This is a genomic window from Roseibium sp. RKSG952 (assembly GCF_009711355.1).
The window spans coordinates 1-45,402 of sequence record NZ_SMMF01000904.1; the positions used below are offsets into that span (position 1 = coordinate 1).

The 45,402-nt window shown below is 58.4% G+C and carries 47 protein-coding genes; 26 read left to right on the forward strand and 21 right to left on the reverse strand.

What is annotated here, in order from left to right:
• Positions 1–76 precede the first annotated feature (76 nt).
• Positions 77–988, reverse strand: coding sequence for an alpha/beta fold hydrolase (locus tag E1297_RS17165; protein ID WP_155140397.1), 912 nt, complete (start codon positions 986–988; stop codon positions 77–79).
• 237 nt (positions 989–1,225) lie between these two features.
• On the opposite strand from E1297_RS17165, the gene dapA reads away from it, so the two are divergent.
• Positions 1,226–2,104 (forward strand): 4-hydroxy-tetrahydrodipicolinate synthase, encoded by an 879-nt coding sequence (gene dapA, locus E1297_RS17170; RefSeq protein ID WP_155140399.1) that lies wholly within the window; start codon positions 1,226–1,228, stop codon positions 2,102–2,104.
• A 69-nt stretch (positions 2,105–2,173) separates the two neighbouring features.
• On the forward strand, positions 2,174–2,653 hold the full coding sequence (smpB, locus tag E1297_RS17175; protein WP_155140401.1) for an SsrA-binding protein SmpB: 480 nt from the start codon (positions 2,174–2,176) through the stop codon (positions 2,651–2,653).
• 100 nt (positions 2,654–2,753) lie between these two features.
• Here smpB and E1297_RS17180 read toward each other — a convergent pair whose 3' ends face one another.
• The 3 genes from E1297_RS17180 to E1297_RS17190 all read right to left on the reverse strand — a co-directional run bounded on the left by E1297_RS17180 (position 2,754) and on the right by E1297_RS17190 (position 4,859).
• On the reverse strand, positions 2,754–3,206 hold the full coding sequence (locus E1297_RS17180) for an acyl-CoA thioesterase (RefSeq protein ID WP_368669601.1): 453 nt from the start codon (positions 3,204–3,206) through the stop codon (positions 2,754–2,756).
• 5 nt (positions 3,207–3,211) lie between these two features.
• Positions 3,212–4,372, reverse strand: coding sequence for an iron-containing alcohol dehydrogenase (locus E1297_RS17185; protein WP_368669602.1), 1,161 nt, complete (start codon positions 4,370–4,372; stop codon positions 3,212–3,214).
• Between the two features lie 79 nt (positions 4,373–4,451).
• Positions 4,452–4,859 carry a DUF2000 family protein gene (locus E1297_RS17190; protein ID WP_155140405.1) on the reverse strand — a complete coding sequence of 136 codons (408 nt, stop codon included), beginning with the start codon at positions 4,857–4,859 and terminating at the stop codon, positions 4,452–4,454.
• Between E1297_RS17190 and E1297_RS17195 the strand changes: the two genes are divergently transcribed.
• Positions 4,858–5,781: an AraC family transcriptional regulator gene (locus E1297_RS17195; protein WP_155140407.1), complete on the forward strand. Its 924-nt coding sequence runs from the start codon at positions 4,858–4,860 to the stop codon at positions 5,779–5,781. The genes E1297_RS17190 and E1297_RS17195 overlap by 2 nt on opposite strands.
• Positions 5,782–5,965: 184 nt before the next feature.
• Here E1297_RS17195 and parC read toward each other — a convergent pair whose 3' ends face one another.
• From parC to rpoZ, 10 genes are all read right to left on the reverse strand, one after another.
• Positions 5,966–8,215: a DNA topoisomerase IV subunit A gene (parC, locus tag E1297_RS17200; RefSeq protein WP_155140409.1), complete on the reverse strand. Its 2,250-nt coding sequence runs from the start codon at positions 8,213–8,215 to the stop codon at positions 5,966–5,968.
• Positions 8,216–8,343: 128 nt separating this feature from the next.
• Positions 8,344–9,102, reverse strand: coding sequence for a DNA repair protein RecO (recO, locus tag E1297_RS17205; protein ID WP_368669596.1), 759 nt, complete (start codon positions 9,100–9,102; stop codon positions 8,344–8,346).
• 24 nt (positions 9,103–9,126) lie between these two features.
• Positions 9,127–10,053: a GTPase Era gene (gene era / locus E1297_RS17210; protein ID WP_368669603.1), complete on the reverse strand. Its 927-nt coding sequence runs from the start codon at positions 10,051–10,053 to the stop codon at positions 9,127–9,129.
• Between the two features lie 72 nt (positions 10,054–10,125).
• A complete protein-coding gene (gene rnc, locus E1297_RS17215) occupies positions 10,126–10,833 on the reverse strand; it encodes a ribonuclease III (protein WP_155140411.1) in 708 nt (235 codons plus the stop codon).
• A gap of 12 nt (positions 10,834–10,845) precedes the next feature.
• A complete protein-coding gene (lepB, locus tag E1297_RS17220) occupies positions 10,846–11,601 on the reverse strand; it encodes a signal peptidase I (RefSeq protein ID WP_155140413.1) in 756 nt (251 codons plus the stop codon).
• Between the two features lie 141 nt (positions 11,602–11,742).
• A complete protein-coding gene (gene acpS, locus E1297_RS17225; RefSeq protein ID WP_155140414.1) occupies positions 11,743–12,168 on the reverse strand; it encodes a holo-ACP synthase in 426 nt (141 codons plus the stop codon).
• A gap of 76 nt (positions 12,169–12,244) precedes the next feature.
• Positions 12,245–12,841: a DUF2062 domain-containing protein gene (locus E1297_RS17230; protein WP_155140417.1), complete on the reverse strand. Its 597-nt coding sequence runs from the start codon at positions 12,839–12,841 to the stop codon at positions 12,245–12,247.
• A gap of 38 nt (positions 12,842–12,879) precedes the next feature.
• On the reverse strand, positions 12,880–13,461 hold the full coding sequence (gene pyrE, locus E1297_RS17235; RefSeq protein WP_155140419.1) for an orotate phosphoribosyltransferase: 582 nt from the start codon (positions 13,459–13,461) through the stop codon (positions 12,880–12,882).
• A 23-nt stretch (positions 13,462–13,484) separates the two neighbouring features.
• Positions 13,485–15,737, reverse strand: a complete 2,253-nt coding sequence (locus tag E1297_RS17240; protein WP_155140421.1) for a bifunctional (p)ppGpp synthetase/guanosine-3',5'-bis(diphosphate) 3'-pyrophosphohydrolase — start codon at positions 15,735–15,737, stop codon at positions 13,485–13,487.
• 115 nt (positions 15,738–15,852) lie between these two features.
• Entirely contained in the window at positions 15,853–16,251 is a 399-nt protein-coding gene (rpoZ, locus tag E1297_RS17245) for a DNA-directed RNA polymerase subunit omega (RefSeq protein WP_155140423.1), read from the reverse strand.
• 367 nt (positions 16,252–16,618) lie between these two features.
• On the opposite strand from rpoZ, the gene E1297_RS17250 reads away from it, so the two are divergent.
• Both E1297_RS17250 and E1297_RS17255 read left to right on the forward strand, forming a co-directional pair.
• The gene (locus E1297_RS17250; protein WP_155140425.1) at positions 16,619–17,206 is read left to right on the forward strand and encodes an NYN domain-containing protein; all 588 of its coding nucleotides are present in this window, start codon (positions 16,619–16,621) and stop codon (positions 17,204–17,206) included.
• A gap of 11 nt (positions 17,207–17,217) precedes the next feature.
• Positions 17,218–17,886, forward strand: coding sequence for a uracil-DNA glycosylase (locus E1297_RS17255; protein WP_155140427.1), 669 nt, complete (start codon positions 17,218–17,220; stop codon positions 17,884–17,886).
• Between the two features lie 30 nt (positions 17,887–17,916).
• Here E1297_RS17255 and E1297_RS17260 read toward each other — a convergent pair whose 3' ends face one another.
• The 5 genes from E1297_RS17260 to hemB all read right to left on the reverse strand — a co-directional run bounded on the left by E1297_RS17260 (position 17,917) and on the right by hemB (position 23,492).
• Positions 17,917–18,663 carry an arginyltransferase gene (locus E1297_RS17260; RefSeq protein ID WP_155140429.1) on the reverse strand — a complete coding sequence of 249 codons (747 nt, stop codon included), beginning with the start codon at positions 18,661–18,663 and terminating at the stop codon, positions 17,917–17,919.
• Positions 18,664–18,692: 29 nt separating this feature from the next.
• On the reverse strand, positions 18,693–20,525 hold the full coding sequence (locus tag E1297_RS17265) for an SLC13 family permease (RefSeq protein ID WP_155140431.1): 1,833 nt from the start codon (positions 20,523–20,525) through the stop codon (positions 18,693–18,695).
• Positions 20,526–20,663: 138 nt separating this feature from the next.
• Positions 20,664–21,152, reverse strand: a complete 489-nt coding sequence (locus tag E1297_RS17270) for an RDD family protein (protein WP_155140433.1) — start codon at positions 21,150–21,152, stop codon at positions 20,664–20,666.
• Between the two features lie 79 nt (positions 21,153–21,231).
• A complete protein-coding gene (locus E1297_RS17275) occupies positions 21,232–22,491 on the reverse strand; it encodes a threonine ammonia-lyase (protein ID WP_368669597.1) in 1,260 nt (419 codons plus the stop codon).
• Positions 22,492–22,496: 5 nt separating this feature from the next.
• Positions 22,497–23,492, reverse strand: a complete 996-nt coding sequence (gene hemB, locus E1297_RS17280) for a porphobilinogen synthase (protein WP_155140491.1) — start codon at positions 23,490–23,492, stop codon at positions 22,497–22,499.
• A gap of 265 nt (positions 23,493–23,757) precedes the next feature.
• Between hemB and E1297_RS17285 the strand changes: the two genes are divergently transcribed.
• From E1297_RS17285 to E1297_RS17355, 15 genes are all read left to right on the forward strand, one after another.
• Complete coding sequence (locus E1297_RS17285; protein ID WP_155140435.1) at positions 23,758–24,897, forward strand: acyl-CoA dehydrogenase family protein; 1,140 nt, start codon at positions 23,758–23,760, stop codon at positions 24,895–24,897.
• 43 nt (positions 24,898–24,940) lie between these two features.
• On the forward strand, positions 24,941–25,990 hold the full coding sequence (locus E1297_RS17290) for an enoyl-CoA hydratase/isomerase family protein (protein WP_155140436.1): 1,050 nt from the start codon (positions 24,941–24,943) through the stop codon (positions 25,988–25,990).
• A gap of 11 nt (positions 25,991–26,001) precedes the next feature.
• Positions 26,002–26,418 carry a DUF6163 family protein gene (locus E1297_RS17295; RefSeq protein WP_155140439.1) on the forward strand — a complete coding sequence of 139 codons (417 nt, stop codon included), beginning with the start codon at positions 26,002–26,004 and terminating at the stop codon, positions 26,416–26,418.
• 61 nt (positions 26,419–26,479) lie between these two features.
• Complete coding sequence (mmsB, locus tag E1297_RS17300; protein ID WP_155140441.1) at positions 26,480–27,373, forward strand: 3-hydroxyisobutyrate dehydrogenase; 894 nt, start codon at positions 26,480–26,482, stop codon at positions 27,371–27,373.
• Between the two features lie 309 nt (positions 27,374–27,682).
• The gene (locus tag E1297_RS17305) at positions 27,683–29,005 is read left to right on the forward strand and encodes a murein L,D-transpeptidase (RefSeq protein ID WP_155140443.1); all 1,323 of its coding nucleotides are present in this window, start codon (positions 27,683–27,685) and stop codon (positions 29,003–29,005) included.
• A gap of 130 nt (positions 29,006–29,135) precedes the next feature.
• Positions 29,136–29,381 carry a serine hydroxymethyltransferase gene (locus tag E1297_RS17310; protein ID WP_155140446.1) on the forward strand — a complete coding sequence of 82 codons (246 nt, stop codon included), beginning with the start codon at positions 29,136–29,138 and terminating at the stop codon, positions 29,379–29,381.
• A gap of 185 nt (positions 29,382–29,566) precedes the next feature.
• Positions 29,567–30,880 (forward strand): serine hydroxymethyltransferase, encoded by a 1,314-nt coding sequence (gene glyA, locus E1297_RS17315; RefSeq protein WP_155140448.1) that lies wholly within the window; start codon positions 29,567–29,569, stop codon positions 30,878–30,880.
• Positions 30,881–30,916: 36 nt separating this feature from the next.
• Positions 30,917–31,393: a transcriptional regulator NrdR gene (nrdR, locus tag E1297_RS17320; protein WP_155140451.1), complete on the forward strand. Its 477-nt coding sequence runs from the start codon at positions 30,917–30,919 to the stop codon at positions 31,391–31,393.
• A 28-nt stretch (positions 31,394–31,421) separates the two neighbouring features.
• Positions 31,422–32,549 (forward strand): bifunctional diaminohydroxyphosphoribosylaminopyrimidine deaminase/5-amino-6-(5-phosphoribosylamino)uracil reductase RibD, encoded by a 1,128-nt coding sequence (ribD, locus tag E1297_RS17325; protein ID WP_155140453.1) that lies wholly within the window; start codon positions 31,422–31,424, stop codon positions 32,547–32,549.
• A 4-nt stretch (positions 32,550–32,553) separates the two neighbouring features.
• The gene (locus E1297_RS17330) at positions 32,554–33,165 is read left to right on the forward strand and encodes a riboflavin synthase (RefSeq protein WP_155140455.1); all 612 of its coding nucleotides are present in this window, start codon (positions 32,554–32,556) and stop codon (positions 33,163–33,165) included.
• A gap of 127 nt (positions 33,166–33,292) precedes the next feature.
• On the forward strand, positions 33,293–33,742 hold the full coding sequence (ribH, locus tag E1297_RS17335; RefSeq protein ID WP_155140457.1) for a 6,7-dimethyl-8-ribityllumazine synthase: 450 nt from the start codon (positions 33,293–33,295) through the stop codon (positions 33,740–33,742).
• Between the two features lie 6 nt (positions 33,743–33,748).
• A complete protein-coding gene (nusB, locus tag E1297_RS17340; protein ID WP_155140459.1) occupies positions 33,749–34,270 on the forward strand; it encodes a transcription antitermination factor NusB in 522 nt (173 codons plus the stop codon).
• Positions 34,271–34,272: 2 nt separating this feature from the next.
• Positions 34,273–35,271 (forward strand): thiamine-phosphate kinase, encoded by a 999-nt coding sequence (gene thiL, locus E1297_RS17345; RefSeq protein WP_155140461.1) that lies wholly within the window; start codon positions 34,273–34,275, stop codon positions 35,269–35,271.
• A 95-nt stretch (positions 35,272–35,366) separates the two neighbouring features.
• Positions 35,367–36,593, forward strand: coding sequence for an MFS transporter (locus E1297_RS17350; protein ID WP_155140463.1), 1,227 nt, complete (start codon positions 35,367–35,369; stop codon positions 36,591–36,593).
• Between the two features lie 214 nt (positions 36,594–36,807).
• Positions 36,808–38,946: a sodium-translocating pyrophosphatase gene (locus tag E1297_RS17355; RefSeq protein ID WP_155140465.1), complete on the forward strand. Its 2,139-nt coding sequence runs from the start codon at positions 36,808–36,810 to the stop codon at positions 38,944–38,946.
• Positions 38,947–39,006: 60 nt separating this feature from the next.
• Here E1297_RS17355 and E1297_RS17360 read toward each other — a convergent pair whose 3' ends face one another.
• Positions 39,007–39,444: an outer membrane protein assembly factor BamE gene (locus tag E1297_RS17360; RefSeq protein WP_155140467.1), complete on the reverse strand. Its 438-nt coding sequence runs from the start codon at positions 39,442–39,444 to the stop codon at positions 39,007–39,009.
• Positions 39,445–39,555: 111 nt separating this feature from the next.
• On the opposite strand from E1297_RS17360, the gene E1297_RS17365 reads away from it, so the two are divergent.
• From E1297_RS17365 to E1297_RS17390, 6 genes are all read left to right on the forward strand, one after another.
• A complete protein-coding gene (locus tag E1297_RS17365; RefSeq protein ID WP_155140470.1) occupies positions 39,556–40,125 on the forward strand; it encodes a ubiquinol-cytochrome C chaperone family protein in 570 nt (189 codons plus the stop codon).
• A gap of 2 nt (positions 40,126–40,127) precedes the next feature.
• Positions 40,128–40,691, forward strand: a complete 564-nt coding sequence (locus E1297_RS17370; protein WP_155140472.1) for a DUF177 domain-containing protein — start codon at positions 40,128–40,130, stop codon at positions 40,689–40,691.
• Positions 40,692–40,859: 168 nt separating this feature from the next.
• Entirely contained in the window at positions 40,860–41,924 is a 1,065-nt protein-coding gene (gene plsX / locus E1297_RS17375; protein WP_155140474.1) for a phosphate acyltransferase PlsX, read from the forward strand.
• Positions 41,921–42,898 carry a beta-ketoacyl-ACP synthase III gene (locus E1297_RS17380; protein WP_368669599.1) on the forward strand — a complete coding sequence of 326 codons (978 nt, stop codon included), beginning with the start codon at positions 41,921–41,923 and terminating at the stop codon, positions 42,896–42,898. The genes plsX and E1297_RS17380 overlap by 4 nt, the downstream gene beginning before the upstream one ends.
• Positions 42,899–43,053: 155 nt before the next feature.
• On the forward strand, positions 43,054–43,362 hold the full coding sequence (locus E1297_RS17385; RefSeq protein WP_155140476.1) for an integration host factor subunit alpha: 309 nt from the start codon (positions 43,054–43,056) through the stop codon (positions 43,360–43,362).
• 21 nt (positions 43,363–43,383) lie between these two features.
• On the forward strand, positions 43,384–44,013 hold the full coding sequence (locus tag E1297_RS17390) for a MerR family transcriptional regulator (RefSeq protein WP_155140479.1): 630 nt from the start codon (positions 43,384–43,386) through the stop codon (positions 44,011–44,013).
• Positions 44,014–44,080: 67 nt separating this feature from the next.
• Here the strand turns inward: E1297_RS17390 and E1297_RS17395 are convergent, their stop codons facing one another.
• A complete protein-coding gene (locus E1297_RS17395; RefSeq protein WP_155140481.1) occupies positions 44,081–45,292 on the reverse strand; it encodes a diguanylate cyclase in 1,212 nt (403 codons plus the stop codon).
• Positions 45,293–45,402: the final 110 nt, after the last annotated feature.

Here is a 45,402-nt window from a genome sequence, read left to right on the forward strand (position 1 = left end):
TGCCTTTAAAGGCCTTCCCTGAGAAAGAGCGATTCAGATCGGGTAGCTTACAGTGTGGTGCACTTCGCGCTTGAATTCACCGGGCCTCTTTCAAAAAGTGCTCTATGCATTCCTGGGTGGGTGCGTCCCACAAAAGCGGCGCATGGCCCTGACCTTCGATCGTGTGCAGCCGGGCCTTCGGATTTTCCTCCAGCATGCGGCAGCAGCAGTCATGGGTCAGAATATCGGAATTCTGGCCGTGCAGGATCAGCACCGGGATGCCGACAAGGTGCTCGTACAAGGGCCAGAAATCGGGCAGGGGCACGCCGTCATCCAGACTGGCCAGCGTGTGTCCCAGGTTCGGATCGTAGTCCAGCTCCCAGCCCTCATTCTTGTGACTTCCGAGTTGTTCGGCAAGTTTGACCCAGTCCGTGTCGCTGAGTTTCGGGAACTGATGATGCATCAGGCGCTTCATTTGTCGGGCGTGAGAATGTTTGTCGGGAAACCGCATGATCCGGCCAAGTGTTGCCGCAATCCGCCGGACCCCGCGCATTTCCACATGCGGGCCGACATCGTTCAGGATAATTGCCGCCAGACGTCTCTTGTCATAGCGCTGTGCCATCATCATTGCGTGCAATCCGCCCCGAGAGGTGCCGAGGACCGCAAACCGGTCAAGCCCGAGTTTCGAAATGGCGTCGTCAATATCGCCGTCTTCAACGGTGAGCGCATAGTTTTGCCAATTGGAATCCCAGTCGCTGTCACCACGTCCGCGATAATCGAGAGCAACGACAAGGTGGCCGTGGTCTTGCAGAAACTCGGCGATGGGTCTGAAGTCACGTGTATTGCGCGACAGTCCCGGTAAGCAAAGGACAGGAACCGCATCCTTTGGAGCCGACGGATCCGGCCGCCAGATACGGCCCGACAAGGTCAAGCCATCGCGGCTTTTCCAGGTGAAGGGTTCAGCTGCGCCTTCCGGTATCGGATCAGGGTCCTTGGCCATTGCCTCCATATGCGTTTCCTCCTGTTGTTTCTTCTTAACCCTAAGGAACTTAGGTTGCATCGATCCAGTGAACCAGTCAGGTGAGATCCTTATGTGAAACGGATGCCTCCGGGCGATGAGTTCTGCACCGCCAACTTGCTGATAATAGGCTGCTTCGCCATTGCCCCACGTTCACCCAAGCATTATGGTGCCGGTCCATTCTCGGCCAGTATGCCAGACGCAATGAAGCACTTAAGGAAACCAGAAATGTTCAAGGGATCGATTCCGGCGCTGATCACACCGTTCAAGGACGGGGCGCTAGATGAGAAACGGTTTCAGGACTTCGTTGACTGGCAGATAAAAGAGGGCAGCCACGGGTTTGTTCCGGTCGGGACAACGGGGGAGAGCCCGACCTTGTCCCATGACGAGCACAAGCGCGTGGTCGAACTGTGTGTCGAGGCGTCAAGCGGCCGTGTGCCGGTAATCGCGGGGGCCGGGTCCAACAATACGGCCGAGGCGATTGATCTGGCGCAACATGCCGAGAAGGCAGGCGCGGATGCGCTGCTGGTGGTAACCCCTTATTACAACAAGCCGAATCAGGCCGGCCTGAAAGCCCATTTCAAAGCGGTCAACGCAGCGGTCGGCATTCCGATCCTGATCTACAACATTCCGGGCCGGTCGGTGATCGACATGACACCGGAAACCATGGCAGAGCTGTATGAGACCTGCGACAATATCGTGGGTGTGAAGGACGCGACTGCCAACCTTGCAACGGCAAGCCGGCAACGCCAACTGTGCGGGACGGATTTCATTCAGCTTTCGGGCGAGGACATCACCGCGCTCGCCTTCAACGCCCATGGCGGCGTGGGCTGCATCAGTGTGACGGCGAATGTCGCGCCCCGGCTTTCCGCCGAATTCCAGGAAGCGTGCCTCGCCGGAGATTTCGTCAAGGCGCTGGCATATCAGGACAAGCTTGCGCCCCTGCACCGGGCATTGTTTCTGGAGCCGAACCCGGGCGGCGCAAAATATGCGCTTTCGCTTCTGGGCCGGATCGACAACGAGTTGCGTTTGCCGCTTGTTCCGGTTTCCAGCGAGGCGCAAGCCGAGATCCGGGACGCCATGACCCACGCCGGTCTGATCAATTGATTGGCGGAACCAGCTTACCACTTCCCGGCCGGTGACGATCGGCCGGTGGCTTTACAAAGGATAACAAGAATGGCCCCCAAACGCGGCGGGCCTCCGGGTCGGGCAATTATCTCCGATAACCGGAAGGCCCGGTTCAACTTCGAGATCGAGGACACGCTCGAGGCAGGCATCGAACTGAAGGGCACGGAGGTGAAGTCGCTCCGGACCGGAAAGGCCAATATCGCCGAATCCTACGCTGCCGAATATCAGGGCGAGCTGTGGATCTATAACGTCTATATTCCTGAATATGTGCAGGCCAACCGGTTCAATCATGAGCCGCGGCGGCCGCGCAAGCTGCTTCTGCACAAGCGCGAGATCGGCAAGCTCGCCGGTGCTGTCCAGAAGGAAGGCAAGACGATTGTCCCGCTCAAGCTCTATTTCAACGAGAAGGGCCGGGCGAAGCTGGAACTTGCTCTGGCGCGCGGCAAGAAGATCCACGACAAGCGCGAGACGGAAAAGAAGCGCGACTGGCAGCGCGAGAAATCCCGGTTGATGAAAAACCTCGGCTGACCTGAAGGGGGATCTTCCGCAGCGTCTTGAATAACTTGTGCGCTGGTTTTGGTTTTCCTGTGGAAAACCTGTGAACTCGAATTTGCCGGCAAAGCAGATTTCACCGCTGCAAAAGTGTTTCGAGCCTGGACCGGGCAACGTGCGGGATCGGCACCGGGCGCCGCGACTTGCGATCAACCCGAACATGAACGAAACGGCCGTGGGCGGCCGTTTCCAGATCTTCCCCGTTGAACAATCCGATGCGATAAGTCACGGAAGATGAACCGATTCTTTCGACCAGCAGCCCGGCCGTCACGGTGCCCGGGAAAGTGAGTTCGGCGAAGTAGTTGCAGCCGGTTTCGACGACCAGAAAGATCTCGGCGGAGGCACGCGGATCCAACAAACCCTTGTCGACATACCAGCCATTGACCGCTGTATCGAAGAAGCTCAGATACTGCACGTTGTTCACGTGGCCATAGATATCCACATCCATCCATCGGGTCGGAACTTTGCGGAAAACCGGAAAGGCGTCCCGGTGCATGGGCCGGGCGCGTGGCGGTTCGGATCGGAGCACTGTTGTCAAAGGGCAGCCTCGTAGATCGCAAGGGCGTTGGTCTCTGTCACTGGCCGCGGATTGTTGACCAGGAGCCGGGTCTGTTTCATGGCATCAGCGGCCATTTTTTGAAGGTCCGAGGCCGTGATTCCGGCATCCCGCAAAGACGGTGCAAGACCAAGGCGCTTGATGAGGTCTTGCAGACGGTCCGCAAACAGGTTGGTGCGTTCGAGCGGTTTCGATACACTGCTTAACTCGGGGAAAACGTGGGGAGCAAGTTCTGCATAGCCGGTTTGGGCTTCCTCTGCATTGAACCGGATCACATGCGGCAACATGAGCGCCGTCGACACGCCATGGGGGACGTGGAAGGAGCTGCCAATCGGATAGGCGAGGGCGTGCACGGCGGCCACCGGAGAATTGGCAAATGCCATGCCGGCCAGCATGGAGCCGAGCAGCATACCGCCACGTGCCGCCCGGTCCTCCGGGCGCGTCACGGCACTCTCGATATGCTGCCCAAGCAGTTTGAGGGCTTCGACGGCAAGGGTGCGGGATACCGGATTGTTGTTCGGACTGCGCGATGTGAAGGATTCAATGGCATGCACCATGGCGTCCACCCCGGTTGCGGCGGTCGTTGGAGCGGGAAGACCTATTGTCAGCAGCGGGTCGAGGACAGCGAGGTCCGGCAGAAGAACCGGGGACACGGCGCCGCGCTTTTCATCCTCACTGATCGTGATGATGGAAATCGGTGTTACTTCGGAACCGGTCCCGGCTGTTGTGGGGACGAGGATCAACGGCAGGCGCGGGCCCTTGATGTTGCCCACGCCCCAGATCCCGTCCAACGGTTCGCTGCTGCTTGCCAGAAGCGCGACAAGTTTTGACACATCCAGCGAAGACCCGCCTCCGAACCCCACGATTGCGGTCGGTTTGAAGGTCCTGGCGGCTTCCAGGGCTCCGTTGAGCACGCCGAGATCCGGATCAGCTGTTATGCCGTCGAAAACCGCCAGATCCCGGCCATCGCCGGAAAGGCTTTTCAAGGGGCCTGCGAGCAGACCGGAGGACACGATCCCCTTGTCTGTCACAATCAGAGGGCGGGCTCCGAGAAAGCTTGCGGCATGTTGTGCAAGTGCCGCGCTGCTGCCTTCCTCAAAAACCAGCCGCTGGCTGGTGTTGAACGTGAAAGCTCCGATCATGCGTTCCTCCCGGCGTTTTGGTCAGCTTGCATGGCAGAGCCCGCGCCGTCGAGAGGAATTGTACCTCTCGAAGGGGTCAGGAATGCATCTTTGCGCCCTTGGTGATCTTGTCGGCTATACGCTTGCCGGCGTGGAAGGCAATGCCGGCGATGCAGGTCTCTTCCAGCGGGACCTGAGCAAAAACGGCCCGATTTGCAGCGTCATGCCCGGTTGAGAACATCTCGTCGATATAGAGGCTTGCCCGGATATCGCGTTGCAGAGCCCGCATCCGGATCTTCGACAGCAAACCTTTGTCCGCACTTAAAACGATGATCGGCTGGGCACTCAATGGATGGTAGACATTTCCAGCCGCATCCCGGTAGTTTTCGCCGATGATTTCAGGTTTTGCAGCTGCAATTCCTGTCGACAGGAAGGCCGTGACATTTAGCTTCTGCCAAGTTGCAAGATCGTCCCGGACAACAACAACGAATTTGGTATCGAACATGAGTGACAACTCCATAAGGGGGTTCCGAAAGAACAACGGAGAGGTCGTTCTACAAAGCAGCCCGGACAGCGGTCTTGAACGTTTGTGCAGCGTCAGGCGGGATGGCATCTGGTCTGCGAAACCGGAAGCTGGTGTTGAGCGGATAGAGGCTGTGTTTCGCGGGCAGGGATTTTCACCGCACCGCCATGACACTTATGCCATTGGCCTGACCATGCGCGGTGTCCAGCGCTTCATGTACCGGGGAGAGGAAAGGGCATCGCTCGCGGGACAGGTGATCGTACTTCATCCCGATGAAATGCATGATGGCGGGGCAGGGACGGAGACCGGTTTGCACTATCGGATGATCTATGTGCCGCCTGAGCATATCTCGGAGGCACTTCAGGACACCGCGAACGGTCGTCTGCCCTTTGTCCGGGAAGCAATTCTCGCAGATCACCGGTTTCGAAAATGCTTGATCGAGGCTCTGCTCGACATGGATCAGGATATGGGGCCGCTGAAGCGGGCTGGCGTGATTTCGGATCTTGCGCATTGCCTTGAGTTGTTTTCAGACAGCAGAACGGGGCGCTCCCAAGCCCTTCACTGGCCCGCTATAAGACAGTGTGCCGCGTATTTGAGAGAAAATACCACAGCATCGGTTGATGTTGCAGATCTGGAAACGCTTTCAGGGCTCGATCGGTTTTCACTGGCGCGGCAGTTTCGGGCAGCGTTCGGGACAAGCCCGCACCGCTATCTGGTCATGCGCCGGTTGGAGGCTGTGAAGGCCGCCTTGGCTGCTGGTGAAACCTTGGCAGGGACGGCGATCACTTGCGGGTTTTCCGATCAAAGCCACATGACCCGCCACTTCAAGCGCGCCTTCGGCATGCCGCCGGGCAAATGGCAGCGCCTCGGCGCTGCCGGTGCCACGTCGCATAATCACGGTTGACGGCAGATCACCTGATTGCCCCGAAGAAATGTGGTGTCGTGCTTTGAGAACGTCATCCCGGAAAAACCAGCGGTTTTGTCCGGGATCGGAGAGCCCAAAGAACCGGCTGCCTTCGGGCTTACCGGGTCTGGATCCGCGCTGTGGCTTGGCCGGGCCGACATCACCGGAAAAGCCGGCGCTACCGCTAGATGTCCGGTTGGCCAAACTTGTTCGAGCGGGGGAAGCCGTTGGGTGGGAGGCGGCCGGCATTGCCGCGGTCTCCGCGCCAGTCCATCAGCTCGTCCATGCTGCGCGTAAACGTTCGGCCGGAACTGTCGACCCAGCTTAATCCGTCCTCGCTCTTGAATACCTTGATGTCCGACACCTTGCCATCGCGGTAACGCTGCAGGCGGACACCCCGGCCACGGCTCATCTGGGCAATCTGGCGGAGTGGGAAAACAAGAAGCTTCCGGTTCTCGCCAATGATCGCGACCTGATCACCATCGGCCTCGACACAGAGGCGGGCTTCATTGGTCCCGGCCAGATTGAGCACCTGCTTGCCCTTGCGGGTGTTGGCAATAACGTCATCTTCGGCAACGACAAAGCCGCGCGCCTCGTCGTTGGACACAAGCAACAGCCGGCCCGGTTTGTGGACGAAGGCGCTGACCACGTCCTGTGCCTCGTCCATTTCCACCATCAGCCGGATCGGTTCGCCGTGGCCGCGCCCGCCGGGCAGGCGGTCGGCACCGAGGGTGAAGAATTTGCCGCCGGTTGAAAAGATCAGGATCTTGTCGGTCGTCTCTGCATGGAGCGACAGCTTCAGCGCATCGCCCTGCTTGAAGGACAGGCTGCTCAGATCTGTCTGATGGCCCTTGAGTGCCCGGATCCAGCCCTTTTCGGAGACAATCACCGTGATCGGCTCCTTTTCGATCATCGCCTGATGAATGTCGCCGAGATCATGGGCCGGGGCATCCGCGAAACCGGTCCGGCGCTTTCCGATCTCCGTTTCAGGTCCGTAGACCTTTGCGATATCGGTGATTTCCTTGCCGATCCGGGTCCATTGACGGGCATCGGACGCGAGCAGCTTTTCCAGCTTGTCCTTTTCTTCGGAGAGCTTGTCGTGTTCTTTCCGGATTTCCAGCTCTTCCAGCTTGCGCAAGGACCTGAGCCGCATGTTGAGGATCGCCTCGGCCTGAACGTCTGTCAGGTCAAAGGCCCGGATCAGTTCGGCCTTCGCGTCGTCTTCCTCGCGGATGATCCGGATCACCTCGTCAAGGTTCAGATAGGCAATCAGATAGCCCTCCAGAACCTCCAGCCGGTGGTTGATCTGGCCAAGCCGGTGCTCGGACCGGCGGATCAGGACTTCCTTGCGGTGGTCGAGCCACTCGCGCAGAACCTGCTTCACGCCCATCACCATCGGCACCTTGCCGCCGGACAGGACGTTCATGTTGAGCGAGAACCGGTTTTCGAGATCGGTCAGCTTGAACAGGGATTCCATCAACAGGTTCGCATCGACATTGCGCGAACGCGGCACCAGCACAATGCGGATGTCTTCCGCCGACTCGTCGCGAATATCTTCCAGAAGCGGCAGCTTGCGGGCGGTCAGAAGTTCGGCCGTCTTTTCAATCAGACGTGACTTTTGCACCTGATAGGGAATTTCGGTGACGACAATGGCCCATTGGCCGCGGCCAAGATCCTCGACCTCCCACCGGGCCCGGACGCGGAAACTGCCCCGGCCGGTCAGATAGGCTTCACGGGTCGCGCCCGGATCGCTCACCAGAAGGCCGCCGGTCGGGAAATCCGGCCCCTTGATGAACTGCAGCAGCTCTTCCGGATCGCAGTTCGGGTTCTTGATCAGGTGCTGCGATGCCTCGCACAGCTCATGGACATTGTGAGGCGGAATGGATGTTGCCATGCCGACCGCGATCCCGGAAGAGCCGTTGGCCAGCAGGTTCGGAAACCCGCCCGGAAGAACGATCGGTTCCTTGTCCTCGCCGTCATAGGTTTCGCGGAAATCGACCGCATTCTCGTCCAGTCCATCGAGCAACCGCTTGGCGGTGTCGGTCATGCGGGCTTCGGTGTAGCGCATCGCCGCCGCGTTATCGCCGTCGACATTGCCGAAATTGCCCTGCCCGTCGATCAGCGGGTAGCGCTGCGCAAAGTCCTGAGCCAGACGGACAAGAGCGTCATAGACCGCCTGATCACCATGGGGGTGGTATTTACCGATCACGTCACCGACGACGCGGGCGCATTTCTTGAAACCGGCTCCCGGGTCGAGTTTCAAAAGCCGCATGGCGTATAGCAGCCTGCGGTGAACCGGTTTCAACCCGTCGCGCACATCCGGCAGCGCGCGGTGCATGATCGTGGAGAGCGCGTAGGCCAGATAGCGCTCTTCAAGCGCGGCGGCAAGCTCGATCCCTTCAATGCCGTTTGGCGGTAATACTTCTTTTCCCATGGCTCAACAGCTACCCGTTTACGCGGGTTTACTCAAGATTTTGGGCGGGTTTGCCGATTGCGGCAGGCTCATGTCAACGCTTTTCTGGGGATTGCTTCCTTAAGTGGGTCATTGGCCGGAGTTTCGCCTCAAAAGCTCCAGGGAAAAGCGGACCGGTATTCGCGCTCCAGACTGGTGGCTACATGGCTGCGCAAGTCCGCCAGAGGTCCGGCAAAGTCTTGCGGAAAATGCCGGTCGAGAAAGAAGCCGGTAAGCCGGAAGCCTTCCGAGACGTCCTGAAAGGTGATCTCGCTGCCCGGCTGGCGCTGGCCGTCAGCCAGAAACGGGGGCAGGGGGAGGAGTTTGTCGTGATAGGGCCTGCCTGCGTCCCGGCTGACGGCGCGGGCCGATTTCGGCGAGACATAGGCAAGGTCATCGGTTGCGCCGGTCGCAGCGCAGGCCGCGAGATCCAGCCCGAACCCCAGTTCGTCCAGAAGGGCCAGCTCGAACCGCACCAGCAGGGGGGCGGCAATGTCAAACCGGTCGAGATGATCCAGCACGACTTCAAGAGCACCGAACAGGTTGGGATGTGCATCGCGCTCCGGCAACAGACGCAAGAGGGCAGCCACATGTTGAACGCCGTGCAGCCCCAGCGGGGATCCCATCAGCAGGGCGGTCCGGGCCTTGACGGGGTCCACCGTAAAGGTGCCGAGATGATCGGACAGGCGTGCGCGCCAGGTGACCTCAAGTTCGTTTCCGGGCTGAAGGTTCGGTCGGTGCTTTTGCGACCGCCCACCGCGCACAAGGCCGAGATGTCGCCCGCGGTCCGGCGTCATCACTTCGAGGATGACATCGGTTTCGCCGTGCTTGCGGGCGCTCAAGACAATGCCGCGGCTGGTCCATTCCACCGTGTCGCCGACCCTCTCTGTGGTCTACTTGGGAAACTCCAGTCCCATTTCCCTGTATCGTTCCGGATCGTCCGCCCAGTTCTCGCGCACTTTCACGAACAGGAACAGATGGACGGGCGCTTCGATGATATCAGAGATCTCTTCTCGGGAGGCCTGCGAAATCGCCTTGATGGTCTGGCCGCGTTTGCCGAGGACGATGCTCTTCTGGCTGTCGCGCTCGACATAGATCGTCTGCTCGATCCGGGCCGAGCCGTCTTTCCGGCTTTCCCAGCGTTCGGTCTCCACGGTGGAGATATAGGGCAGTTCCTGATGCAACCGCTCGAACAGTTTCTCGCGGGTGATTTCGGCAGCAAGAATGCGCAAGGGAAGGTCCGAAGGCTGGTCTTCCGGATAAAGCCAAGGGCCTTCTGGAACCGACTTGGCGAAAAAGTCTAGCGTGGTTTTGACACCGTCACCGTTGAGGGCGGAGACCATGAAGGTTTCGTCGAAGGCAACCAGCTCATTGGCTTGCTGGGCAAGCGCCAGCAGCTTCTCGCGCTTCACCACATCGATCTTGTTGAGGATCAGCACCTTGCGGGTCTTGATATCCTTCAGCCGCTCGATGATCGCCTCGACTTCTTCGTCGATGCCCTTGCGTGCGTCGATCAAAAGCGCAATCAGGTCGGCATCGCGGGCCCCGCCCCAGGCGGTGTCGACCATGGCGCGATCGAGCCGCCGTTTCGGCTTGAAGATGCCAGGAGTATCGACAAACACGATCTGCGCCTTGTCGTGCATGGCAATGCCACGGATGATGGCGCGGGTCGTTTGGACCTTGTGGGTGACGATGGATACCTTGGTGCCGACCAGCTGGTTCAGCAAGGTCGACTTTCCGGCATTCGGCGCGCCGATCAGGGCCACGAATCCGGCGCGGGCATCGCTTGGCGGCGCGCTTTGCGGATCGGGCAGGGGAATGTCGAACCGGCCCGCGCTCAGGCTGCCGGTATCGTCGTCATAATGGTCGTCGGATGACACTTTAAGGTCTTTCTATTCTTTCCAGACGCTCTCGCGGCGCAAGACCGCCTCGGCAGCGCTTTGTTCGGCTGTCCGCTTGGAGCCGCCACGGCCTTGACCGCGTTCCAGTCCCTTGACCGTGACGCCCACAACGAATCTTGGGGCGTGGTCCGGACCTTCTCTCGATATGACTTCGTATTGCGGTGTCGGCAAGCCCCGGGACTGGGCCCATTCCTGCAAGGTCGTCTTGGCATCGCGCAACGGACCGCTGAAGGATAACATGCGCGGTCCCCAAAGGCGTTCGACAAATGTGCAGGCCGCATCAAAACCGCCATCAAGATAGACTGCGGCAATCACGGCCTCGCACATGTCGGCCAGAAGAGCGGTCTTCTTGCGCCCGCCCGTCTGGGCTTCGGCCTGGCCAATCCGCATGGCTTCGCCGATTTGCAGCTCGGTTGCGATCTCGGCGCAGGTTTCGCGCCGGACCATCTGATTGAAGCGGCGGGCCAGTTCGCCTTCATCTGCTTTGGGAAACTGGGCATGCAGCATGGTCGCCACCACGAGGCCCAGAACCCGGTCGCCCAGGAACTCAAGGCGCTGGTAGCTGCCTTTCACGCTTTCGGAAGGGGCCAGAGCGCTCGCATGGGTCAGGGCGCGGCGCAACAGCTCCGGGTCCTTGAAGTCATGCCCAATATTTGCAGCCAAGACCCGGAAGGCCTTGGCTGAGATGTCGCGTGTCATGATAATCGTGTCTCAGGACCAGAGAGGTGTGCCGATACGGCCCCAGCGGACACTCCACGGCCAGTTCCAGATTTCCCAGGCCGGTTCGCCGCCGCGCACCGAGAAGAAGATGATCTCGGCCTTGCCGATGAAGTTCTCGAACGGCACATAGCCAACTTGCGGGAACCGGCTGTCGACGGAATTGTCGCGGTTGTCGCCCATCATGAAGTAATGGCCTTCGGGCACTTCATAAACGCGGGTATTGTCTGCGGCCCCGTTATCGGTCAGGTCGAGAGTGTCGAAGCTGACGCCATTGGGAAGTGTTTCACGATAGCGCGGGACGGCAACTTCACCGCCAAACGGGGTCTTTTCAATGTAGTCGCTGATACGCTCGCGCTTGACCGGAACATCATTGATGTAAACGGTGCCTTGCCTGACCTGAATCTTGTCACCGGGCAGGCCGATCACGCGCTTGATGTAGTCGATGGAGGTGTCGGAGGGGAGCTTGAACACCGCAACATCGCCCCGTTGCGGATCGCTCGGCCAGATCCTGCCGGAGAAAGGGGCCAATCCGAACGGGAACGAATACCGGGAATAGCCGTAGCTGAACTTCGAAACGAACAAATAGTCTCCGACGAGAAGGGTTTCCTTCATCGAGCCGGAGGGGATGTTGAATGGTTGAAACAGAAACGTACGGACGATCAGCGCCAGTAGCAGAGCCTGGACGATGATCTTAACAGTTTCGTACACGCCACCGTCCTTGGACTTTTTGCTTTCGCTCACGCTCATACGGTCCTTTAATACAGTTTAGGCATCTTCCAGAGAAGCTCTTCGGGAGCCACTGGAATCGCGCATTTTCAGCCCCAAGTGCCCTCTTTATCCGGTCGCTCACGTGCTGGCAATGCGCTGGAGAGGATTAGGCGGATCTGTTCAGTCAACTTGTGGAGGTTCTGGCCAGTCTTCCGGCCAGGCGGTGATGACCACAAAGGCCTGGGCCAGCGGGTAATCATCGGTAATTGTCAAATCCAGACGCGCCTTGAACCCGGGCGGGGTCATGGCGTTCAGCCTTTCTGCAGCACTTCCGGCGAGTGCAACGGTGGGCTTGCCGCTCGGCAGATTGACGACGCCCATCTCGCGCCATGCAATGCCCATCCGCAACCCCGTCCCGAGCGCTTTGGAACAGGCTTCCTTGGCCGCAAAGCGTTTGGCATAAGAAGCAGCGCGTTCCGCACGCCTGTCGGATTTCTGGCGTTCGATTTCCGTAAAGACCCGGTTGGTGAACCGGTCCCCGAAGCGGGTCAGGGTTTTTTCGATCCGCCGGATATCACACAAGTCGCTGCCGATGCCGAGTATCATTCAGAAGACCTTTTGTTGAGAGGTCACGCACACTTGGTTGCAATTGCCGGCCAGCGCAAGACCGGTGCCGATTGTCTTATTCGGGTGTTTGGTTGCTTTCCCCTGGGGCGTTTTTTTTAGGCTGGCGCTTTATTGCAAGCGTATGTTTTCTGCGTCTTTGGTAAACTTCCACTGACTTGTAGACAATAATGTATGACAGGATGCCGGTTGTCAGGCCAAGGGGAATGGCCCCGACAATCATCGGCTTCAGCATCGGGAGAAGCAAATCGAACGAGTTCTGGAGCAGGCGTTCCTGAAATTGGGCATGAACCGCGTGTGCGTCTGCATGTGTGGCTTCACCGCCAAGGATCCACTGTCCGACCTTGAAAGTGCTCGCCCAAATGAACGGAAACGTCAGCGGGTTGCCAACGGATGTCCCCAACGCAGCGGCGATAAAGTTGCCACGCACAATGTAGGCCGTGGCAAAAGCTGTCAGAAAATGAAAGCCGATCAGCGGGGTGAAGGACGCAAAAGCGCCCGAGGCAAAGCCAAGTGCGATGGCATTTGGCGTTGCCGACAGCCGCAGGACGCGTTTGCTGAAGTACCGGGTCGAGCGCGACCAGCTGTGGCGCGGCCAGACCGCAACCCGGATCCGCTCCATGCGGGAGGGTTTATCTCTTCGGCGAAACAGCATGAACGGCCGTCCGGTTCTTGGGTTTGGGCTTGTCGGACTCAGGTAAGTCCGCGGCTGCCCGGTTTCACGGCCGGAAGGGCTGCAAGCTCGGGCGGCAAGTCGTCGGCCGGGTAGGAAGGAACTGCATACTCGGTCAACGCGATCAATGGCACACCTGCATCCGCCGCGCCAGCCGAACGGTCAATCAGGCAGGCGACAGCCAGAACATTTGCACCCGCCGCCTTGAGGGCTTCGACCGTCTCGCGGCTGGAAAGGCCGGTTGTCACGATGTCCTCGACAATCACAACGCGGGAACCTTTTGGCATCTCGAACCTGCGCAGCCGGAATTCGCCGTCTTCGCGTTCGACCCACATCGCAGGGACATCCATATGGCGGGCGGTCTCATAGCCCGGGATCAATCCGCCGAGTGCAGGCGAAACAACATAATCGATCTCGCCGAGACCGGCTGCGCTGATCTTCTCCGCAAGTGCCTTGCACAGGATCTCCGTCTTGTCCGGGTACATGAAGACACGGGCTTTTTGAAGAAACACCGGACTGCGCAGACCTGAGGAGAGGATGAAATGACCTTCGAGAATGCCTCCGGCTTCCCTGAAAACATCCAAGACTTCATCGCGGGTCATGCCGGTATTCCTTTCGATCTGGGTCAGCCGTTCACCCGTGTCACGGCGGACACGTTCGGTTTGGACCGGAGTTGATTGATGATCCTGTTGAGGTGTTTAAGATCCCAGACTTCAAGATCAATGAGCATTTCATGAAAATCTGGCGCTTTCCGCACCATTTTCACATTGTCGATGTTGCCGCTGTTCTCGCCGATAATCTGTGCGATGGTCGCAAGCGATCCGGGCTCATTGACTGCCGAAATCGAAAGACGCGCCGGAAACCGCTCGGGATTGTTGATGTCAATGTCCCAGCGTACGTCGACCCAGCGTTCGCTCTGGTCATCGAATTCCTTCAATGCGGGGGACTGGATCGGGTAGATTGTCAGTCCTTCCGAGGGTGTTAGGATGCCGACAATCCGATCACCGGGAACAGCGCCGCCATTTGGTGCAAACGACACCGGGATGTCTCCGGTGAGGCCGCGAATCGGAAGTGCCGGTCCGTGCCCGGAATTCGATTCGTTTACGGAGCCGGTGCTGCCGTTGAAGTCTGCCCCTGCCGCAGTCGGGATCCTGAATTTCAGGCCTGCGCCTTTTTCCAGATCAAACCAGCCTTCTTCCGGCTTGCCGTAGGGGAGGGCGGCACGCTCGTCCTGATAATCAGGATGAGCGGATTTCAGAACCGACTGGGCGCTGATTTCACCGCGGCCGACGGCTGCGAGGAGTTCGTCGACATTCGCTTGGGCGTGATCATTCAGCGCGGCCTCCAGCAGATCCTCCGAATAAGTCTTGTCTGCTTTGCCGAAGGCGCGCTTGAGCACATGTTCGCCAAGGGCTGCATATTGCTTGCGCATGGACACCCGCGTCGCGCGCCGGATGGCGGCGCGCGCCTTGCCGGTGACGGCAATCGTCTCCCAGGCTGGGGGCGGTGTCTGTGCCGGAGAGCGGATAATCTCCACCTCGTCACCATTTCGCAATTCCGTCACCAGGGGCATGATCTTGCCGTTGACCTTGCTTCCGACGCAGGTGTTGCCAATGTCGGTGTGAACCGCATACGCAAAGTCGATTGGCGTAGCGCCGCGGGGGAGGGCGATCAGTCTGCCCTTGGGAGTAAAACAGAACACCTGGTCGTGAAAGAGTTCGAGTTTGGTGTTTTCCAGGAACTCTTCGGGCGTGTCCCCTTCCGACAGCAGGTCGATGGTCCGGCGCAACCATTCATAGGCGCGGCAGTCGTCCGTATGTTGGGTGATGTTTCGCCCGCCGGTCTCGCCATCCTTGTAAAGGGCATGGGCCGCGATCCCGTATTCCGCGATGCGGTCCATCGAGGCTGTTCTGATTTGCAGTTCGACACGTTGCCGTGAGGGGCCGACAATGGTGGTGTGGATCGAGCGGTAATCGTTCTGTTTCGGCGTCGAGATATAGTCCTTGAACCGTCCCGGAACGGTCGGCCAGGTGGTGTGGATGACGCCAAGAACGCGGTAACAGGCTTCAATGGTGCCAACCGTGACCCGAAAGCCGTAGATATCGGAAAGCTGCTCGAACCCGAGGGATTTCTGTTCCATTTTGCGGAAGATCGAGTAAGGGCGTTTTTCCCGTCCCCGGACCATCGCCGCCATGCCGCGTTCGGCAAGACGTTCTGTCAGGGTGTTTTCGATTTCCATGATCAGCCCGGCATTGCGTTCCCGGATGCCGGTCAGTCGCTCGGAGATGGTCTCGTAGGCCTCGGGGTTGAGTGTGCGGAAGGAAATGTCCTCCAGTTCCTCGCGCAAGTCATGCATGCCCATACGCCCGGCAAGCGGGGCGTAGATTTCCATCGTTTCTTCGGCGATGCGCCCGCGCTTGTGCTCCGGCATGTGCTCAAGGGTTCGCATGTTGTGGAGACGGTCGGCGAGCTTGACCAGCAGGACCCGAACATCATCTGCGATTGCAAGAAGGAGTTTGCGGAAGTTTTCGGCCTGTTTCGCCTTCCGGGAGACGAGGTCGAGGCGGCTGATTTTGGTCAGGCCCTCGACAAGTTTCCCGATTTCCTCGCCGAACAGGCTGTCAATCTCGGCGCGGGTTGCGTCCGTATCCTCGATTGTGTCGTGCAGAAGGGCGACCGCGATTGTGGCGTCGTCCAGCCGCAGATCGGTCAATATCGCCGCCACTTCAAGCGGATGTGAGAAATAGGGGTCGCCTGAAGCGCGGCGCTGATGGCCATGCTTCTGCATTGCGTAGACGTAGGCCTTGTTGAGGAGGGCCTCGTCAGCGCTCGGATTGTAGCGGGTAACTCGTTCTACGAGTTCATATTGACGCATCATGGCTCGCGCCGATCAAACCTCGAGCCTGAACCAAAGGGCGCATCCTTGTGGATGCGCCCGATTCAATTGTTTCCATAAACTAGCGGATATTCTGCCTGAAGGCCAACGCCAAGGCTTAAATGTCGTCGGTGCGCTCTGGCGGCACGAGGCCTTCGAGGCCGCGCAACAGGTCTTCTTCGGAAATGCGATCAAACTCGACCGCGCTGTCATCCACCTGATTGATCTGTGTCGCCTGCTGCTGCGAAGACGGTACCAAGGGAACCGCATCTGCTTCAGGCTCGTCCACTTCAACATATTTCTGAAGCGAGTGGATCAGATCTTCCTTCATGTCTTCCGGGCTTACGGTCTGCTCGGCAATCTCTCTAAGGGCAACGACCGGGTTTTTGTCGTTGTCGCGCTCAATGGTGAGCGGTGAGCCACTCGAGATCATGCGAGCGCGATGAGCGGCCAGAAGAACCAGCTCGAAACGGTTTTCGACCTTGTCGATGCAGTCCTCGACGGTCACGCGCGCCATACGACGTCTCCATAAGTTAGGGAACCTTGATTGACCAGCGTATAATAGTCGCGCAGATTTTACGCAACCCCTGTTCTGATGTGCGTTTGTCTACAGAAATCTCTGCGCGTGGTCTCAAGCCACGCGAAAAGTTACAGGATTATAGATTGCGGCACGCACGCCGAATGGTGTAGGCAAACCGTTGAGGCCGAAAAACACAAAAGATTGGCCAAAGTGCGGTATGATAAAACTATATTTGCGCGGCTCGAACAAATAGACTCAGAACCTATATTCCAATTATTAGATCTCTATGTGACAAAAATTGGACAGCTGAAGTTTCATGCGTTTAACCGGTCAGGCTGCGTCCGAACGGGAAGGTATATTAAATATGTTTGATGCTCGCGAAAAAATTGCTTTATTCATTGACGGTGCAAATCTTTATTCTACAGCCAAGGCCATTGGTTTCGATATCGATTACAAGCGGCTTTTGAAAGAATTTCAGGGGCAGGCTTACTTGCTCCGGGCTTACTACTACACAGCCCTCATTGAGGATCAGGAGTATTCTTCGATCCGGCCACTGATCGACTGGCTGGACTATAACGGGTACAAGGTCATCACCAAGCCCGTGAAAGAGTTCATCGATTCGGCCGGGCGCCGGAAGGTGAAAGGAAACATGGACATTGAGCTGGCTGTCGATGCGATGCAGCTGGTCGATCATGTGGATCACATTGTCCTGTTCTCCGGCGATGGGGATTTCCGGTCACTGGTCGAGGCTCTGCAGCGCAAGGGGCGCAAGGTGAGTGTCGTATCAACCCTCAAGACCCAGCCGCCGATGATAGCAGACGACCTTCGCCGTCAGGCGGACCACTTCATCGAGCTTGCCAGCCTTGCCAACAAGATTGGCCGGGATCCGTCGGAGCGTCCGGTGCGACCGGCCCCGCAAGCGGACGTGGACGACGAAGACGACGACTATTAAGCGAAAGCGCAATGTCCGATTGCACATCTCCCGTGCCGGTTGACCCGCCTGCCGATTGTACCGAATGTCCCAGGCTTGTCGGACTAAGGAATGATTTGAAGAACCAGTTTCCGGACTGGTTCAACGCGCCGGTACCCTCATTTGTATCTTCTGATGCGCCCGGGTTGATGATCGTCGGTCTGGCGCCGGGCATGCGGGGGGCAAACCGGACCGGCCGTCCTTTTACCGGTGACTACGCAGGTGACCTTCTCTATGAGACGATGATCGAATTTGGCTTTGCGTCGGGAACCTACCGGGCAGACCCTAAAGACGGTCTGACCTTGCAAGGGGCAATGATCACTAACGCCGTGCGCTGCCTGCCGCCTGAAAACAAGCCGACCGGTCCCGAAGTCAAGAACTGTCGGCCGTTTCTGTTATCGACGCTGGACGCCAACCCTTCGGTCCGCGCGGTATTGGCACTTGGCCGGATCGCTCATGACACTTTCCTGAGTACCTTGGCCCTGAGGCGTGCAGCGCATCCCTTTGCGCATGGTGCGCATTTCGATCTGGGGGTTCGCAACCTGATGCTGTTCGACAGTTATCACTGTTCCCGGTACAACACCAACACCGGCCGGTTGACGCCGGATATGTTCCGGTCTGTCTTCGCATCGATCAAGAAATTTCTCGAGACCCGCGATTGATCTGCCTGGCGTCTTTCTGGGCACTTCTGGTCATTTGGCCTCTATCCAGCCGTCCGGCGTCAGATGTTCCTGGGGTTTGAAACGAGCCTTGTAGGCCATCTTGGCGGCACCTTCGACCCAGTAGCCCAGATAGACATAGGGCAGGCGCATTTTCCGGGCGCGTTCAATATGCTCCAGGATCATGTAGGTTCCCAGACCTCGCCCTCGCTCTCCCGGTTGATAGAACGAGTAAACCATCGACAGACCGTCTGCGAGCTGATCTGTCAGGGCGACGGCGAGCAGCGGCCCTTCTCCGGAACCTGACAAAAACGTGTCCGGCCCCCGGCGGCGGTATTCCAGAACCATTGTGTCGACATGGGTGTCCTCGATCATCATTGCATAGTCGAGAATACTCATGTCGGTCATGCCGCCGTTTTCATGACGTGCCTGAAGGTAGTCGCTGAAGAGGTCGTATTGCTCAGCCGACGGGCTGGGCGGCAGGCGCATTCCGACCACGTCGCCGAATTGCTTCCACGTGCGCTTGAATGACTTGGTCCACCTGAAATCTGAAACCCTCACCCGGATCGATATGCAGGCCCGGCAGCCCTCACAGGCGGGCCTGTAGGCAATATTCTGGCTGCGGCGGAAACCGCCTTGCGTCAGGACATCATTGAGCGCGGGCGCATGATGCCCGATCAAATGGGTGAAAACCTTCCGCTCCTGCCGTCCCTCCAGATAGGGGCAGGGGGCAGGGGCCGTCAGATAGAATTGCGGATGTTCAGTCGGGTGCCGCGTCAAACCGGTGGTCCGTCGTCATGGTCATGCCTTCAAAGACCATAATACCATGGGGCTACCAGTGAGAAGGTCAACCATAAAATGCCCGCAAGCGGCGCCCCGGCGCGCAGGAAATCCGAGAACCGGTAGTGGCCGGGGCCCATGACAATCAAATTGGTCTGATATCCGATCGGAGTTGCAAACGAACAGTTGGCCGCGATGATGAGGCAAACCACAAAGGCCTCGGGAGGCTGTCCCAGCTGGTTCGCCATGTTGAGGGCAATCGGCGTGAAAAGGACTGCGGCCGCGTTGTTCGAAAGGAAGTTTGTCAGGACCATCACGATGAAAAACATGGCTGACAGAATGATGGCCGGCGACTGCCCCATGAGCGCGTCGACCAACGAGGTCGCAATCAACTGCGCGCCTCCGGTTGTTTCCAGTGCAACGGCTCCGGCGAGCGAAGCGCCGACCAGCATGAATATCCGGCTGTCGATTGCGCGGATCGCCTGCCGGGTGTTCAGGCAGCCGGAAACGATCATTGCAAAGGTTCCGGCAATGGATGCGGTGACAATCGGAAGGATGTCGAAGGCGGCCAGTGCGACGACGGCGGTAAAGATCGCAAGGGCGCGCGGGGCGTAAACCCGCCGTGGTACTTCTGCGGTTGACCAGTCGAGCAGCAAAACATCGCGGCTTCCGCGCAAACGCGAAATCCGGTCTGCGCTTGCAGCCACTAGCAGGACGTCGCCGGCTTCCAGGCGAATATCGTTCATGGCCATGCGCGGCATCCGGCTGCGGCGCTGAATGCCCATCACCACGCATCCCGTTTGGGAATAGAAGCCTGATTGCGGCAGGGTCCGGCCCATCAACCGGGAGGCTGGGGCCACAACCACTTCGCCGAGGGTCATCGTTCCGGCCATTGCGTTGTGCATGTCCGAGTCAGGAGCCTGTCCGTCTGCACCCGGTTCCATGATCGGCTGGCGCCTGGCAAGCGCGTTCGCAAGCGCGGTCCGGGTTGCAGCCACGATCACTGTATCGCCGGGTTGCAGTGTGACGTTTTCAAAAGGCGGCAGAATTGGTTGTGCGCCGCGTTGCACAAGGCGCACCGTCATGTCTTTCAAGGCCGGGAACATGCCTGAAACCGCTTCCACGCCGACGAGCGGATGGCCATAGGTGATGTTGATCTGGGCAATGAACTGCTTGCCGGACGTGCCCTGTATTTCCTCCGCCATGGTCTTGCGTGGCATCAGGAGGCGTGGCATCACAAACAGGACATAGGCGGCCCCGACAACTGCCATCAGGGCTCCGATCGGGGTAAAGCTGAAAAAGCCAAGCTCGAGATCCGAAGACTGGGCCGCGACTTCGGCAACCAGAAGATTGGTTGATGACCCGATCAGTGTTGTCATTCCGCCGAGAATGGCCATGAAGGATAACGGCATCAGCACACGGGATGATGACCGGCCAAGTGTAGCTGCAACTGCACTGAGAACCGGAAGGAACATCACCACGACCGGCGTGTTGTTCAAAAATGCGCTCAAGGCCAGCGAAGCTGCAAGAACCGAAAAAATCGACAAGCCAGCCCGGCCACGGGACCACTTGACGATGTACTTGGCTGCCGGTTCAAGGGCGTCGGTTTGAAACAGCCCCTGGCCGATGATTAAAAGACAGATGACCGTGATCAGGGCGGGGTTGGCAAATCCAGCCAGAAACTCCGAAGCGCCAACAGTCCCGCTACTCGTGGCAACCGGAAAGATCGTGAAAATACAAAGGAAGGCTGCAACGGATCCAAGCGCGACAAGCTCGATTGCGTATTTTTCCAAAGCGTACAGAACAACCGTCGACGCAAGAACCACAAAGGTCAAGGCCATCGCAATGTCAATTGATTGCATAAATCTGCCCGTATTCAGATCGGCATTTGCCGGACGCGGCACTCTAGAACAGGCACCACCGAAAAAGGAAGCGCCTCGTAAAAAATGGCGGGGAAAGGTGTTGTCTCTGGCGGGAAGTGCCGCAAAGCTGTGGGGGTGCTAGCGTTCAAGAGCACCCGAGTTCATCACCACGGTGCCGAGGGCAATGTCGTGTAGCAGCCTTTTTCTTTCCGAAAACAGCGAAACAAGCAGGATCAATGGTGTCAGGAAACTGATGGAGAACCAGAAGATCAGAGCATGCATGGTGGCAAGCAGGGGATAGGGACGGGCGCCATACCACAACCGCATTTCCAGCCCCATCGCGCGCATTCCGGGCGTTGCCGCCTCCGGGCCGCCCAAGGTGAACGCGATATAGAGCAGGGCAACCGCTGGCGCGAGGATTGCGTAAGCAAGCCAAGCCAGCCCAAGCGTAAAAATCCCGAGAAAACCAACGACAACGGCAGCCACGACGATCAGGATCGAAATGGCGATCACATCAACGAAAAATGCAAAGATCCGGCGGGTCCGCACACCTTCAAACAGGTCCGGACGGGTAAACGGATCATAGACGGTCTCGCGGACTGGCGTGCCCGAATAGTCGGCGGACATGGTGACTCCTCTGCTCACTTCGGTCCTGATGTGGGTTTGGCTTGCCCGGATTGCAATCTTTCCGGGCAGCGCAATATGCTCATGTGTCGATTGATTCCGTCACATCCACATGGCGGACCGTGTAGCCGTATTCGCGCAATCCCTCGACGATTTGCGTGCCATGGGCTGCATCGAAGGCCTCGAAAGTGACATCGAGGGTCGCGCCCTTGGCGGGGACATTCAGGAACAGGCGATGATGGGCGACATTGACCACATTGCCTTTCAAACCACCGATGATGCCTGCGATTTCTCCAAGCACGCCCGGTCTGTCCGGTGTGTCGATGCGGATCGATACCAGGCGTCCGGCGCGTGCGAGTTCCCGGATCACGATCGAGGACACAAGGCGGGGGTCGATGTTGCCGCCACACAGGACAAGACCAACCCGGCGGCCCTTGAACCGGTCCGGATCTGTCAAAAGAGCGGCAAGCCCGGAGGCTCCAGCACCTTCAGCCACCGTGCGCTGCATGGTCAGATAGGCGTTGATGGCCTGTTCAATGGTGCTTTCCTTGGCGAGGATGATGTCGTCGACCGTGTCCTTGACAATTTGCCGGGTCAGCAGCCCGAAATCGCGCACCGCGATACCTTCGGCGATGCTGGCGCCGCCACATTGGACTTCCTTGTCGTGGAAATGTCCCCACATGCCCGGATAAAGCACCGTTTCCACGCCCACAACCTCAATGTCCGGATTGAGGGCCTTGGCTGCGGTTGCAATTCCGGCAATCAGGCCGCCCCCGCCGATGGGGACGACAAGCGTTTCCAGATTTGGAACATCGGCCAGCATTTCGAGCGCGATGGTGCCCTGACCGTTGATCACATGGGGGTCATCGAAGGGGTGCACCCAGGTGAGATTCTGCCTGGTTCCGATCCGGTCGGCTTCCGCGCGGGCTTCATCGACGGTTTCACCTGCCAGAACGACATGGGCACCGAAAGCCTTCGTCGCCGCGATTTTCACGAACGGGGTCGTCTCCGGCATGACAATGGTGGCCGGAATGCCCAGAAGCTGGGCATGCCGCGCCACGCCTTGCGCGTGGTTGCCCGCCGACATGGCGATGACACCGCGCCTTTTGTCCTCTGCGGTCAGGGAAAGCAGCTTGATTAAAGCTCCGCGCTCCTTGAACGAGCCGGTGACCTGCATGTTCTCGTATTTGACGTAGACTTCAGCACCGGTGAGCTCGGAGAGCCGCGGGGCCGGCAGGCAGGGCGTTTTAAGGATAGCGGTTTCCATCAGCCAGGCGGCATGCCGGATCCCGTCGATGCTGACATGTGATGTAGCGGGACCTTCGAGGGTGTCTGTAGCCACCACGCTCACACTCCCCGCTTCAGGATTTCGGCAACCTTGGGCGCGAAATAGGTCAAGATGCCGTCCGCACCGGCCCGTTTGAAGGAAATCAGGCTTTCCATCATGGCGCGGTCCTTGTCGATCCAGCCGTTTTGTCCGGCGGCCATGATCATCGCGTATTCGCCGGAGACCTGATAAGCGTAGGTGGGGGCGGCAAAAGCGTCCTTCAGCCTCCGGATAATGTCGAGGTAGGGCATACCAGGCTTGACCATGATCATGTCCGCGCCTTCCTCAAGATCCAGTTCGGTTTCCCGAATGGCTTCGTCGGTGTTCGGCGGGTCCATCTGATAGGTACGCTTGTCGCCGACAAGTGTCGCATTTGTGCCGACGGCATCGCGGAAGGGACCGTAGAAAGCGGAGGCATACTTGGCCGAATAGGCCATGATTTGCTGGTCCCGGAAGCCGTTTTCATCCAAGGCCTTGCGAATGCCGGCCACCCGTCCGTCCATCATGTCGGAGGGCGCAATGACATCGGCACCGGACTGAGCCTGAAGCACCGCCTGATTGGCCAGTTGAACCACGGTTTCGTCGTTCAAGATGGCGTCCCCTTCCATCAATCCGTCATGCCCGTGGCTGGTATAGGGGTCGAGTGCGACATCAGTGATCAACCCGACATCAAACCCTTCCTGCTTGATGGCGCGGCAGGCCGAGCAGATCAGGTTGTTCTCGTTCAAGGCTTCGGAGCCATGCGGGTCGCGCAAGTCCGGATCGGTGTTCGGGAACAGGGCGAGGGCGGGAATGCCGAGGGCTTGCGCACGTTCCGTGTCCCGGACTGCTTCGTCGATTGAAACCCGTTCGACGCCGGGCATGGAGGGGACAGGCTCGCGAACGCCAGTGCCGGATACGATGAAGACCGGCCAGATCAGGTCGTCCACGCTCAGATGGTTTTCGCGGACAAGACGGCGCGACCAAGAGGTTCTGCGGTTGCGGCGCATTCTGCGCCCCCCCAGGATATTGTCCATGTCCGTTGAGGTCAGGGATACGGGGCGCGGTATAGAGGACATTTCGAAGAGTACCTTGTTGCAACTTGGGAGCCGACACGAGGGTGCAGAATTGGAGCGCGACACTAGCATGGCGGTATTTCCAATCCAATATGCCGGGATGCCGCAATAATACTTGCAGAATTCTGGATTAATTGACGTTTACGTCAAAACTGGATAGGCCTGTTGGCAACGAAAGCACCACGACTTCGCCTACAAATGATACGGGCAACGGGAGGATAAGGTCATGGAGTTTGCGCTCACCGGGGAGCAGCGCGCCATTCAGGATATGGCGGCGGCATTTGCCCGCGACGAAATGGAGCCCTTCGCCCGTGAGTGGGACGAAAACAGTGTCTTTCCGGTTGACACCCTGCGCAAGGCGGCCGGTCTCGGTTTTGGCGGGATCTATGTGCACGAGGATGTTGGCGGCTCGGCCCTGACCCGCACTGACGCGGCTATCGTTTTCGAGGAATTGGCAAAGGGGTGCACCTCGACTGCGGCCTACATTTCGATCCACAACATGGCCGCCTGGATGATCGACACCTATGGCAGTGAAGCGATCCGCGAGAAATACCTGCCAAATCTTTGCACAATGACGCAGTTTGCAAGCTACTGCCTGACCGAGCCGGGGGCAGGGTCGGATGCGGCCAGCCTGCGGACCAGAGCCAGAGATGATGGCGACGACTATATTTTGAGCGGATCCAAGGCCTTCATCTCGGGCGGTGGTGTCAGCGATGTCTATGTCACCATGGTGCGCACCGGTGACGAGGGACCATCCGGCATTTCCTGTCTGGTGATCGACAAGGATACGCCGGGCCTGAGTTTCGGTGCGCAGGAGGTGAAGCTCGGCTGGAAAAGCCAGCCAACTGCGCAAGTGAATTTCGAGGACTGCCGGGTCCCCAAGGCCAATCGCATCGGAGCCGAGGGGGAGGGCTTCAAGATCGCCATGGCCGGGCTTGATGGCGGGCGGCTGAACATCGGGGCCTGTTCGCTCGGTGCGGCGCAAACCTGTCTGGACCGGTCCGTATCCTATCTTCAAGAGCGCAAGCAGTTCGGAAAACCCTTGGCAGAATTTCAGGCGCTGCAGTTCCGGCTTGCGGATATGGCGACCGAACTCGAAGCTGCGCGCCTGCTCCTCCACAAGGCAGCCGGGCAGGTCGACCGCAAGGCGCCTGATGCGACAAAACTCGCGGCCATGGCGAAACGCCTCGCAACAGATACGGGCTTTAATGTTGTCAATGAAGCTCTGCAACTTCACGGCGGATATGGATATCTGCGCGATTATCCGGTCGAGCGGTTTCTGAGGGATGTGCGTGTGCATCAGATTCTCGAAGGGACGAATGAAATCATGCGCCTGATCATTGCGCGCCAGCTTCTGAAGACATAACCCTTTAGACCTTGTCGAATTCTCCCGAACCCGGAGTGGACTTTTGAGTGACGAAATCCTGTTCGAGCGGCGTGGCTGCGCCGGTTTTGTCAAACTGAACCGGCCCAAGGCGCTCAATGCGCTCAGCTTTGAAATGGTCCGCGCCTTGTCGGAGCAGCTCGACAAATGGGCAACTGACGCGCAAGTCGAACGGGTGGTCATCACGGGGAAGGGCGAAAAGGCCTTTTGCGCCGGCGGCGACATCCGCAGCATTTATGAGGACAAGAAGGCAGGCAAGACCGGTCACCTCGCGGACTTCTTCGGGGCCGAATATCTCCTGAACGCAAAGATCAAGCGCTACCCGAAACCCTATATCGCCCTGATCGACGGGATCGTGATGGGCGGCGGTGTTGGCGTGTCGGTGCACGGTGCCTACCGGGTGGGTACGGAGTTCACGACCTTTGCCATGCCAGAGACCGGGATCGGATTCTTTCCGGATGTGGGCGGCACCTATTTCCTGCCGCGCATGCCGCATCATGTCGGTGTTTATTGTGCGATGACCGCAGGGCGCCTCAAGCAGGCGGACGCCATGGCTACGGGGATACTTACGCATACCGTAAGACGTGTTGATCTTGGAGAGCTTTCCCGCGCTCTTGAGGCTCCCGGAAACATCGACGAGATCCTGTCAGAGTACCGGGATGAGAGCGAGCCCGAACCCGCACCCGCACCCTTGCTGGAATATGCCGAAATCATCGAAGCGGCTTTTGGCGAGGAAAGTGTCGCGGACATCATGGCGTGTCTGGCTGCCGATGAAAGTGACTGGTCGACCAAGGTGGCGGAGACCATTCGGGCAAAATCGCCAACCAGCGTCCATCTCGCATTCGAGCAGATGAAACGCGGAAAGGAACTCCCCTTCGAAGATTGCATGAAGCTCGAATTCCGGATTGTGAATCAGGTTTTGAAAGGACATGATTTCTTCGAGGGCGTGCGTGCCGTTCTGGTCGACAAGGATCACAAACCGAACTGGTCTCCGGACACCCTTGACGAAGTGGATCACGACGATCTGGCGGCATATTTCGCAGAGCCTGAATGCGGAGATCTTCCGCTTCCTTAACGGAGCACGCCATGATCACCAGCTTTGACGAGCTTTTGCGCAATCGGCCGCCGTGGCAGGCGGTGCTGGTCTGGTACTTGCGGCTGATGGCCGTGTTGCTGCTGGTTGCCGGTATCATCCACTGGGCCCGTATCATCGGCATCGTGCCGTGGCGCGGGGTCTGGTTCTGGGACATGCCGATCAGTTGGCAGGCGGTGACGGTGTTTTTTGCTGTCCTCGACCTGGTGGCTGCCATCGGACTCTGGTTGACCGTTTCCTGGGGAACAGTGATGTGGCTGTTCCGCGTTGCCGCGCAGATCGTTATTCACACGGCCTTTGCAGGTTTATTCGGGCAGCGGCCCTACGAGATCGCGTTTTATCTCGCGACTGTCGCGGTCTATCTGCTGCTTCTTTATTTGAGCGGGCGCAGCGAGCGGCAAAAGCAATAGGCTTTTGCCTGACAGCTCTGTTTTCCAAAAGCCGTAAAGGCATCAACTGTGGGAGGAACCAATGGCATCTCGGATCGGTTTTATCGGGCTCGGCAATATGGGCGGTCCGATGGCGGCAAATCTTGCGAAGGCGGGGCATACGGTCATCGGTTTCGATCTGGCGGAAGAAGCACTCGGCAGGCTGGAGGAGGCCGGTGGGACACGGGGTGCCAGCGTTGCTGAAACCGTGGCGCAGGCTGACGTCATTGTAACCATGCTGCCGGCGGGCAGGCATGTGCGGGACATCTACATGGGCGCGGGAGGCGTGCTTGCGTCAGCGAAGCCCGGTGCCTTGTTGATCGATTCGTCCACAATCGATGTCGACAGCGCCCGCACGGTTGCCAAGGCGGCAGAAGACATGGGTATGCCGATGGTTGATGCCCCGGTTTCTGGTGGTGTTGGCGGAGCGGCAGGTGGAACCCTGACATTCATGGTCGGCGGCGGCGATGAGGCTTTTGCAGCCGCAAGACCATTTCTCGAGATCATGGGCAAGACCATCGTTCATGCCGGCGGCAATGGAACGGGACAGGCCGCGAAGATCTGTAACAACATGATCCTCGGTATTTCCATGATCGGCGTGAGCGAGGCTTTTGTTCTGGCGGAAAAACTCGGTCTGGAGGCGCAAAAGCTGTTCGACATATCCTCCACAGCGTCCGGTCAGTGCTGGTCATTGACAAGCTATTGTCCGGTGCCGGGTCCGGTGCCGGCATCTCCCGCCAATAGAGACTATCAGCCAGGATTTGCGGCTGCCATGATGCTGAAGGATCTGAAATTGTCCCAGGAGGCGGCTGCGAGTTCCGGAGCTGCGACGCCACTGGGAGCGCAGGCGGCTGCGCTTTATGCGCTATTCTGCAATTCTGGCGGTGCTCCGCAAGACTTCTCTGCCATCGTCAAATACTTGCGTGGGGCCGGGTGAAAATGAGCGGTCTGGAGACAGGTGCTGCGCCGAGGATGTGATACAGACAGCCTCAATGGGGCGGGTTGGCGGACGGGCACGGCGATGTGATCACGCATGACATGATCTGGACACAATCCGGCGTTTTCTGGTCGCCTGCCGGAGATGAACAATTGTTAAGACTGTCTGGTTCGCGTATCTGGCGAGCATAAGGGAAGTTTGTTAATCCTGATGGGTCAAACTTGAACTGGCCGGAGTTCGCCCGAGCCAGCACGCGCGAGATCGTGGTTTTGCGGATTCATTTGGCTCATTGTTTGTACGAGGTGAATTATGGTTCCTGTCCGGAAACGACCGGATTGCCGTCAAAATGCCAACCGGCATCTTAGATCTCTGGCGCACGCGGCGCTTCTGGCGGCGGCATCCCTTGCGTCCGGGCTCGGGACAGCCGCATCGGCTTCTGCGGAATCGCCGCTGGAAGCCATGCGCCAGTATAATCAGCGGGTGGAATGGGAAGACAACTTCCAGAACACCGTTCAGTCACTGCAGGCCATGCAGTCAGGGGCGCCAACGCTGTCGGCCAGCACCGCCGACCATATTGCGGTTGCGATCAACCGGTATTCCCAGATTGTGCAGTATGGTGGCTGGGGAACCGTGTCGGCAGGCGGAAAACCGATTCGCATCGGCGCCCGCGATCCGCGTGTCGTCGAACTGCGCCAGCGCTTGATGGTGTCCGGTGATCTGGAGCAGACTGCCGGACTGTCGAACACTTTCGACTCATATGTCGATGCAGCTCTGCGCCGGTTTCAATTGCGGCACGGCCTGATGCCGGATGGCGTGCTGGGGCAAAGTACGGTCGAGGCCTTGAATGTTCCGGCCTATGTCCGCTTGCGGCAACTCGAAATGAATTTCGAGCGCATGCAGAACATGTCGGGCGACTTCCCGGACCGCTATGTCATGGTTAACATTCCGGCGGCTGAAATCGAGGCGGTCGAAAACGGCCGCGTGCGGTCCCGTCATACCGCCGTTGTCGGAAAGATCGACCGGCAGACACCGATCCTCGACAGCAAGATCTACGAGTTGAACTTCAATCCTTACTGGACAGTGCCGGTATCCATCATCCGCAAGGATCTGATCCCAAAGATGAAGGAAGACCCGCAATATCTTGAAAAGAATGATATCCGGATCCTTGACTGGCACGACAACGAGCTGAGCTGGCAACAGATCGACTGGAACACCGATGAAGCTACCCAGTACCGCTTCCGGCAGGATCCGGGCAAGATCAATTCGCTTGGCTCGGTGCGGATCAACTTCCACAACAAACATCAGGTCTATTTGCACGATACACCCTCCAAGACGCTGTTCGGGTCTGATTACCGGTTCCATTCTTCCGGGTGTGTGCGCGTTCAGAATGTGCGCGAGCTGGTAACATGGTTGCTTCAATCCACAACACCGGACTGGAATCGGACGCGTGTGGACGAGGTGATCCGGACCGGCGCACGTGAGGACGTGAAGCTGAAGTCGACCATTCCGCTTCACATGACCTACATCACCGCCTGGGCAAACTCCGACGGTGTCGTGCATTTCCGCGAGGACATCTATGACCGAGATGATCTCTATGGTGCGTCACAGGCGGGTACACAGGCGCGCCTGTGACGGTTTGACTTGCCGGGCGGCAGTTCATTTGCGCAAGCGGGAGGTTCTTCACGGCTTCCCGCTTGTTGCATTTTAACGAAGTCCGTGCCTTTCCTGTTTCTTGAAGGACAGTGTGCGGGATGAAGTTGCCATGACATCTACCGCTCCGCGTGCGGGCGAAATCTATCTTGAGTACCAACGCATCGGTCAGCAGGTCCGGGTCACGGCCATTGACGGCGCGTCGGGCGTCGAGGTGGTCGTATTCGGGCCACTCAAGGCCTCCGAGCATGATCTGAAGCAGCTGGCGGTCCGTAAGCTGCAGCGTCGTCTGGAGCGGGAAAAAGTTGAGCCGGATCCGTTTCGCAAGAAGGATGGCCGCGGCTTCGGTACCTTCTAGCAGAAATCCGGTGTGCGGCCGCCTGTCGTTTTGAGAGCGCGCCGCGTCGGTATGGCTCTTGGTTGTTTCTTGCAGTCATGCTAGTTCGAGCCTCAACCATGCTGGCTGGCGAGCTGGCAGCGTTCTTCGGACCTCCACCGGACCTCCGGTGCGATCTTAAAAAATCATGTGACAAGGATGGTGCCATGTCTCTGACAGATGCCGAAACCGGCCAGACACAATATTCGGACTTCTTCACCCGCGGTCTTGCGGATGCCGATCCGGAACTCTTCGGTGCCATCCAGAAGGAGCTTGGCCGGCAGCAGCATGAAATCGAGCTGATTGCATCGGAAAACATTGTCTCCAAGGCAGTTCTGGATGCACAAGGGTCGGTGTTGACCAACAAGTATGCAGAAGGCTATCCCGGTAAGCGCTACTATGGCGGCTGCGAATATGTTGATATCGCGGAGGATCTTGCCATCGACCGCGCCAAGAAGCTGTTCGGGTGCGACTTTGCCAATGTTCAGCCAAGCTCAGGCTCTCAGGCAAACCAGTCGGTGTTTCTGGCGTTGATCAAGCCGGGTGACACGATCCTGGGTATGAGCCTCGACGCAGGCGGCCACCTGACCCACGGTGCCAAACCGAACTTGTCGGGCAAGTGGTTCAATGCCGTTCAGTATGGCCTCGACACGCAGACCGGCCTGATCGATTACGACGCGCTCGCCGCATTGGCGCGGGAGCACCAGCCCAAGCTGATCATTGCGGGTGGGTCGGCCTATTCCCGTCAGATCGACTTCGCCAAGTTCCGCGAAGTTGCTGACGAGGTTGGTGCTTACCTGATGGTCGACATGGCGCATTTTGCCGGCCTTGTGGCCGCTGGCGAGCATCCGAGCCCGTTCCCCTATGCCGATGTGGCAACCACCACCACGCACAAGACCCTGCGTGGGCCGCGCGGCGGTCTGGTTCTGACCAACAAGGAAGAGATCGCCAAGAAGATCAATTCCGCGGTTTTCCCGGGTCTGCAGGGCGGCCCGCTCATGCATGTGGTTGCTGCCAAGGCGGTTGCCTTTGGTGAGGCTCTTGATCCGGGCTTCAAGTCCTACATCAAAAGCGTGCGTGAAAACGCTCAGGTTCTTGCCGAAACGCTTCGCTCCGGTGGTGTGGAGATCGTCTCCGGCGGCACCGACACGCATCTGATGCTGGTGGATCTGCGGCCGAAAATGCTGACCGGGCGTGACACTGAAAAGGCGCTTGGCCGGGCCAACATCACTTGCAACAAGAACGGTGTTCCGAACGATCCACAGAAGCCGATGATCACCTCCGGCATTCGTCTGGGAACCCCTGCAGCAACCACCCGCGGGTTCGGTGTGGCGGAGTTCCGCGAAGTTGGCCTTCTGATCACCGAGGTGCTCGATGGCCTGAAGGCGGCCAATTCCGAAGAGGGGAATGCGGTTGTTGAAGCGGCTGTGAAGGCCAAGGTGATTGCGCTGACCGGCCGGTTCCCGATATACCCAGCTTGAGGCTTCCTGAAAGCCGCTTGAAAGCTGGAGACATGAATGCGCTGTCCTTTTTGTGGTGGGGAAGATACCCAGGTAAAGGATTCCCGCCCCACCGAGGACAACACGGCTATCCGCCGGCGCAGGGTCTGTTCGACCTGCGCCGGCCGGTTTACCACATTTGAACGGGTGCAGCTGCGCGAATTGATGGTCGTGAAACGGTCGGGGCGCCGGGTCCCTTTTGATCGCGAGAAGTTGATGCGGTCGGTTCAGATCGCGGTCCGAAAACGTCCTGTCGAAGCGGAACGTATTGAACGCATGGTCAGCGGGATCGTGCGCCAGCTGGAAAGCTCGGGCGAAAGCGACATCCCTGCAGAGATGATCGGCAATCACGTCATGGAAGGCCTAAAGGGCATTGACGATGTTGCTTATGTGCGGTTTGCATCTGTCTACAAGAATTTCAGAGAAGCCAAGGACTTCGAAGCGCTTCTCGACGAGCTGAGCGTCCCCGACGGTCAGTCTCTTCAAGACAACTGATCCCAATCCGTCATTGCCGGGAAACACGATGCCGTTTGATTCTTCAAGGGATTCAAGGTTCATGTCCGCTGCGGTGCGTCTTGCACGGCGCGGTCTTGGCAAGGTATGGCCCAATCCACCGGTCGCCTGCCTCATTGTTCAGACCGATGAAAAAGGCAGGCCCGTGGTCGTTGGGCGTGGTCTGACGTCGCCTCCCGGTGGTCCGCACGCTGAAGTTCATGCGCTGCGCCATGCCGGGGAAAAAGCGCGGGGGGCAACCTGTTACGTTACGTTGGAGCCCTGTTCCCACTACGGGCGCACACCGCCGTGTTCCGCCGCCCTGATTGAGGCAGGTGTTGCACGTGTTGTGATCGGCATGCTGGATCCCAACCCGCGTGTATGCGGACGCGGGGAAAAGATGTTGCAGGATGCCGGTGTTGAAGTGATCTCCGGAGTGCAGCGAGAGGCATGCGAAATCCTTTATGCTGGTTTCACATCGCGCATCACGTCCCAGGAGCCCAACGTGTTCCTGAAACTGGCCGTATCGAAAGACAGGTGCATCGGTCGAACCGGGGAGGGGCAGGTGAAGATCTCCAACCCGCTCTCCATGCGCCATGTGCATGGCTATCGTGCCACTCACGATGCCATCCTGATCGGGATCGGTACGGCTGTCGCGGACGACCCGCAATTGACCTGCCGCCTGCCGGGTATGAAGAGTTCGTCTCCGGTTCGTGTGATTGTGGACCGGCAGGCGCGCTTGCCTGTGACATCAAATCTGGCACGTACCAGTCCTGACGTGCCGGTCTGGTTGCTCTGCGGCAATGACGCCGAAAGGGAAAAAGTGCAGGCGCTGAGTGCCGCCGGTGTGCTGGTGATAAGGGTGCCCGCGACCGACCACGGCATCGACCCCAAGGTGATTTTGGGGGCTCTGGCAGCACGTGGCATAACCAGGTTGATGGTGGAGGGTGGCGCGCATATCGCCCGGGCTTTTGTCGAGGCCGATGTGGTTGACGACCTGTGCGTTGTCACCGGCGACGTCGAGATCGGTCCGGAGGGTATTCCGGCCCTTGCCGGGCTCGACCTTGAACGGGTTTTGAAAGACCCCAAGTTTCACCGGATTGATGCCGGTCATGTTGGCCGGGACACTTATCAATATCTCAGACGGCGTGGAGGCTGAGTTTTTGTTTACAGGCATTGTGAGTGACCTTGGGGAGATCCTCAGCGTCGACAAGATACCAGCCGGATTGAGAACCCGCATCCGCACGGTCTATGATCCGGCCACGATCGATATTGGCGCGTCGATTGCCTGTGGCGGCCCATGCCATACGGTTGTTGCCAAGGGAACAGATGCCGGGGGGCACTGGTTCGAGGTCGACTCGGGCGCAGAAACCTTGGCTTTGACGACTGTCGGGGCGTGGCAAGCCGGTCATAAAATCAATCTCGAGCGTTCTTTGTCGATGGGAGCCGAATTGGGTGGCCATCTGGTGCTGGGGCACGTGGACGGACTTGCGCGCATCACAAAGCGCGAGGACCATCCAGACAGCGTTTATTTTCAGTTCGAGGCCCCGGACGAAATGGCGCCGTTTATCGCGCGGAAGGGCTCGGTGGCGCTGGATGGAACGTCTCTTACGGTCAACGAGGCCGACGGCAATCTGTTTTCGGTGTTCCTGATCCCTCATACGCTTGAAGTGACCACATGGTCCGCCCGGCATGTTGGCGATGCGGTCAATCTTGAAGTGGACATGATGGCAAGATACGCCGCACGTCTTGCGGAATTCGCAAAGCCCGCGTAAGGCAGGGCCACACATTTACAAGTTTGGAAGCCCGCCGCCGGTGCAGCCCAGCTGCGCGGGAAACGGGATGGACAAACCCCGGCGGGTATGGTTCCTGTCGCGGCCTTTCAAGAGTTGGTTGGATCTCATGAGCGCAGCACCGAATATCCTGATTATCGAAGCCCGTTTTTACGGCGATCTGGCCGACGCATTGGCCGAAGGGGCTATTCAGGCGCTTGAAGCAGCCGGTGCGACCTATGACCGGGTTTCAGTGCCTGGCGTTTTGGAGATCCCGGCGGCCCTTTCCATGGCCCTGACAGCGATGGAGGGCGACGGCACGCTCTATGACGGTTTTGTCCTGCTTGGATGTGTCATTCGCGGCGAAACCTCGCATTACGATATTGTCGCAAACGAATCTGCACGGGCTGTCATGGATCTGGCGATTGACGCAGATCTGGCGGTCGGAAATGGTATTCTGACGGTCGAAAATCAGGAACAGGCCTGGGCCCGCGCAAAGGTAACCGAAAAGAACAAGGGCGGCGGGGCGGCTGAAGCCGCGCTGGCAATGGTCCAGCTTCGCGAGCGCCTGGGAGTATAGAAAAAGATGACCGACAAGGTCGAACAAAAACCGTCCGGTTCCAATAACGTGCGTCCCGCAAACAAGCGGGGCGTTGCGCGTCTGGCGGCTGTCCAGGCACTTTATCAGATGGACGTGGCCGAAGCCCCGTTGAGCAGTGTGATCAGCGAATTCACCGCCTTCCGCCTCGGCAAGGAGCTGGACGGTGAACAGTACCGCGATGCGGACGAGCAATGGTTCAAGTCCATTGTGTCCGGTGTGGTGGATGATCAGCGCATGCTGGACCCGTTCATTCATACGGCTCTCGTTCAGGACTGGCCGCTCAAGCGCATCGACAGCCTGTTGCGTGCGATCCTGCGCTGCGGTGCCTTTGAACTGTTGCGCCGCAAGGATGTGCCGCCGAAGGTGATCATCTCCGAGTATATCGATGTGACCAAGGCTTTCTTCGAGGCTGATGAGCCCGGTCTCGTCAATGGGGTACTTGACCGTTTGGCGCATGAGCTGCGTTCGGCTGACCTTGGCGGGTCGAAGGCCGGCAGCGGGTCGTAATCATGGCCGAAGACCGGCCCGGCGAGTTCGAACTCATCAAGCGCTATTTCGCTCCGCTGGCCAGTGACCCCGGTAGCGTCGGGCTTACCGATGATGCGGCGGTGTTCAAAGCTCCGTCCGGCCGGGATCTGGTGCTGACCAAGGACATGCTGGCCGCGGACGTGCACTTCTTCTCATCCGATCCGCCAGAAGCAATTGCAGCCAAGGCGCTGCGGGTCAATCTGTCGGATCTGGCGGCAAAGGGCGCGCGCGCGCGCGGCTACCTCCTCGGGTTGGCCTTGCCCCGGGACTGGGACGCGGAATGGCTGAGGCGGTTTTGCGGTGGTTTGTCCGGTGATCAGGCCGCATTTGACGTGACCTTGCTTGGTGGTGACACGATCAAATCGGGCGACGGTCTTCAAGTCTCTGTCACCGCAATCGGGGATGTTCCGGCAGGACGGGCGGTCCGCCGCAGTGGTGCAAGAGCCGGGGACCGGATATACGTGACCGGCACGCTGGGCGATGCTGCGGCGGGTCTTCAAGCACGGCTGGACCCGGGTTTTTCAGCCCGCTACGGATTGAATGCGGAACAGGAGACACATGTTCTGAACCGTTACCTCCTGCCTCAACCCCGCGTGACGCTTGCACCGGCAATCGAAGCCTTTGCTGCAGCCTCGATGGACATTTCGGATGGCGTCTTTGCCGATGCCGCGCATATGGCTGCGGCGTCAGGCGTTGATCTGCATCTGCGGCTCGAAGATCTTCCCGTTTCAAACGCCCTCGCGGCGATCAAGGCGGCGGACAAGCAGATGTTCAGGCGCTGCCTTGGTGGCGGTGATGACTACGAGATCCTTGCGGCCGTGCCGGAGACGACAGCGGCGGAATTCGAGGCAGCAGCCGGGCGGGCGCAGTGCCCGGTGACCCTGATCGGCGAAGCCCAGCCCGGTTCGGGCCAAGTCTTGGCAAGCGAAAACGGGACAATACTCTCCATTGGCGCGGCGGACGGTTTCCGGCACTTTTGAAGCAGCCCGAGGCTTTCCCTGAAAATGAGGGGCTGTCTCCGGCTGCTTTGTCATGTAGGCATTGTGATAGTTTATAGTGCCAACCGGAAACGGATATGTCTGTTATTGCGGAAAGCGCCATCTTCACCAATGACCGGCTGGCCCGTCGCAATGCGGTCTTGCTAGCGCTGGCGCAAGCCATTGGCGGAGCGTCCGCATCCATTGTGATCGCGACCGGTCCTCTGGTCGGTTACATGATGCTGACTGATGACAAGGCTCTGGCGACCCTGCCGGTTTCGGCCATGGTTCTGGGCACGGCATTCGGTACGCTTCCTGCCGGTATGATCATGCGCCGTTATGGCCGCCGTTTCGGATTTATGGGTGCCGCGCTGATTGGCGTCTTGGGTGGTTTTCTGGCGTCTTATGCGGTGTTTCGCGACGTCTTTTCCCTGTTCGTTTTTGCCTGTGCGTTGAGCGGATTCGCCGGGGCCTTCGTTCAGCAATACAGGTTTGCAGCCGCCGATACGGCAACCGATGCATTCAAGCCGAAGGCCATCTCCTGGGTGCTTGCCGGTGGCGTTCTGGCCGGGGTGGTCGGGCCGCAAACCGTGATTGCGACAAAGGATTTCTTTGATCCGATCCTGTTTGCAGGGACCTATCTTGCACAAGCCGGGCTGTCCCTGATTGCACTGGCCCTGCTTGTTTTCCTGCAAATCCCAAAGCCACCCAGGCCGAAATCCAGTGATGCACGCGGGCGGCCTCTGACGCAAATCATCAGGCAACCGAGATTTCTTGTGTCGGCAGCTTGCGGGATCTGCTCTTACGCATTGATGAGCTTGGTCATGACCGCCACACCGCTCGCCATGATCGGATGCGGATTTACCGAAACGGATGCCGCACTCGGGATCCAGTGGCATGTTCTGGCAATGTTTGGCCCGAGTTTTTTTACCGGCAATCTGATCGCCCGTTTTGGCAAGGAGCGGATTGTATCCATCGGACTGGCGCTGCTTGCCGGATGCTCGATCGTGGCTCTGATGGGCATTGAACTTGCGCATTTCTGGGGCGCGTTGATTCTTTTGGGCCTTGGCTGGAACTTCGGGTTTATCGGCGCAACCGCCATGCTGACCGATACCTATCGTCCGGAAGAGCGCAATATGGTTCAGGCGGCAAACGACTTTCTTGTCTTCGGCTTTGTCGCGGCCGCGTCGTTTTCCTCCGGCGCGTTGCTCAATGCGTTCGGCTGGTCGACCGTCAACTGGCTGGTGTTTCCGTTTGTTGTGCTGTGTCTTGGCCTTCTTGGCTGGCTCCTGCGTCATGAGCGAAAGGCAGCGCTTGCCGTTTGATACTCTGGGCGCAAAGATTACGCAGGGGCGTAAAAGGTCCTGAGAAGTTGTCTCCGGCATTGTCAAAACTGCAAATACTGTAAAGCTTGCTTGACGACCCCGTGAATTATGCTGCTATCCTGCGGCGTGTTGACGCATGTTGCCATTGGCAAATGCGCGGGGCGGGCCGGAGCGAACGGATAACAGACGGCGCGCCATAGCCTAGGGAGGAACTATGAGCGAGCTTTGGGTGATTATCATCTGCGGACTCCTGTCGATCGCCTATGGGGGGTGGGCGATTCAGTCGGTGATGGCGGCAGATGCCGGCAACGCCAGAATGCGCGAGATAGCCGGCGCGATCCAGGAGGGGGCGCAGGCCTACCTGACACGGCAATATACGACCATCGCCATCGTCGGAGCGGTGGTCTTTTTTTTGGCGTGGTGGCTGTTGTCGGGAACCGCTGCTGTCGGCTTCTTGATTGGCGCGGTCTTGTCGGGGGCTGCCGGTTTTATCGGGATGATGGTCTCGGTTCGGGCCAATGTGCGCACCGCCCAGGCGGCAAGCCAGTCACTCAGTGCAGGCCTTGAGATCGCCTTCAAGTCCGGGGCGGTGACGGGCTTGCTGGTCGCCGGTCTCGCGCTTCTCGGTGTTGCGGTCTATTTTGCAATCCTCACTGCTGCAGTCGGGCATTTGCCGACAGAGCGGACCGTCATCGACGCTCTAGTCGCGCTCGGCTTCGGCGCATCACTCATTTCGATCTTTGCCCGGCTGGGCGGCGGCATCTTCACCAAGGGGGCCGATGTCGGTGGGGATCTGGTTGGCAAGGTGGAGGCTGGTATCCCCGAGGACGACCCGCGCAATCCTGCAACGATTGCAGACAATGTTGGTGACAATGTCGGTGACTGTGCCGGGATGGCGGCGGACCTGTTCGAAACCTACGCGGTGACGATTGTCGCGACCATGGTACTTGCCTCGATCTTCTTTACCGGCGATCAGGCCGAACAATTGATGTTCCTGCCCTTGTTGATCGGGGCAAGCTGCGTTGTGACCTCAATCATAGGCACATTCTTTGTGAAACTCGGACCCAGTCAATCGATCATGGGGGCGCTCTACAAGGGCTTTATCGCAACAGCCGTCTTGTCTGCTGTCGCATTGGCAATCATCACCTTTCTTTGGCTCGGGTTCAACACGGAGTACACCACGACCGGCGGAACCACATTCACCGCCCGCGATCTGTTTTTCTGCGGCCTGACGGGACTGGTCGTGACCGGGCTGATCATCTGGGTCACCGAATATTACACCGGGACAAACTTCCGACCGGTCCGGTCAATCGCTCAGGCCTCGGTCACCGGGCATGGCACCAATGTGATTCAGGGACTGGCCGTCTCGCTTGAAGCCACGGCGCTGCCCGCGATCATCATCATCATCGGTATTTTGGTGACCTATGCCTTCGCCGGGCTGTTCGGCATCGCCATTGCGGTTACCACCATGCTGGCGCTTGCGGGCATGGTGGTGGCGCTCGATGCTTTCGGGCCGGTGACCGACAACGCAGGTGGAATAGCGGAGATGGCAAACCTCCCTGACGAGGTGCGCTCAACCACGGATGCGCTTGATGCGGTCGGGAATACGACCAAGGCGGTGACCAAGGGCTATGCCATCGGGTCGGCGGGTTTGGGGGCATTGGTGCTGTTTGCCGCCTATACCGAGGATCTTAAATTCTTTGCGGCCAACGCGCAGCCGGGCTCGATTTTTGAAGGCATCGACGTCACCAATCTCTTCAACCTGTCCAATCCCTATGTCGTGGCCGGATTGTTGTTCGGCGGTTTGCTCCCCTACCTGTTCGGCGGCATTTCGATGACTGCAGTCGGTCGGGCTGCGGGTGCCGTCGTTGAGGAGGTGCGCCGCCAGTTCAAGGAAAAGCCCGGTATCATGGAGGGAACGGAGCGGCCGGACTACGGACGCGCAGTCGACATGCTGACCAAGGCAGCAATCCGGGAAATGATCATCCCCTCGCTGTTGCCAGTTCTGTCGCCTGTCGTGGTCTTCTATGTCGTGCGGATTGTGGCCACTCCGGCAGATGCCTTTGCCGCGGTCGGGGCCATGCTGCTGGGTGTCATTGTCACAGGCTTGTTCGTGGCGATTTCCATGACTGCCGGGGGCGGGGCCTGGGACAATGCCAAGAAGTCGTTCGAGGACGGATTTACCGACAAGGACGGCGTGACCCATAAAAAAGGTTCTGATGCGCACAAGGCGTCGGTGACCGGCGATACGGTCGGTGATCCCTATAAGGATACAGCCGGTCCCGCCGTCAATCCGATGATCAAGATCACAAACATCGTCGCGCTGTTGCTGCTGGCGATTTTGGCACACTGATCCGGCAACAACAAGAAAGCCCCGGATCATCCGGGGCTTTGAGATGCTATTTACAAAAACTCAGAGGCCGAGGCTCGGGTTTTGAGCGCCGCGCAGAACCTGGGTCAGGAAGCCGTAATCGGCGCCGCCGGTGCGGGTCTTGCGGGTCACGAAGTCTACGACCTTGCCGTCCTGCATGCCGTAATTGCCGAGATCACGGACAAATCCGTCCTCGTCGAAATAGACCGCAACGACACGCTGGTCGACGATGTCCGGCGCAAAAAACGCGGTCGTCTGCGATTTTTGGGAGATATAGTAATAAGCGTCGCCGTTCAGCTTTGACGTGGTCGACGGGGTTCCGAGAACCAGTTCAACCTGTTCCTTGCTGGACCCGACCTGGACCTGGGACAGCATATCATTTGTAATGACATGCCCGTGGGTGTAGGTCTGCGTGAAACATCCGCCCAGCGGCAGGCTGACAAGAAGCGGGATGATCAGGGCGTGGGCCTTAAACGTCATGGAAGTCTTCCTGTGGCGCCGTTTGAAGCAACGGCCAGTTGTCATACATTCTTGGCAACGTCCCTAACGTGGGATAGGGCACAACGCAACACCACAAATAGGAAGTGATGAATGCTCTTTGGCCTTTTTCGCCGCCGGTCTCGCGACACCGAGCTCAAGGTCTATTCCGGGATCGTGGCTCAAGCACGGCAACCCGTATTCTACTCGGACTACCTTGTTCCCGATACGATTGACGGACGGTATGACATGATTCTTGTTCATGCCATTCTGTTTTTTCGCAGGCTTCAGGGCGAAAACAAGAAGGTTGCGGAGTTCGGGCAGGGCGTTTTTGATCTGTTTTTTGCCGACATGGATGCCTCCCTGCGGGAAATGGGGGTAACCGATACGCGCGTGCCGAAAAAGGTCAAGGTCATGGGGGAGGCGTTTTATGGACGGGCTGATGCCTATACCCCGCTTCTGACAGGCAAGGATGTTGACGGACTGGCCGATGCGCTTGGCCGGAACGTTTTCCCAGACCGGCCGGAGCCGATTGCGCAAACTGCCCTCGCGCATTACATGCTGGAGGCTGACAAGAAACTGGCGTCCCAGGAAATTGGCAAAATTGTCTCCGGTGATCTCGACTGGCCGGACCCGGCCGGATTTCTTGGCCGTGATTTGAGCGGACCGGATAATAAAGCGTAACAATGACCGACAAAGACTTCCCCTTTTCATTCAAGATCAACGCCGAACGCCAGGGCGACGCCTCGAAGGACTATGATGTGGCCCCGGATGCTGCTGCGCTTGCGCGCATCGCCGATGCCTATAATCTTGGCGAATTGAAGAGCCTCAATGCACGTTTGACCGTGTCCCCCTGGAAAAAGGCCGGCGCTCGGGTCAGCGGCACGATCCGGGCGCAGCTTATCCGCCAATGTGTCGTCAGCCTTGAAGACTTCGAGCAAACGCTCCTTGAAGAGATTGACCGGACGTTTGAGCCGGTATCAGTCCGGTCGCGCCGCCCGAGAGACCTCAATTCTGATGGCGAAATCGAGATTGATCTGGAGACGCTGGATCCGCCCGACGTGATGATTGACGGCGTTATTGACCTCGGGGCAGTGATTTGTGAGCAACTTGCCCTGTGTCTTGATCCGTTTCCGAGAAAACCGGGCGTCTCCTTCCAGATTTCGGAGCAGGAAACACAAGCAGAACCGGACGAAAGGCCTTCACCATTTGCAGCTCTCGCCAAGCTCAAGCCGGAAGGGGAGGCGTAGTTTCACACTGAAACCATTGCGCGGGTCGCTGAAAACGGTTGTTTCGCTGCTGGAAACAGGTATGTTGCGCCCGCGTTTACTGGCTTTCTCAGGTCCGGTTTTGCCGGTGTTTTTTTGGAAAGCCTTCTCTTCGATCCCTTCTGAACGAGACTTCAAAAGACCTGGTTGATGGCGAAAACCATTCCAATTTCCCTGGATGTCATGGGCGGAGATTCCGGTGCCGACGTGGTTATTCCAGGTGCCGAAATCGCGCTTATCCGGCATCCCGATATCCGTTACCAGCTGTTTGGTAACGAGAGTATCGTCAAGCCGCTTCTCGACAAGTACCCGCGGGTGCGCGAAGCGTCGACATTTCAGCATTGCGATGTCGCGATTGCGATGGATACCAAGCCAAGCCAGGCCTTGCGGCAGGGGCGCTGGCGTTCGAGCATGTGGCGGTCGATCGAAGCGGTGAAGACGGGTGACGCTGCTGTTGCTGTGTCGGCCGGCAACACGGGCGCGCTGATGGCGATGTCCAAGTTCTGCCTGCGGACCATGGCCAATATCGAGCGGCCCGCGATCGCAGCGATCTGGCCCACCACCCGTGGTGAATCGGTCGTTCTCGATGTGGGGGCCACGATCGGCGCGGATGCCCAGCAATTGATCGATTTCGCGATCCTCGGTGGCGCCATGGCACGTGCCTTGTTCGGGATCGAGCGCCCGACAGTCGGGTTGCTCAATATCGGCGTTGAAGAGGTCAAGGGCCTTGAAGAGGTTCGTACGGCCGGACGGTTGATGCGGGAAACCCCGCTGCGCTCGGTTGAGTATGCCGGCTTTGTCGAGGGTGACGATATCGGCAAGGGAACTGTTGATGTCGTCGTGACAGAAGGTTTTGCCGGGAACATCGCCTTGAAAACCGCCGAGGGCACCGCCAAACAGATTGGGGGGTATTTGCGGTCCGCGATGGGGCGGACGCTCATGTCCCGGCTTGGCTACCTTTTTGCGAAAAACGCTTTTGATCTGCTCAAGGCCAAGATGGATCCGCGCAAGGTGAATGGCGGTGTGTTTCTCGGGCTGAACGGAATCGTGATCAAGAGCCATGGCGGTACTGATGCCGAAGGGTATGCGGCTGCGATCGATCTGGCTTATGACATGGTCCGCAATGAACTGACCCATAAGATCGCCCAGGATCTTGTGCACTACCACCGTGGCCGCTTCGATACGGCCGCGTCGACTTCTAAAGGTGATCTGTGAGCGTTATTCGTTCAATCCTGCGTGGAACCGGCAGCTATCTGCCTGAAAATTGCCTGACCAACGAAGATCTGACCAGGATCGTCGACACGTCGGACGAGTGGATCGTTCAAAGGACCGGCATCCGGCAGCGATACATAGCGGCCGAAGGCGAGGTGACGTCCGATCTGGGGCTGAAAGCGGCTCAGGCTGCGCTTGAAAGCGCGGGCCTTGACGCTCAGGAGATTGATACGATCATCCTTGCCACGGCAACTCCTGACAACACCTTTCCGGCATCGGCTGTGACAATCCAGGCAGGTCTTGGCATCCATCACGGCATGGCCTTCGACGTGCAGGCGGTCTGTTCTGGCTTTGTCTATGCGCTGACGACGGCGGACGCCTATATCCGTGCAGGTTTGTCCAAACGCGCGCTTGTGATCGGTGCCGAGACCTTTTCAAGGATTCTGGACTGGAATGACCGGGGGACTTGTGTGCTGTTCGGCGATGGTGCCGGTGCCGTGGTTCTGGAAGCGGGCGAGGGCAGCGGTACGGTGTCAGACCGTGGCATACTGACGTCTCATCTGCGCTCCGACGGCCGTCACAAGGAAAAGCTCTATGTTGACGGCGGCCCGTCCTCGACGCAGACCACTGGTCATTTGCGGATGGAAGGACGCGAGGTTTTCAAGCATGCGGTGGGCATGATCACTGACGTGATCGAAGACGCCTTCAAGGCGACCGGAACCGCTGCAGACGATCTTGACTGGTTCATCCCGCACCAGGCGAACAAGCGCATCATCGATGCGAGTGCCAAGAAACTTGGAATCGCGCCGGAAAAGGTCGTAACCACGGTTCAGGATCACGGAAACACGTCTGCCGCGTCCATCCCGTTGGCGTTTGACACGGCCATGAAGGATGGCCGGGTGACACCGGGAGATCTGGTGATGCTGGAAGCGATGGGCGGGGGCTTTACCTGGGGCTCCGTTCTGCTGAGGGTGTGACGTCGATCCCAGCAAATCAAAAACTGTTGAAAGACGATAATATTGCAGTGAACAGTACTTCCTGTTGACCGCTTCCCCGGGAAGCAATACCGTACGGCGTCAAATTAGTTTGCCTGCAATATCAGCGAGATCGATACCATCGCCAAGGAGGGGACATGGGCGGCAAGACGATAACCCGCGCAGACCTGTGTGAAGCGGTCTATCAGAAAGTGGGATTGTCCCGAACCGAATCCTCGGAGCTCGTGGAGCGGGTTCTTTCGGAAATTTCCGATTGCCTGGTGACCGGGGAATCCGTGAAACTGTCGTCTTTCGGATCCTTTGTCGTGCGCTCCAAGGGCGAGCGGATCGGCCGAAATCCGAAGACGGGTGAGGAAGTGCCGATTTCACCGCGGCGCGTGATGGTGTTCAAGCCGAGCAATGTCTTGAAACAGCGTATCAATGAAGCGCTTTCCAACGATAAGTAACCCGAGCCCGGCCGATCCCGCATGAGTTCCCAGGAAAAAAGCCCGGACGCCTTTCGAACCATTTCCGAAGTTGCGGAGGATCTGGATCTTCCGCAGCATGTTTTGCGGTTTTGGGAAACGCGTTTCACCCAGATCAAGCCGCTGAAGCGTGGCGGCGGACGGCGCTATTACCGCCCTGATGACGTGGAGCTTCTGCGCGGCATTCGTCATCTGCTTTACGGCGAGGGATACACGATCAAGGGTGTCCAGCGGATCCTGAAGGAACAGGGCGGCCGTTTTGTCATGCAGGTCTGGAAGGCCGACGGATTGCCGGTTCCGGTGCTGGCCAATATGGCCGACAAAGAGGCGGCGAAGCGCAAGCCGTTGCAGACCACTTCCAGTCCCGAGGATGACGACACATTGGCGGCGGAGCGGGCTTCCGAAGAAGCGGAACCGCTGCCGAAGGGATTGTTGCCCGACAATGTGGACGATAAGGCTTCCGGCAGCTCCAAATCCGGCGGCTTTCGGATTATTGAGCGTCTGCGTGGCGGTCATGATGGAGCAGGCGCGTCTTCGGGTGGCAATGCCCTGTCGAAGGACGATCTGCGCAATTTGCAATCGACTCTGTTCGAGTTGCTGGAGTGCAAACGTATTCTCGACCAGGTTCGCTGAGCCAACGCCCCCCCGCCTGTCGAGTTTCACGTTTGCGCCAAACGCGGAATGGCTGATATGTCCGGTTTCACTTACATGCGTGTTGACCTGAGCGCCTGCTGAATGCCGTTTCGTTTTCCGAACTCATGATGATCTGATTTCGCCCCGCTCTTTTTGCGGCATAAAGACATTGGTCTGCCAATTCCATGGCGGTGTGGGCCGGGGTTTCCGTCTTGCAGTCGATGATCCCGCAGCTCAGTGTAATGCTTCCTTGTGCGTTGATCGCCTTTTGGCTCGCCGAGGCGAACTTCTCCTGAATGTCTTGAATACGGGTCGCGGCGGCTTCGGCTCGCGCTTCGGGTACCAGCATCGCGAACTCTTCTCCTCCCAGGCGGCCAAACAGGGAGCCCGGAGGGGCGTTTTCCCTGCAGATTTGACCTAGCAGTTCAAGGACCTGGTCTCCGCATGCATGGCCGTAAGTATCGTTGACCTGCTTGAAGTGATCGATATCGAAAATTGCCAGCGCGTATCCGATCTTCTTGCCGCGGTTTTGTTCGATAATTCGATCAAAACCGGCGAAAAAGGCACGCCGGTTAGGCAGGCCAGTCAACATGTCCTGCATCGCGAGCCGCTTGATCTGGTTCTGGGTCCTTTCGAGTATCATGGCAAGCGCCGAGATCGATAGGATGACATTCGAGAGCAGGGCGGTCACCAAGACAAGAATTACGAATGCACCGTATCCGCGCTCAATCGAAATGCCGGGCTGGAACGTCCAGAAGTTCAGGATGAAAATGCACAGCGCAATGACCTCAACCAGGAATGCGGCTGCCAGCACCCAGGAGCTTACCAAAGGCTCGTTCCGGTGTCGAAAGCACATCCAGATCAGATAGCAATCCAGCACCACGGTCAGGCTATTTGCATACACAACCCGAAGCGATACATCTTCGGCAAAAAAGGGAAACTGCAGGAATAAAAGCCATCCGATCGCATAAGCGACAGACAAGGTAATAAATCGCCGTTCACCAAAAAATGCAGCGATGGCTGATACTCTTAATGCCGAACCCAGTATGAAGAAGAAATTTGCTATCTCAACGCTGTAAAAGAACGGTGGAGCGGTACGCACCGAAATGAGGGCGAGGCCGGTCCCAAAGAGCGTTTGGGCTAGTGCCATTAGTGCAGCGGTAAGCCGTATCTCTGATGACTTGGGGGCCGAACTGGCAAAAAATAGCGCAAAGAATGCCGCACTGGCAAGGTTTACAAGGGCTATCGCAACGTAAAGAGTGAAAATATCCAGTTGCAAGAATGGCCTCTTTGGGTTCCTGAGAATTGTAATCGTATACGCATGGGTGAATTCAGGCGCGAGGTGCAACACAGTGTAAACTGCTCAATCTGCAGTGTTCTTTCTCAGGG

Excerpts from the sequence above, each read along its gene's own strand:
- ribH (WP_155140457.1), top strand. The coding sequence starts at position 33,293 with ATGAGCGCAGCACCGAATATCCTGATTATCGAAGCCCGTTTTTACGGC.
- E1297_RS17360 (WP_155140467.1), bottom strand. The coding sequence starts at position 39,444 with ATGACGTTTAAGGCCCACGCCCTGATCATCCCGCTTCTTGTCAGCCTG.
- ribD (WP_155140453.1), top strand. The coding sequence starts at position 31,422 with ATGCCGTTTGATTCTTCAAGGGATTCAAGGTTCATGTCCGCTGCGGTG.
- mmsB (WP_155140441.1), top strand. The coding sequence starts at position 26,480 with ATGGCATCTCGGATCGGTTTTATCGGGCTCGGCAATATGGGCGGTCCG.
- acpS (WP_155140414.1), bottom strand. The coding sequence starts at position 12,168 with ATGATACTCGGCATCGGCAGCGACTTGTGTGATATCCGGCGGATCGAA.
- dapA (WP_155140399.1), top strand. The coding sequence starts at position 1,226 with ATGTTCAAGGGATCGATTCCGGCGCTGATCACACCGTTCAAGGACGGG.
- E1297_RS17285 (WP_155140435.1), top strand. The coding sequence starts at position 23,758 with ATGGAGTTTGCGCTCACCGGGGAGCAGCGCGCCATTCAGGATATGGCG.
- E1297_RS17365 (WP_155140470.1), top strand. The coding sequence starts at position 39,556 with ATGCTCTTTGGCCTTTTTCGCCGCCGGTCTCGCGACACCGAGCTCAAG.
- nrdR (WP_155140451.1), top strand. The coding sequence starts at position 30,917 with ATGCGCTGTCCTTTTTGTGGTGGGGAAGATACCCAGGTAAAGGATTCC.
- plsX (WP_155140474.1), top strand. The coding sequence starts at position 40,860 with ATGGCGAAAACCATTCCAATTTCCCTGGATGTCATGGGCGGAGATTCC.
- E1297_RS17305 (WP_155140443.1), top strand. The coding sequence starts at position 27,683 with ATGGTTCCTGTCCGGAAACGACCGGATTGCCGTCAAAATGCCAACCGG.
- E1297_RS17385 (WP_155140476.1), top strand. The coding sequence starts at position 43,054 with ATGGGCGGCAAGACGATAACCCGCGCAGACCTGTGTGAAGCGGTCTAT.
- hemB (WP_155140491.1), bottom strand. The coding sequence starts at position 23,492 with ATGGACAATATCCTGGGGGGGCGCAGAATGCGCCGCAACCGCAGAACC.
- glyA (WP_155140448.1), top strand. The coding sequence starts at position 29,567 with ATGTCTCTGACAGATGCCGAAACCGGCCAGACACAATATTCGGACTTC.
- E1297_RS17195 (WP_155140407.1), top strand. The coding sequence starts at position 4,858 with ATGAGTGACAACTCCATAAGGGGGTTCCGAAAGAACAACGGAGAGGTC.
- parC (WP_155140409.1), bottom strand. The coding sequence starts at position 8,215 with ATGGGAAAAGAAGTATTACCGCCAAACGGCATTGAAGGGATCGAGCTT.
- E1297_RS17310 (WP_155140446.1), top strand. The coding sequence starts at position 29,136 with ATGACATCTACCGCTCCGCGTGCGGGCGAAATCTATCTTGAGTACCAA.
- E1297_RS17355 (WP_155140465.1), top strand. The coding sequence starts at position 36,808 with ATGAGCGAGCTTTGGGTGATTATCATCTGCGGACTCCTGTCGATCGCC.
- E1297_RS17240 (WP_155140421.1), bottom strand. The coding sequence starts at position 15,737 with ATGATGCGTCAATATGAACTCGTAGAACGAGTTACCCGCTACAATCCG.
- E1297_RS17265 (WP_155140431.1), bottom strand. The coding sequence starts at position 20,525 with ATGCAATCAATTGACATTGCGATGGCCTTGACCTTTGTGGTTCTTGCG.
- rnc (WP_155140411.1), bottom strand. The coding sequence starts at position 10,833 with ATGACACGCGACATCTCAGCCAAGGCCTTCCGGGTCTTGGCTGCAAAT.
- E1297_RS17190 (WP_155140405.1), bottom strand. The coding sequence starts at position 4,859 with ATGTTCGATACCAAATTCGTTGTTGTTGTCCGGGACGATCTTGCAACT.
- smpB (WP_155140401.1), top strand. The coding sequence starts at position 2,174 with ATGGCCCCCAAACGCGGCGGGCCTCCGGGTCGGGCAATTATCTCCGAT.
- E1297_RS17370 (WP_155140472.1), top strand. The coding sequence starts at position 40,128 with ATGACCGACAAAGACTTCCCCTTTTCATTCAAGATCAACGCCGAACGC.
- thiL (WP_155140461.1), top strand. The coding sequence starts at position 34,273 with ATGGCCGAAGACCGGCCCGGCGAGTTCGAACTCATCAAGCGCTATTTC.
- E1297_RS17255 (WP_155140427.1), top strand. The coding sequence starts at position 17,218 with ATGTCCGATTGCACATCTCCCGTGCCGGTTGACCCGCCTGCCGATTGT.
- E1297_RS17295 (WP_155140439.1), top strand. The coding sequence starts at position 26,002 with ATGATCACCAGCTTTGACGAGCTTTTGCGCAATCGGCCGCCGTGGCAG.
- lepB (WP_155140413.1), bottom strand. The coding sequence starts at position 11,601 with ATGAGCGTGAGCGAAAGCAAAAAGTCCAAGGACGGTGGCGTGTACGAA.
- E1297_RS17165 (WP_155140397.1), bottom strand. The coding sequence starts at position 988 with ATGGAGGCAATGGCCAAGGACCCTGATCCGATACCGGAAGGCGCAGCT.
- pyrE (WP_155140419.1), bottom strand. The coding sequence starts at position 13,461 with ATGACCCGCGATGAAGTCTTGGATGTTTTCAGGGAAGCCGGAGGCATT.
- E1297_RS17390 (WP_155140479.1), top strand. The coding sequence starts at position 43,384 with ATGAGTTCCCAGGAAAAAAGCCCGGACGCCTTTCGAACCATTTCCGAA.
- nusB (WP_155140459.1), top strand. The coding sequence starts at position 33,749 with ATGACCGACAAGGTCGAACAAAAACCGTCCGGTTCCAATAACGTGCGT.
- rpoZ (WP_155140423.1), bottom strand. The coding sequence starts at position 16,251 with ATGGCGCGCGTGACCGTCGAGGACTGCATCGACAAGGTCGAAAACCGT.
- E1297_RS17230 (WP_155140417.1), bottom strand. The coding sequence starts at position 12,841 with ATGCTGTTTCGCCGAAGAGATAAACCCTCCCGCATGGAGCGGATCCGG.
- E1297_RS17250 (WP_155140425.1), top strand. The coding sequence starts at position 16,619 with ATGTTTGATGCTCGCGAAAAAATTGCTTTATTCATTGACGGTGCAAAT.
- E1297_RS17350 (WP_155140463.1), top strand. The coding sequence starts at position 35,367 with ATGTCTGTTATTGCGGAAAGCGCCATCTTCACCAATGACCGGCTGGCC.
- E1297_RS17270 (WP_155140433.1), bottom strand. The coding sequence starts at position 21,152 with ATGTCCGCCGACTATTCGGGCACGCCAGTCCGCGAGACCGTCTATGAT.